The sequence below is a fragment of the Clostridium sp. CCUG 7971 genome, from assembly GCF_017590215.1.
Lineage (GTDB): Bacteria > Bacillota > Clostridia > Peptostreptococcales > Peptostreptococcaceae > Faecalimicrobium.
Genome location: NZ_JAFFPK010000072.1, coordinates 1 through 57671 on the forward strand (window position 1 = coordinate 1; position 57671 = coordinate 57671).

General features: G+C 25.8%; 65 protein-coding genes, 1 pseudogene and 1 other annotated feature (1 of these 67 running past the window's edge). Of the genes and pseudogenes, 16 read left to right on the plus strand and 50 right to left on the minus strand.

Features of this window, described 5'->3' with window-relative positions:
• Positions 1–1506 precede the first annotated feature (1506 nt).
• Entirely contained in the window at positions 1507–1953 is a 447-nt protein-coding gene (locus JWF52_RS10230; RefSeq protein WP_208333463.1) for a hypothetical protein, read from the plus strand.
• A 118-nt stretch (positions 1954–2071) separates the two neighbouring features.
• Here JWF52_RS10230 and JWF52_RS10235 read toward each other — a convergent pair whose 3' ends face one another.
• Together JWF52_RS10235 and JWF52_RS10240 are read right to left on the minus strand one after the other, a co-directional pair.
• On the minus strand, positions 2072–2218 hold the full coding sequence (locus JWF52_RS10235) for a hypothetical protein (RefSeq protein WP_208333464.1): 147 nt from the start codon (positions 2216–2218) through the stop codon (positions 2072–2074).
• Between the two features lie 234 nt (positions 2219–2452).
• Positions 2453–2959 (minus strand): hypothetical protein, encoded by a 507-nt coding sequence (locus tag JWF52_RS10240; protein ID WP_208333465.1) that lies wholly within the window; start codon positions 2957–2959, stop codon positions 2453–2455.
• A gap of 420 nt (positions 2960–3379) precedes the next feature.
• Here JWF52_RS10240 and JWF52_RS10245 point away from each other — a divergent pair, with 420 nt between their 5' ends.
• Positions 3380–3853 (plus strand): hypothetical protein, encoded by a 474-nt coding sequence (locus JWF52_RS10245; protein WP_208333466.1) that lies wholly within the window; start codon positions 3380–3382, stop codon positions 3851–3853.
• A gap of 94 nt (positions 3854–3947) precedes the next feature.
• Positions 3948–4445 (plus strand): 2'-5' RNA ligase family protein, encoded by a 498-nt coding sequence (locus JWF52_RS10250; RefSeq protein ID WP_208333467.1) that lies wholly within the window; start codon positions 3948–3950, stop codon positions 4443–4445.
• Positions 4446–4528: 83 nt separating this feature from the next.
• On the opposite strand, the gene JWF52_RS10255 is transcribed toward JWF52_RS10250, so the two are convergent.
• The 11 genes from JWF52_RS10255 to JWF52_RS10300 form a co-directional block, all read right to left on the minus strand.
• Positions 4529–5197 (minus strand): ABC transporter ATP-binding protein, encoded by a 669-nt coding sequence (locus JWF52_RS10255; protein WP_208333468.1) that lies wholly within the window; start codon positions 5195–5197, stop codon positions 4529–4531.
• Positions 5198–5251: 54 nt separating this feature from the next.
• Positions 5252–7816 (minus strand): ABC transporter permease, encoded by a 2565-nt coding sequence (locus JWF52_RS10260; RefSeq protein WP_208333469.1) that lies wholly within the window; start codon positions 7814–7816, stop codon positions 5252–5254.
• 22 nt (positions 7817–7838) lie between these two features.
• A complete protein-coding gene (locus JWF52_RS10265; RefSeq protein ID WP_208333470.1) occupies positions 7839–8219 on the minus strand; it encodes a DUF3139 domain-containing protein in 381 nt (126 codons plus the stop codon).
• Between the two features lie 45 nt (positions 8220–8264).
• Entirely contained in the window at positions 8265–8933 is a 669-nt protein-coding gene (locus tag JWF52_RS10270) for a hypothetical protein (protein WP_208333471.1), read from the minus strand.
• A gap of 191 nt (positions 8934–9124) precedes the next feature.
• Positions 9125–10234 (minus strand): alginate O-acetyltransferase AlgX-related protein, encoded by a 1110-nt coding sequence (locus JWF52_RS10275; protein ID WP_208333472.1) that lies wholly within the window; start codon positions 10232–10234, stop codon positions 9125–9127.
• A 110-nt stretch (positions 10235–10344) separates the two neighbouring features.
• Positions 10345–11538 carry an alginate O-acetyltransferase AlgX-related protein gene (locus tag JWF52_RS10280; RefSeq protein WP_208333473.1) on the minus strand — a complete coding sequence of 398 codons (1194 nt, stop codon included), beginning with the start codon at positions 11536–11538 and terminating at the stop codon, positions 10345–10347.
• 32 nt (positions 11539–11570) lie between these two features.
• Complete coding sequence (locus JWF52_RS10285; protein ID WP_353654919.1) at positions 11571–13016, minus strand: MBOAT family O-acyltransferase; 1446 nt, start codon at positions 13014–13016, stop codon at positions 11571–11573.
• Between the two features lie 160 nt (positions 13017–13176).
• Positions 13177–14553 (minus strand): sensor histidine kinase, encoded by a 1377-nt coding sequence (locus JWF52_RS10290; RefSeq protein WP_208333474.1) that lies wholly within the window; start codon positions 14551–14553, stop codon positions 13177–13179.
• Positions 14547–14759, minus strand: a complete 213-nt coding sequence (locus JWF52_RS19320) for a LytR/AlgR family response regulator transcription factor (protein ID WP_353654920.1) — start codon at positions 14757–14759, stop codon at positions 14547–14549. Before JWF52_RS19320 ends, JWF52_RS10290 begins: the two co-directional genes overlap by 7 nt.
• Before the next feature lie 10 nt (positions 14760–14769).
• Positions 14770–15258 carry a LytR/AlgR family response regulator transcription factor gene (locus JWF52_RS10295; RefSeq protein WP_286184103.1) on the minus strand — a complete coding sequence of 163 codons (489 nt, stop codon included), beginning with the start codon at positions 15256–15258 and terminating at the stop codon, positions 14770–14772.
• 329 nt (positions 15259–15587) lie between these two features.
• Positions 15588–16313 carry a DeoR/GlpR family DNA-binding transcription regulator gene (locus JWF52_RS10300; RefSeq protein WP_208333475.1) on the minus strand — a complete coding sequence of 242 codons (726 nt, stop codon included), beginning with the start codon at positions 16311–16313 and terminating at the stop codon, positions 15588–15590.
• Positions 16314–16935: 622 nt separating this feature from the next.
• Between JWF52_RS10300 and JWF52_RS10305 the strand changes: the two are divergent.
• The 3 genes and pseudogenes from JWF52_RS10305 to JWF52_RS10315 form a co-directional block, all read left to right on the plus strand.
• Positions 16936–17521, plus strand: a pseudogene (locus JWF52_RS10305) (transposase); the annotation flags it as partial.
• Between the two features lie 121 nt (positions 17522–17642).
• Positions 17643–18176, plus strand: a complete 534-nt coding sequence (locus JWF52_RS10310; protein WP_208333476.1) for a hypothetical protein — start codon at positions 17643–17645, stop codon at positions 18174–18176.
• A 425-nt stretch (positions 18177–18601) separates the two neighbouring features.
• On the plus strand, positions 18602–19795 hold the full coding sequence (locus tag JWF52_RS10315; protein ID WP_353654921.1) for a metal-dependent hydrolase family protein: 1194 nt from the start codon (positions 18602–18604) through the stop codon (positions 19793–19795).
• A gap of 71 nt (positions 19796–19866) precedes the next feature.
• Here the strand turns inward: JWF52_RS10315 and JWF52_RS10320 are convergent, their stop codons facing one another.
• The 10 genes from JWF52_RS10320 to JWF52_RS10365 all read right to left on the minus strand — a co-directional run bounded on the left by JWF52_RS10320 (position 19867) and on the right by JWF52_RS10365 (position 26133).
• Positions 19867–20208, minus strand: a complete 342-nt coding sequence (locus tag JWF52_RS10320; RefSeq protein WP_208333478.1) for a hypothetical protein — start codon at positions 20206–20208, stop codon at positions 19867–19869.
• A gap of 190 nt (positions 20209–20398) precedes the next feature.
• Positions 20399–20623, minus strand: a complete 225-nt coding sequence (locus JWF52_RS10325) for a DUF4177 domain-containing protein (protein ID WP_208333479.1) — start codon at positions 20621–20623, stop codon at positions 20399–20401.
• Positions 20624–20664: 41 nt separating this feature from the next.
• Positions 20665–20868: a helix-turn-helix transcriptional regulator gene (locus JWF52_RS10330; protein WP_208333480.1), complete on the minus strand. Its 204-nt coding sequence runs from the start codon at positions 20866–20868 to the stop codon at positions 20665–20667.
• A 6-nt stretch (positions 20869–20874) separates the two neighbouring features.
• On the minus strand, positions 20875–21105 hold the full coding sequence (locus JWF52_RS19860) for a hypothetical protein (protein WP_502711252.1): 231 nt from the start codon (positions 21103–21105) through the stop codon (positions 20875–20877).
• Between the two features lie 437 nt (positions 21106–21542).
• Positions 21543–21716, minus strand: coding sequence for a hypothetical protein (locus JWF52_RS10340; protein WP_208333481.1), 174 nt, complete (start codon positions 21714–21716; stop codon positions 21543–21545).
• Positions 21717–21835: 119 nt separating this feature from the next.
• On the minus strand, positions 21836–22852 hold the full coding sequence (locus JWF52_RS10345) for a 5-oxoprolinase subunit C family protein (RefSeq protein ID WP_208333482.1): 1017 nt from the start codon (positions 22850–22852) through the stop codon (positions 21836–21838).
• Complete coding sequence (gene pxpB / locus JWF52_RS10350; protein WP_208333483.1) at positions 22852–23550, minus strand: 5-oxoprolinase subunit PxpB; 699 nt, start codon at positions 23548–23550, stop codon at positions 22852–22854. The genes JWF52_RS10345 and pxpB overlap by 1 nt, the downstream gene beginning before the upstream one ends.
• A 10-nt stretch (positions 23551–23560) precedes the next feature.
• Positions 23561–24778 (minus strand): NRAMP family divalent metal transporter, encoded by a 1218-nt coding sequence (locus JWF52_RS10355; RefSeq protein ID WP_286184104.1) that lies wholly within the window; start codon positions 24776–24778, stop codon positions 23561–23563.
• Positions 24771–25559, minus strand: coding sequence for a LamB/YcsF family protein (locus JWF52_RS10360; protein ID WP_208333484.1), 789 nt, complete (start codon positions 25557–25559; stop codon positions 24771–24773). The genes JWF52_RS10355 and JWF52_RS10360 overlap by 8 nt, the downstream gene beginning before the upstream one ends.
• 205 nt (positions 25560–25764) lie before the next feature.
• The gene (locus JWF52_RS10365; protein ID WP_208333485.1) at positions 25765–26133 is read right to left on the minus strand and encodes a hypothetical protein; all 369 of its coding nucleotides are present in this window, start codon (positions 26131–26133) and stop codon (positions 25765–25767) included.
• Between the two features lie 365 nt (positions 26134–26498).
• On the opposite strand from JWF52_RS10365, the gene JWF52_RS10370 reads away from it, so the two are divergent.
• Positions 26499–26909, plus strand: a complete 411-nt coding sequence (locus JWF52_RS10370; protein ID WP_353654922.1) for a GNAT family N-acetyltransferase — start codon at positions 26499–26501, stop codon at positions 26907–26909.
• Positions 26910–27135: 226 nt separating this feature from the next.
• On the plus strand, positions 27136–27618 hold the full coding sequence (locus JWF52_RS10375; protein ID WP_208333487.1) for a DUF2691 family protein: 483 nt from the start codon (positions 27136–27138) through the stop codon (positions 27616–27618).
• 394 nt (positions 27619–28012) lie between these two features.
• Here JWF52_RS10375 and JWF52_RS10380 read toward each other — a convergent pair whose 3' ends face one another.
• Together JWF52_RS10380 and JWF52_RS10385 are read right to left on the minus strand one after the other, a co-directional pair.
• Complete coding sequence (locus tag JWF52_RS10380; protein ID WP_208333488.1) at positions 28013–28780, minus strand: TraX family protein; 768 nt, start codon at positions 28778–28780, stop codon at positions 28013–28015.
• Between the two features lie 299 nt (positions 28781–29079).
• Positions 29080–30297, minus strand: coding sequence for a S41 family peptidase (locus JWF52_RS10385; RefSeq protein ID WP_208333489.1), 1218 nt, complete (start codon positions 30295–30297; stop codon positions 29080–29082).
• Positions 30298–30433: 136 nt separating this feature from the next.
• Here JWF52_RS10385 and JWF52_RS10390 point away from each other — a divergent pair, with 136 nt between their 5' ends.
• Positions 30434–30742, plus strand: coding sequence for a hypothetical protein (locus JWF52_RS10390; RefSeq protein WP_208333490.1), 309 nt, complete (start codon positions 30434–30436; stop codon positions 30740–30742).
• A gap of 184 nt (positions 30743–30926) precedes the next feature.
• On the opposite strand, the gene JWF52_RS10395 is transcribed toward JWF52_RS10390, so the two are convergent.
• From JWF52_RS10395 to JWF52_RS10410, 4 genes are all read right to left on the minus strand, one after another.
• Complete coding sequence (locus tag JWF52_RS10395) at positions 30927–32309, minus strand: DUF4179 domain-containing protein (RefSeq protein WP_208333491.1); 1383 nt, start codon at positions 32307–32309, stop codon at positions 30927–30929.
• Positions 32310–32312: 3 nt separating this feature from the next.
• Positions 32313–32840, minus strand: coding sequence for an RNA polymerase sigma factor (locus tag JWF52_RS10400; RefSeq protein ID WP_208333492.1), 528 nt, complete (start codon positions 32838–32840; stop codon positions 32313–32315).
• A 151-nt stretch (positions 32841–32991) separates the two neighbouring features.
• A complete protein-coding gene (locus JWF52_RS10405; RefSeq protein ID WP_208333493.1) occupies positions 32992–33510 on the minus strand; it encodes a GrpB family protein in 519 nt (172 codons plus the stop codon).
• A 90-nt stretch (positions 33511–33600) separates the two neighbouring features.
• Positions 33601–34164 carry a GNAT family N-acetyltransferase gene (locus tag JWF52_RS10410; protein ID WP_208333494.1) on the minus strand — a complete coding sequence of 188 codons (564 nt, stop codon included), beginning with the start codon at positions 34162–34164 and terminating at the stop codon, positions 33601–33603.
• Between the two features lie 255 nt (positions 34165–34419).
• On the opposite strand from JWF52_RS10410, the gene JWF52_RS10415 reads away from it, so the two are divergent.
• A complete protein-coding gene (locus JWF52_RS10415) occupies positions 34420–34995 on the plus strand; it encodes a sigma-70 family RNA polymerase sigma factor (RefSeq protein ID WP_208333495.1) in 576 nt (191 codons plus the stop codon).
• Positions 34988–36040: a DUF4179 domain-containing protein gene (locus tag JWF52_RS10420; protein ID WP_208333496.1), complete on the plus strand. Its 1053-nt coding sequence runs from the start codon at positions 34988–34990 to the stop codon at positions 36038–36040. Before JWF52_RS10415 ends, JWF52_RS10420 begins: the two co-directional genes overlap by 8 nt.
• A gap of 108 nt (positions 36041–36148) precedes the next feature.
• Here the strand turns inward: JWF52_RS10420 and JWF52_RS10425 are convergent, their stop codons facing one another.
• From JWF52_RS10425 to JWF52_RS10465, 9 genes are all read right to left on the minus strand, one after another.
• Positions 36149–36382: a hypothetical protein gene (locus JWF52_RS10425; protein WP_208333497.1), complete on the minus strand. Its 234-nt coding sequence runs from the start codon at positions 36380–36382 to the stop codon at positions 36149–36151.
• 168 nt (positions 36383–36550) lie between these two features.
• Positions 36551–37744, minus strand: a complete 1194-nt coding sequence (locus JWF52_RS10430) for a WD40/YVTN/BNR-like repeat-containing protein (protein WP_208333498.1) — start codon at positions 37742–37744, stop codon at positions 36551–36553.
• A gap of 37 nt (positions 37745–37781) precedes the next feature.
• Complete coding sequence (locus tag JWF52_RS10435) at positions 37782–38159, minus strand: YcxB family protein (protein WP_208333499.1); 378 nt, start codon at positions 38157–38159, stop codon at positions 37782–37784.
• Positions 38138–38302 carry a hypothetical protein gene (locus JWF52_RS10440; RefSeq protein ID WP_208333500.1) on the minus strand — a complete coding sequence of 55 codons (165 nt, stop codon included), beginning with the start codon at positions 38300–38302 and terminating at the stop codon, positions 38138–38140. Before JWF52_RS10440 ends, JWF52_RS10435 begins: the two co-directional genes overlap by 22 nt.
• Positions 38303–38567: 265 nt before the next feature.
• Positions 38568–38840 (minus strand): hypothetical protein, encoded by a 273-nt coding sequence (locus tag JWF52_RS10445; protein ID WP_208333501.1) that lies wholly within the window; start codon positions 38838–38840, stop codon positions 38568–38570.
• 54 nt (positions 38841–38894) lie between these two features.
• Positions 38895–40310: a Na+/H+ antiporter NhaC gene (nhaC, locus tag JWF52_RS10450; protein WP_208333502.1), complete on the minus strand. Its 1416-nt coding sequence runs from the start codon at positions 40308–40310 to the stop codon at positions 38895–38897.
• Positions 40311–40340: 30 nt separating this feature from the next.
• A complete protein-coding gene (locus JWF52_RS10455; RefSeq protein ID WP_208333503.1) occupies positions 40341–41510 on the minus strand; it encodes a MalY/PatB family protein in 1170 nt (389 codons plus the stop codon).
• A 56-nt stretch (positions 41511–41566) separates the two neighbouring features.
• Positions 41567–41807: a binding site (T-box leader), on the minus strand.
• A gap of 302 nt (positions 41808–42109) precedes the next feature.
• A complete protein-coding gene (locus JWF52_RS10460; protein WP_208333504.1) occupies positions 42110–42406 on the minus strand; it encodes a YciI family protein in 297 nt (98 codons plus the stop codon).
• A 260-nt stretch (positions 42407–42666) separates the two neighbouring features.
• Positions 42667–43467 carry a class I SAM-dependent methyltransferase gene (locus JWF52_RS10465; RefSeq protein ID WP_208333505.1) on the minus strand — a complete coding sequence of 267 codons (801 nt, stop codon included), beginning with the start codon at positions 43465–43467 and terminating at the stop codon, positions 42667–42669.
• Positions 43468–43658: 191 nt separating this feature from the next.
• Between JWF52_RS10465 and JWF52_RS10470 the strand changes: the two genes are divergently transcribed.
• Entirely contained in the window at positions 43659–44447 is a 789-nt protein-coding gene (locus JWF52_RS10470; RefSeq protein ID WP_208333506.1) for a CPBP family intramembrane glutamic endopeptidase, read from the plus strand.
• 222 nt (positions 44448–44669) lie between these two features.
• On the opposite strand, the gene helD is transcribed toward JWF52_RS10470, so the two are convergent.
• The 8 genes from helD to JWF52_RS10510 form a co-directional block, all read right to left on the minus strand.
• The gene (gene helD, locus JWF52_RS10475) at positions 44670–46907 is read right to left on the minus strand and encodes an RNA polymerase recycling motor HelD (protein WP_208333507.1); all 2238 of its coding nucleotides are present in this window, start codon (positions 46905–46907) and stop codon (positions 44670–44672) included.
• Between the two features lie 162 nt (positions 46908–47069).
• Complete coding sequence (locus tag JWF52_RS10480) at positions 47070–48077, minus strand: C45 family autoproteolytic acyltransferase/hydrolase (protein ID WP_208333508.1); 1008 nt, start codon at positions 48075–48077, stop codon at positions 47070–47072.
• A gap of 392 nt (positions 48078–48469) precedes the next feature.
• Positions 48470–48664 carry a hypothetical protein gene (locus JWF52_RS10485; RefSeq protein ID WP_208333509.1) on the minus strand — a complete coding sequence of 65 codons (195 nt, stop codon included), beginning with the start codon at positions 48662–48664 and terminating at the stop codon, positions 48470–48472.
• Between the two features lie 246 nt (positions 48665–48910).
• Positions 48911–49285, minus strand: coding sequence for a ribosomal maturation YjgA family protein (locus JWF52_RS10490; protein ID WP_286184107.1), 375 nt, complete (start codon positions 49283–49285; stop codon positions 48911–48913).
• Positions 49286–49798: 513 nt separating this feature from the next.
• Positions 49799–50419 (minus strand): DUF4004 family protein, encoded by a 621-nt coding sequence (locus tag JWF52_RS10495; RefSeq protein ID WP_208333510.1) that lies wholly within the window; start codon positions 50417–50419, stop codon positions 49799–49801.
• Positions 50420–50431: 12 nt separating this feature from the next.
• The gene (locus JWF52_RS10500) at positions 50432–51247 is read right to left on the minus strand and encodes a polymer-forming cytoskeletal protein (RefSeq protein WP_208333511.1); all 816 of its coding nucleotides are present in this window, start codon (positions 51245–51247) and stop codon (positions 50432–50434) included.
• 9 nt (positions 51248–51256) lie between these two features.
• A complete protein-coding gene (locus JWF52_RS10505) occupies positions 51257–51934 on the minus strand; it encodes a hypothetical protein (RefSeq protein WP_208333512.1) in 678 nt (225 codons plus the stop codon).
• A gap of 377 nt (positions 51935–52311) precedes the next feature.
• Complete coding sequence (locus JWF52_RS10510) at positions 52312–52869, minus strand: GNAT family N-acetyltransferase (RefSeq protein ID WP_208333513.1); 558 nt, start codon at positions 52867–52869, stop codon at positions 52312–52314.
• A 159-nt stretch (positions 52870–53028) separates the two neighbouring features.
• Here JWF52_RS10510 and JWF52_RS10515 point away from each other — a divergent pair, with 159 nt between their 5' ends.
• Together JWF52_RS10515 and JWF52_RS10520 are read left to right on the plus strand one after the other, a co-directional pair.
• Positions 53029–53265 carry a hypothetical protein gene (locus JWF52_RS10515; protein WP_208333514.1) on the plus strand — a complete coding sequence of 79 codons (237 nt, stop codon included), beginning with the start codon at positions 53029–53031 and terminating at the stop codon, positions 53263–53265.
• A 477-nt stretch (positions 53266–53742) separates the two neighbouring features.
• Positions 53743–54264, plus strand: coding sequence for a hypothetical protein (locus JWF52_RS10520; protein ID WP_208333515.1), 522 nt, complete (start codon positions 53743–53745; stop codon positions 54262–54264).
• Between the two features lie 247 nt (positions 54265–54511).
• On the opposite strand, the gene JWF52_RS10525 is transcribed toward JWF52_RS10520, so the two are convergent.
• The 3 genes from JWF52_RS10525 to JWF52_RS10535 form a co-directional block, all read right to left on the minus strand.
• Positions 54512–54970 carry an HIT family protein gene (locus JWF52_RS10525; RefSeq protein WP_208333516.1) on the minus strand — a complete coding sequence of 153 codons (459 nt, stop codon included), beginning with the start codon at positions 54968–54970 and terminating at the stop codon, positions 54512–54514.
• Between the two features lie 27 nt (positions 54971–54997).
• Complete coding sequence (locus JWF52_RS10530; protein ID WP_208333517.1) at positions 54998–55156, minus strand: GNAT family N-acetyltransferase; 159 nt, start codon at positions 55154–55156, stop codon at positions 54998–55000.
• Positions 55157–55255: 99 nt separating this feature from the next.
• Complete coding sequence (locus JWF52_RS10535) at positions 55256–55576, minus strand: hypothetical protein (RefSeq protein WP_208333518.1); 321 nt, start codon at positions 55574–55576, stop codon at positions 55256–55258.
• 168 nt (positions 55577–55744) lie between these two features.
• Here JWF52_RS10535 and JWF52_RS19325 point away from each other — a divergent pair, with 168 nt between their 5' ends.
• Together JWF52_RS19325 and JWF52_RS19335 are read left to right on the plus strand one after the other, a co-directional pair.
• Complete coding sequence (locus tag JWF52_RS19325) at positions 55745–55984, plus strand: 3'-5' exonuclease family protein (protein ID WP_286184108.1); 240 nt, start codon at positions 55745–55747, stop codon at positions 55982–55984.
• Positions 55985–56335: 351 nt separating this feature from the next.
• Positions 56336–56698 carry a BRCT domain-containing protein gene (locus JWF52_RS19335; protein WP_286184109.1) on the plus strand — a complete coding sequence of 121 codons (363 nt, stop codon included), beginning with the start codon at positions 56336–56338 and terminating at the stop codon, positions 56696–56698.
• Between the two features lie 183 nt (positions 56699–56881).
• Here JWF52_RS19335 and JWF52_RS10545 read toward each other — a convergent pair whose 3' ends face one another.
• Positions 56882–57671: the 3' portion of a MutS-related protein gene (locus tag JWF52_RS10545; protein ID WP_208333519.1), read on the minus strand. The gene runs 881 nt beyond the window's last position; the window shows 790 of its 1671 coding nt (coding positions 882–1671); its start codon lies off the right edge, out of view; it ends in the stop codon at positions 56882–56884.

Sequence of the window (57671 nt, forward strand, 5' to 3'; positions counted from 1 at the left end):
CATAACTTACTCTTTTTATTTAGATAAATTTTAGAATTATAATTATACACCATAGACAGTTTTCACTGTACCTCACAATAATTTCATATATATTCAGTCACTAGGGAGATAAGTCTGAGCTGTTGGGAGCGACCCTAGGCTTCTTACCCCAGTACAAAGTACGATACTCCTACATGAGAATGATTACTCATAAATTTCACCTAACTTTCAGAAATATAATCTATATTCTATCGATATTGTCCTAAGGCTACTTTAACATAGTTCTTGTGTTATACACAGATTTCTCTGCTTCAAGACAAATGGCTTTGTTTGGTATTTCCAATGTCATATAAGGTACCACGCTTATATCCCGTTGGATTATTCCTCACTGAGTCGTCTATTGCAGCCACCACAAGGCTATTACTTTTATATGCACTAAAGTTTGGCAAACTGACTTATTCTTTTGGCTTTTACCATTCATTATGATTTTCACAAATCATAAGAGGATAGAATTTTCAAAGTATCCTTATAAATTCCTCCCGGCACCGTCAGCTCTCAGCAGGTTGTCACCCCTCTTAACTGAGTTTCTATGATGCATAACTATAATTCCAAAATATACTAAAGATAGTATATACTAATAAAATATTATATGCAAGTATGTTTTAATATGATATTGATTGCAGTTTTCTTATTTAGCAAGTCTTAAAGAATATAATAACTACTAATAACAAAGAAATATATTCTATACTTTTTAATGAGGATATTAAATATAATAATAGATAATTTCATTCTTATTTTGTTTTATTTTGAACTAAGAGAACATTAATGTGAGATTCCTTTTTTAGTGTTAAAAAAACATATAATTTAAAATAGCAAGTTTCAAAATTTCACTTTAAAAACTAGTCCTTAAGTAAGTTTTTAGAAAATAATTGTATCTGCTATTATATCTCTTTAAATGTATTTTTAAGATGTAATTTAACTTTTTTATATTTTACTCCAAAATAAACCTATCTTAGTCCATTTTGTACTTTATTTTTAAATTTATATATTAAAATAATTTGTATAATTTTAAACTTATTGATTGGAGGAGTTATATATGAATAAAATTTTTATGCTAATAAAAAAACTTCAAAAACTAACGCCATATATTTGTAAAACACTTATAGTCCTTTTAGGCATAAGATTATTTGTATTTCCTGTATTTGAAATTTCAAATAATTTAATATTTAATCTAATTCTATTTATATTACTTCTACTAGTGGGAATTTTATATCAATGTGAGTTTTGTTGCGTATATAAAAATATAAAAAAAAATACAAAAGATAAATTTTCAATAATTTTAATGTCTTTAATTATATGGCTTTTTATTTCTGTAGCATTTTATATGGAGCTTTACCGATTCTTGTATGTACAGAATTTTTACGATACATTCTAACCATCAACTTAAAAACCTAAGTTTTATAGCTATTCATTAAATTTCAGTTTAGGAACTAGTTTGATGTTTAGAATTAAATAGGAGGAGATAATATGAGTTTTTACACATTTATAGCTTGTGAATATGAACTACCAACATTATATAGTTCAAAATTACATAAAGCTGATGGTACAAAAATCACTACATTTCAATATGAAGATGATTTAAATGACCTTGAAATTACGCCTGGATCTTTATACTATGATGTTTCCTACTATACGAAATTATCTAAAATTTATGACCTAAATTTTAGATATACAGAAGATAGATGCCAGCGTCTTTATGACTATTTAATAAATAACTGTAAAAATTTTAAAAAGTGTGAGATATGGTCCATTTGGCTTGCAAATTGTAGTAGTAAAAAAAACTTTCATAATGATATTTCTAAAGAATTAGAAAATCTAAAAGAAGTTTCACTCTCTTTAAGTGAATTAACATTTGATAAACTTAAAAAAGTTTTAGATAGCTATGAGACACCCCGTAAACTACTTTTATATTGATAAAATATGATTGTATAGGAAAATGAAATATTTTTATTCAGAAATAGATAAAAAATACCTATCAATTTAAAAGATTATTCTTATAACCGAAATGGAGATGAACAAGTATGAGTTTTAATTATGATAAAACTGCAATAATAATGTTATTTCCAACATTATTATTTTTATATTTAAATTTACTGGAATTTAATAGTTCTATTCTGTTATCAACAATACTCTTTATAATATCTTCTATTGCCTTTAAGCTAAGAAAATCAAAACACATTAAATTAAGTCTAATTACTTTATGTTTTTTATTTTCTTTAGCAAATTTAGGTTTAGGTTTATACGAGTTAAATATAATTAGTTTATAAATTTACGTTTAGGAGATTGTTTAAATTAATTTAAATGTTACTTTGGCTATATTAGCTATATCATAGTTTTTACAATATTTTTTGCATATGATAAGGTATAGTTATTTAACTTATATTGTGAATTAAAGCTAAATAGTAATTAAAATTTAATTACTATTTAGCTTTTCTATAAATTGTACTAGTTCTTTAGAATTAATGGTATAAAATTTCTGTGCAACACCATCCATATTGAAACTATCATCATCTCTAAGTTTATTTATTTCTAAAATTACATACACTTTCTCACTATTTATTTTAATTAACTGTATACTTCTTTTATACTCCATTTGAGTACTATCTTTATTCTCTCTAATATTACCATCTAAAATTATTAGCATACCACCCGTACTTGGAAATGGTGATTCTTCGGCACTAGATTTTTTTAATTTTGAATTAGATAATACTTTACTCAAATAATTAATATCTTCTTCTGATATATGGTAGTTATGAGAATTTAAATCTTTATCATAGTTCAACACTCTCACTATATTATCTTTAGAAAATACAAAACAGTCTTTTAAAATGTAATAATCTCTTACTTTAAAGTATCCTATTATAAAACAAATTACAGTTAGTACTATAAATATATTTTTATTTTTCTTAATTTTATCCATTATACCCTCTCTTTATATCTAGTCTTATACTCGCAATTTATAATAATTTTGAACTTTTGTTATCCTTTAATTAATATAATACTATTTTTATTGTCATAAACCAATAAAATTTAGTTACAGTTTTTAATAGTTAATTGAAATCTATAACTAAGATTTAACAATATTTATTAAGCTGCATTTCACTAATTTCATACTTTCTCGAAAGTTCTCTAAAATATATAATGTCAATGTTTTGAAGAACGCACTTTCGGTTATATTATCTGAACCTATATTTTGTAGTTTTAGTTATATTAATATGATTTAAACAATAAAAACTATTTAATTATAAATTTATTTAATAGCTAAATTATTTCTAAATTATTGATATTTTTACAAAAAATATATAGTATAAAAGGAAAAAGAAATTTTTTGGGGTATTTAATGAAAAAATATATTTATTTATTATATTGCATTTTATTTTTATCACTATTAATATTTGGGTATAAAAGTATCAAATCTATAGATAGTGTATCTAAAGAAATAGTTAAGACGGCAAATAATCAAGGAATTGATGGCGTATCTGAAGAAGCTAAAAAAATAGCAAAGGAACAAGGATATTCTATAAAAGTTGAAACTAAAGAGTATGTAATGAATGGAGATGCTGAAGTTTCTAAATTAATGAAAAAAGCTTGTATTAAAGGTGGCTATTCACCTAAGAATTTTAAAAATATTAAAGGTGAACTTAAGACATTTGATTATGAATTAGAGGAAAGGTCAAAATTTGAAGATGATATGATTTACTTATCTTTATTGGTTGACAGTGAAGAAAGTGTAATAGGATCATTTCTAAATTATGCTGGTGCTGAGCATATACAATCATATAAACCAGTAAATTTTAAGGATGATTTTAAATAGAAAAATATAGTTTTTATTTTAGCCTTTTAATATATTTATTTATTGGTATATATTATAATAATATAATAACCTAGTTTAACTTAGGAGGTAGTTTATGGAATGTAAACGTTTGTATGTTATGGCTCAATATGACGAAGAAACTGAAATAAGATTAAATAAAATAAAAAAATCACTTTTAGATGCTGGTATTACAGGAAACCTAGCTTCTGATTTTCCAAATCATATTACATTAGGGTCATTTGAACTTGATAAAGAATCTGAATTAAAAAATAAGATAAGAAAAATTTGTAAAAGCACTAAAAAAATACCTATTTCATTTGATAATATAGGATTATTTGGAATGAAAGTGCTTTTTATAGCTCCATCTGTTACATATGAACTACTAAATTTACAAGAACCATTTAATCATAGCTATCCTGATAATTTTAATTGGGTTGCCCATACTACAATGATTCTTGATGAGCCAGATATAATACAAAAAGCACTACCAATTGTTGCTGAAAATTTCTCTTCTTTTTCAGGTTATATTGAAAGCGTTGTCTTGTATGAATATTCCCCATCAAGATTTATATTAAAAGAAAATCTAATATAAGATTCTTGCAAAATAAAAATACCCTCCATAATTTGGAGGGCATTCTTATTTTAAAACACATCTCTACATCTAAATAAATATCACTAATTTGATAAAATTTTACCATCACTAATAGTTATAATGTTATCGGCACTCTTAGCTATTTCATCGTTGTGAGTTATCATAACTAATGTTTGTTTATATTCATTAACACAAAATTTTAATATATCCATTACTTCTTTAGTCGTTTTACTATCTAAATTACCAGTGGGCTCATCTGCAAATATAACTGATGGTTTATTAGCAAGCGCTCTTGCAATTGCTACTCTCTGTTGCTGTCCTCCTGATAATTCATTTGGGAATTTCTTTATTTGAGATTTAAGCCCTAATTTACTTATTAAATCTTCTACGTGCTCTTTATCTACTTTTTTACCACTAATTGAAACAGGAAGTATTATATTGTCATAAACATTTATAACTGGTATTAAGTTAAAACTTTGAAATATAAAACCAAATTCTTCTCTTCTAATTTTAGAAAGTTTGTCGTCATTTAAAGTATATAAATCTAAATCATTCATAAATACTTTGCCAGAAGTTGGTTTATCAAGCCCTGCCATACAATGAAGTAATGTACTCTTTCCAGAACCACTTTTCCCAATTATCGCTGTAAATTTATGAGGTTGTATTTTTAAATTTATATTATCAATGGCTCTAACTTCACTGTCACCCTTGCCGTATATTTTTCTTAAATCTATAGTTTTTAAAGTTTTCATAAACTAACCTCCCAATGTAATTTCTTAATGTATAAATATTACTTATATAAGTAATTAATCGTTATCTTTTATTCCTTCAATAATACTCATCTTTTTCAAGTCTCTACTACTTGTAGCTACCGCTACTAAACATACAGTCACTGATATAATAAAAAATATTATTGATTCTTTAACCGGAAATGTAAAAGGCATAAAATGCTCTATTCCATAGTTTTTATAAGCATTATTATTCCAGTTTACAAATTTAATTAAGTTTATCATCGCTGGAACTAAAGCGATTATAAAACTTAATATTGCATATGTTAATGCTTCATAAGCAATCATTTTTTTCATATCTCTTACACTCAATCCTATTGCTCTAAGTGTTGAAATTTCTTTTTTTCTTATAAGTAAATTTGTTTTTATTGTACAGAAAATATTAATTCCTGCTATTATTAAAACTAATATTATCACTGATAACTGTGTTTTAGTATACTCAACTTCAAAACTTTTTTGCATCTCATTAAAATTAAACTTACTTTCAAATTGAGATAAGTGGATACTATTAGAAACTTCTTCTACTTTTTTATTTACAGTTTTATCATATGAATTTTTTAAGTTTATACCTAATTTATTGTATTTTCTCTCTCCAACAATATGTTTAGAAAGGCTATTAGCTGTTACAATCTCAAAATTACGGTTTAAATCTCCATCCCCCTTAGACATCCAGTCAGATTTTAAAATTGCACATACTCTTACTTTACTTTCTTTATATTCAGTATTTGTGTTTTCTGTAATTGGAACTTTTATTGTTATAATGTCCCCTATCTTTAAATCATGAAAAACTTTTTTAAATTTATTTGTCCCAGATTCATCGTAAAAGTAATTATATACTGCTACATTTGGTAGACCTTGGTTTAATGTCCCAATCTCATATATATGCCCTTCTTGTAAGAAGTTTTTAAGTGTATCTTTTATATAATCTGATCCAAATAATTTTAGATTCATTTCATATTCCATTTTGTCTTTTTCTTGTATTCCTTTACTCTTTGCAAAATCTTTATCCATTTCATTCTTTTTATAATCTAATAATCCACTTTCTATTTGTATTGGAGTTACACTTTTTACACCATCTACATTTTTTAGCTTATTTACATCACTCTCTGAATACTCTACATTATCTATATCTGAATTTACTCCAAATTGTATTGTTATATCATATCTTTTTTGCATATCCGCAATTTTATCATTTACTTCATCTTGCATACTTGAAAATGTAGTTAAGAATACATATCCTCCTAGTGCAATTGATATCATAGATATAATGGCTCTACTTTTATTCCTTCCAATGTTTTTAAGTCCCATAAATCCAGAAAATCCAAATATTTTACTTAAAAGTTTGTCTACTCTGTAACTTCCTCTACAACCTTTTAACTTATCATTTTTCTTTGTAGCTTCAATAGATGATATATTACCTACCTTGAAAATAGGTATGATACAAGAAGCAAAAACAGAAAATGCACCTGTTATTATAGCTTTCATAATATTTGCATTACTTATATATAATTTTGGCTTTATTACTGCCTCTTGATATATAAAAGGATTAGATATATTAACTGCTGCATACGAAGATATACAACCGATTATTAATCCTACTGCTATACCTAAAGCCATTATAACCAATGCCTGGTATATTATCATGCTTCTAACATTTTTCTTACTAGAACCTATTAATCTAAGTAATCCCATTTCCTTTATTGTTTCATTTAATGTAATATTAAAAATATTAAATACAAAAATTGCTGCTGTAATTGTAATTAGAGCCTCTCTTTTATAAGTATCTGGATTATCCTTATCTATTTGTTTATTCATTAATTGTCGTACAAGAGGCATATTTGGTAAATAACTAACTCCCCCTAAATTGTGTTTTGTCATAATTTTATTAGCTTGTCCATCAATATTTTTCCAGCCACCCTTTAGACTTAATATACTATTATAACTAATTGCATCCTGTGGTATTACGTTATTTTTCCCATCATTTTTGTAAGTAAATGCTTCAAAAGGTATATTAATATCATAAAAATCATAAAATCCCTTTGGTTTTTCTACAACTCCTACTAGTTTAAATTTTTTCTCTACAGTATAAATTTTATTATTTCCTTCATTATCTTTATATTCCTTTTTTACTGTAAAATCTAAAGTAGAGTTTAATTTACCTGCTATATTCATAGCTTCTAGTGCTTCTTTTCCCATTACTATTTCATTATTATCCTTTGGAAGTCTACCTTTTATTAACTTAGAAGACTTATCAGTTATATAATCTTTATCTGCCGATTTTAGTGGAAAAGAATTCCCTCGTTTATCTATAATATTACCTAAATTTTGTACTGTAGTAATTTTTGATACATCCTTCTCACTCTCTAATTTTTCAACGCCTTCAGGATTTAAATCATTAAATTCTACATGATATCCACCATAAAGTTTATTTATTGCTCCTACATCATTTTTATTTTGAGAATCTTTTATAACACTAGTTCCAAATATTAAGACTACACCTAATGCAACCCCTAATATTAAAAGTAATGTTCTTATTTTATTTTTTCTTAAATATGCTAGTGACATTTTAAAATATATTCCCATAAAATCTCCTCCTTTTTATAATTTATTTATCTAAGTGAATTGGCGGATGTTTTACATTTTTAAGTTCCTTAACATCTGTCAGTTCATTACCATTACTTAAGTCATATATTTGCAATAAAACTTTATTTATATATAAAGAATAGTAATCATCGCTATAAAAATATTGATATTCATATTGAGGATCATCTTTATAAGATACCTTGTAAAGGATACCATTGTAACTTGCTTTCTTTGCTTTTTCTTTTGTGATATTACTTATATCATCTTTTGGAACTCCCTGTTCTACCATATATTTATTAATACGTTTTTCAGCTTCATTCCAAGGTTTAAAGTAATTATCATATATAAAAAATCCTGTAAATCCTATAATTAGTGCTAATAAAATAGCTATATTTTTTCTCATATAAACCTCCTTATTTTAATAAAAGTTGATAAGTTTTCTGATACACTAAGACTTTGAAATATCAAAGTCATAATTACATCTTAATTGTAAAGTTTTAATATATTTTTTAGATTTATTAACTTGAACAACTTGAATCGGTATAGCATCCTTATAAGGAAGTTCTACAAGACCCTCTTTCTTATTAAATGTTTTTTTAACTGCATCAAAGAACTCTTTCTCTGTTAATTTAGTGTTAGTTAATGACTTAAATATGTTGTATATAGCTTTAACATATTTATCATTTTCAGATAGTTCCATATCTTCAGGATATTCTTTGACCCAAAGAATATCTAGTGTAGCCTTACCCTTTTTATCGTCTTCGAACATAGAGTAATATAGACTTTGAATATATTGATCAGGAAGATTTTCGAAACCTCCTAGAGATAACACGAAACTACCATCTGGGTTTGAGTGGACAACCCTAAGTCCACTATCTATTATAGCTTTTGAGATTTTTTTAGATAAATCTTGTTTAACCTCATACACTCCTTCTCGAGTGTTAATTTTTTTTGAGTAATCTTCAAAGAGCTTAATAGATTCATCTTCTTCAGTTGCTTGAGTTTTAGTTTCAATTGAGCTTTTTGATGAATTCTCAGAATGTCTACATCCCACCATTAAACCTACACTTAAACTTGTAGCTAATATCATAGCTAATATAGATTTTTTTACTTTCATATACCTTTCCTCCATTGTATTTATACTTCTCACGTATTTATTAATTATTTACCATAGCTCTTTAGTATGTGACTAATTCTTATAATAAAAAAATAAGGACGTTACCTTCTGTTAAAAGATAACATCCTTATTTTTTAGTATCAATATATATGCCCCAACTAGTAGGTTAATCGACCCAACTATCAGTATTTTTAATCTATCTTCTTATTAATCATCTCTTTAATCATTCCTTCAAACCCAAAACTATTGTACATAAACATGATTATATCTGAATTGATATTTGTTATTATATCTTCATATGTCATATCAATATTTTCAATGTATCTAGGGTCTACTATTTGAACTTCTTTAAATATATCAGCTAGTAACCATGTCATTGGTGCTTGATATGAATCTCTAAATATTAATACTTTCTTGTCAGTCAGTGAGTTTCTATTCTTTATTTTTAATATATTACAATTAGTCCCTCTCATATATGCTCCACCATAGTCCCAACTATTTTTATTCCTTAATGTAGCCATTATTTTCTCTTCATCTAATTTATGTTCCTTACTTCCATCTGTAATAAAGTACTCTAATTTACTTCCCTTTTTATATACATAGTTTGCAAATTCTTTATCTTTAACTATAAAGTTTAACTTTCTATTATAGCTACCTATAAATTCTTTATCTTTGATAACTTTAACCTTATATTTACTCATATACTCACTAACTTCATTACTTGATAAATCTAAGTCCATATTATTAATTATAAATTCAAATCCTTCAAATGCTCCTATTCCATTCCAATGGTGGTCTGTTTTGAAATAAAAATTCTCTCTTTCTTTCTCTGAAAAATTGGATAAAAAATATCTATCTATATCTATAAATGAAATATAATTTTTATCTAACTTTGAAGCTAATGAATCCTTATTTAAATCTATATTGTTTTTATTTTCTACAAAGCTAGGATAAAGATGTTTTAACATATTTGTTTTATGAGTCATTGATACAAAATAAGTATCTTTTCCTTGTGATGTAGCAAGTTTACTTAAATCATTTATTTCATTTGCATATACCTTCATCTTATTGTCCGGTATAATTTTAGAAAACTTACCTAATAACCAGTTATTTTCAGTCAAATAATAGTTGCCTACAATAAATCTATCTTTCTCACCTTTGTCCAACTTATTTACATAATTCTCATTGAATACAGATACTTCATCTATTAGAATATTTTTGAGTTGATTTGAAAAAACTCCAGAGCTAACTATAATTAATATAGATATTATACCTATATACTTTAGTATATACTTTTTCATATCACTGTCTCCTTTAACTCATGATAATATATTGATGAAGTTATATTTCCCTCATAACAAAAAAAATAAAAGCCATAAGTTGAATATACATAAAACTTACGGCTTTTACTTTAATTTATTCCTTTATCTATCATAGTTTTAATCATCGAACCAAATCCAGAGCTATTGTACATAAACATAACTATATCTGAATTACTTTCTTCTATTATTTCTTTATATGTCTTGTCTATTTTATCTATATTTCTTGGATCAGCTATTTCAACTTCTCTAAATAAATCTGAAAATAACCATGTAGTTGGAGCTTGATATGAATCCCTAAATATTAATATCTTTTTATCAACTAGTGCATCTTCATTTTTAATATTTAATATATTAGTTTGTGCTCCTCTAATATATGCCCCACCATAATCCCATTCTTTGTCATTTCTTGATGTAGCAATAATATCTTCTTCTTTTTTCTTTTTACCATTTATCTCATATGTATACTTTGTATTATCTATATAAGCATAATTAGCATATTCTTCTTCTTTAACTATCATATCTAAATTTCTATTATAGCTACCTATAAAGTTTTTACTTTTGACAGTCGTTATTTTGTATCTATCAAAATGGTTATTTAATTCATCCTGAGATACCCCTAAATCTATTCTTGAAGCCATCATTTTAAAGTTTTCAAAAGCTCCTATGCCTGTCCAATGATGGTCTGTTTTAAAGTATAAACGTTCTAGTTCATCTTGACTAAAATTATTTAACATATACTCATCCATATCAATATATGTTACTATATCAGACTCTAACCTTCTCCTAAACTCATTTTTATTTATATCTATATTTTCTGTAGTATCTACATATTTAGGATATAGATGTTTTAAAATATTTGTCTTGTGAGGCATCATAGTAAAGTATACATCTTTATCTAAACTTAAACTTATCTCAGATAACTTATTAATTGCATTTGAGTAATCATTTAACTGCTTTTCACTCAAAAGCTTTGAAAACATTCCTAAAATCCAATTATTATCAACTAAATAGTAATTACCAACTTTTGTTTTATTTAATTTAACTTCAGATTTTTTATTTATACTTATCATTTCATCCCTAAATACAAATTGATCATTATAGTAACTTTCAAACTTAGATGTAAATTCACCTTCTTTAATATCTTTTAATACTGGCTTTTTTTCAAGATTTCTATTCTCTACAATACTATACTTTTTATCTGGAGTTATAATATTAAGAATTAAAAAACCGAAAACTATACTCAAAAATGGTATTATTATATACCTAGCTTTCTTTTTATTCATAAAACTTCCCCTTTAAATCTAAAATCTAAAATCTAAAATCTAAAATATAAAAATGGGTTGTAACTCGAACTACATAACATTGTTATAGCAATAAACATATATATACCTAGCGATAATCCATGCATTAAATATGCTATATCATTATTTAATGCTTTTTTATTAACTTTTAAAATTAATCTTTTTAATACTTTTACAATAGGCGTAGATAATATTATAGATGCAAGTATAATGTACCAGTAATCAATTAAGTAAGCATTGAACGTGTTATTAACTATAGTATTAGAATTAACTCTAAACATAACTTTTAAAAACTCAAATGCGTATATCATATTGTCAGCTCTAAAGAATACCCATCCTGTAACTACAATTAAAAGTAAATATATATGTCTAAATACTCTAGGAATTTTATAAAGTACTTTCTCTAAAAATGCTTTTTCTAAGGCTATAAATACCCCAAAATATAGACCCCATATTATAAACGTCCAACTAGCTCCATGCCACATACCAGTTAAAAACCAAACTATAAATAAATTTCTATACATCTTGAGTTTTGATACTCTACTTCCACCTAATGGTATATATACATAATCCCTAAACCAGCTACCTAAAGAAATATGCCACCTTCTCCAAAACTCTGAAACTGTTTGTGATATATATGGATAATTAAAGTTTTCGAGAAACTCAAATCCAAACATCTTACCTAACCCTATAGCCATATCACTATATCCACCAAAATCAAAATATATTTGAAGTGTATAACAAATTATACCTAACCATGCTTCTAGTATTGAAATATTTGACAAATTACTTGAAAACACACCATCTGCTATAATAGCTAATTGATTTGATAATATAACTTTTTTAGCTAGTCCACAAACAAACCTATTTACACCATCTGCAAATTTTTCTATTGAATGTTCTCTTTTATTTATTTGTGTAGCTATAGTCTGGTATCTAACAATTGGTCCTGCTACTAATTGTGGAAATAGTGTAACATAAGCTCCAAAATCTAATATACTCTTTTGTGCCTTAGCATCTCCTCTGTAAATATCTATAGTATATGACATTGTTTGGAAAGTATAAAATGAAATCCCTATCGGTAAAGGTAAATTCAATAATCCTATATCTAAATTAAAAATAATATTAATATTTTCAATTAAAAAGTCGCTATACTTGAAAAAACATAATACAAATAAATTTATAATTGCTGAAGATATAACTACCCTCAGTGCTTTTTTCCTTTTTCCTAGCTCAATGAATCTTTCAACTTTCAATCCATGTATATAATCAACAACTGTTGAAAATAACATTAAAAACACGTATACTGGTTCTCCCCATGCATAAAAAAACAAACTTACTAATACTAATACACTATTTCTTATTTTTTTATTTGATATATAATAAAATATTAAAGTACACGGTAAAAATAAAAATAAAAACATCAAACTACTAAATACCATTTTTTTATATGTCAACAAATTTAAGTTGTTAACACGTCTCCTTCCCTATATTTTCATAATAATATATATTGACTTAGTACAGTTTCCTTAAATATAAAAAATAAGGGTGTTGTCTTTTGTTATTAAAAAGATAACACCCTTATTTTTTAGTATCAATATATATGCCCCAACTAGTAGGTTAATCGACCCAACTGTCAGTATTTTGGTTAAGTGGTATGTATATGTTTAGTGTAAATTTGTCCTTTTGGTCTTCAAATAATATTTCTCCATCATATTTTTCTAAAGAGGATTTAATACTTTGAATTCCTATTCCATGTATAAATTTATCCATTTTGTCTGTTAATAATCTATTTTTATTAATCCTAATACTATTAACTTTACTATTTTCACATTTAAGTACAAAATATTGTCTATTTATAGTACCTTTAATTCTAATATATTTATTAATATTTTCATCATGTATTTTATCACTCGCTTCTATTGCATTATCTAGAATATTAGCAAATATACTGGATACATCTATTGGTTTTATAAAATTAACTTTTGAAAAGTTTATATCACAAATAAATTTAATTCCCTTTTTTTTACATAGTTCACTCTTTTCATTAATTATAATATCTAATATCATGTTTCCTGTATTATAAGTTGATTTGAAGTCTTTAATTTCATCTTTTAAATTATTTACATATTCATTAACTTCTTTACTATTATTTTTAAGATTGTCTATAGTACAAATATGGTTATTTATATCATGATAAAGTTTTTTAACTTTCATATGAGATTCTTGAATACTTAAGTAATAAGAATATTGCATATCTAATTTGTTTTTTATTAATTCATTTTGAGATTTTAATTTGTTCTCTTTTACTATTTGTCTAAATAATAATATCAAAACTATACTACTAGCTCCTACTAACTTTGGAGTTAGAAGAAAAGAAAATACAAACTGTTCTGAATATAAGACTCCAAATCTCTGCATTTTGTAAAATATATAATTTCCAACTATACTAATTGAATTAACAACTAAAGCAAATAATAAGTATATATAGTTTCTTTTTTCGCTATCAAGTAATTGTAAACGATTATTAAAAAATCTAAATACAAGATAGATAAATAAAATAACCATATTAACACATATCTCAACTTTTAAATTTTCAAAATCAGATACTAAAAGAGCTTTTTCGGATGATATAACATTGCCTGTAATTACAAAAAATAAAATTCTATCTAATAAATACTTTTTAATCAAGTCGTAATATACATTAAATAAACAAAAGAAAATTATATATTTAACATATCCTATCTTATAAAAATAATTATAGTATACTACCCAAGCAATAAATATTATGCCATCAACTAGGTAATTGCTATTATTACCATTAATTTGAGATATATTAGACAGTCTAGCTATAGTATAAATTAATAACAATAAAATATAAAATACAATTTGTTCGTTTTCTTTGCCTTCTTTTTTATAAGTTAATATCCCTTTTAGTATAATAAAACGTGTAAGTATTGATAAAGCTAATATAAAATTAGACATCAAATTTAACATATTGAATCACCAATAAATCTTAAGAATTTCTCCTTAACTTCTTTATGTCTATATCTACTAACAGGTATTTCTTCTCCACATTCCAATACTATAGTATTTGACTTTATATTTTCTACATAACTTAGATTAACTAAAAAGCTTTTATGGCATCTTACAAATTTATCTTGTTTTAAGTCTTTTTCTATTTTTTCTAGACTATATCTCACATCAAAACTCTTATTGATTGTGTGTATTAACATATTCTTTTTTTTGAACTTCTACATACTTTATTTCATCTGAGTAAATCTTGTATGTATTAGACTTGTTCTTTATTATAATATGATTATTTTTATTTTCAATCTCATTAATACAAGTTAGCACATGTTGTTTTAATTCTTCTAATTCTATAGGTTTTAGCAAATATCTATACGCTCTTACTTCATATCCTTCTTGTACATAATCTATTAAAGAAGTTATAAATATTATTTCCATTTTATTATCTACTTCTCTAATCTTTCTTGCAGTATCCATTCCATTTATTTGCCCCATTTGTATATCAAGAAGTAATATATCTATGTCTTTTAAGTTACATTCAAGTAACTCTTCTCCAGAAATATATTTTTGTATTTCATATTCTACATTTATATTTTTTAATATATTATTAAGATAATCTTCTATTAAGATCTGTGTTTCTTTTTCATCTTCACAAATTGCTATTTTAATCATAATCCCCCCCTAAACTCGTCTTATTATAATCCAATATTGAAAGTTTTTTGTTGATGTATTTAAATATTTATTTTTATATCTTATACTTTAGGATAACATTTTTTTATTATTTTTATCAATACTCAAGTCTAAATACGGTAAAGTCTTAAATTTAACTTTTTTGCTTTGTTAGGTTTAGTAATTACTTTCTAAGTCATATCTGTAATTATTGCTAATATGTGTTTCATATTAATTTTATCTATATATAATTAGTTTAAACTGAATTAATAAAAAATATGAAAGGTCAAACTTTGTTTTTATTAAGTTTGACCTTTCTTTAATTAATAATCTTAATTTTGATTTATTATTTTATCCTCAGTTATTATACTTGTCACTTCATCTAAATTAGCAAACTTATATAGTCCATCATAGTTAAACTTCTCTTTTTCCATTACTAAATATCTTTTATTAGAGCATTCAATTATAGTTTTTTTTGTATTTCCATCTTCTAAATTAAGTGTAGTTATATATCCTGTTTCTAAGTTAATTCCACATACTCCTATAAACGCTTTATCAAAAGTAAATTTTCTTATGTATCTATCAGCAGCTGAACCTACTATTGCACCTATCTCTTTGTTAAATTCTCCTCCAATACAAATTACTTTTATATTCTTATTACTTCTTAATTCTAATACAATTTCTATCATGTTTGTTACTACTGTAATTTCTTTATTTATTTTGTTTAATTCTTTTGCAATCTCTAGACTATTAGTCGATATATCTAAAAATATTATATCTCCATTATCTATTAGCGTAATTGCTTTTAGTGCTATAGCTTTTTTCTCTTGCATATTAATATCTTTTCTTTTATCAACGTTTTTTATCTCATTAAAATCTCTTTGTGCAATAGCACCTCCATATACTCTTTTTAGGTGCCCTCTAGACTCTAGCTCTTTTAAGTCTTTTCTAATACAGTCTTGCGTAACTTCAAACAATTCGGATAAATCTTTAACCTTTACTCTCCCACTTGATTTGATTATTTCTATAATTTTTTCGTATCTCTCTTCTAAAAACAAATTTTTCACCTCTTATTTTTATTCCAATTTTTTATTTATTATTATTTTTTATTATTATTTTTTATTATTATTTATTGATTTATATGTATTACCATATTATACTATAGATATAATAATTAGTATATAAGGTAGCGTTATAAGCCAAACTTAGCGTGATACTTTATATAACAAAAGCACTAATTTTTTTAATTAGTGCTTTTTTATATTTTACATTAGGTTAATATTTATAGTAAAATTAATGCCCTTATCATCCATTTATTTAGATTTTGAGGGTATTTTTACTAGAGTAATTAAAATTCTCCTACCTATTCAGAAAAATATATTTTTTCACATAGTTTTAAACCTCTAATAAATTTTCATAGTTACATTTTAACTGTATTTTCAGTAAATTATTTATATTTTAATCCTAAAATCGTACATTTTAATCCATTCTTTACATATTTAAAAATTCTCATGCTATATTAATTATCGATTGAAAAAATCAAACTTTCTATACTATAATATACAAAAATATTTAAAATTGGCTCTGTTAGACAATTGTGTGATTAATTATATAGAAAATAGATTATGATATAGGTGTCAACTTTACTTCACGATATTTTATAGAAAGGATACCTATATTATGCCTAAAGTAGATATAAAATCCATAGTTAAATATTTCAACAAGGATGAACTTATAGATTTAATTTCAATAGCACAAGGAATTTTAAGTGCTTTATTTAGTTCTGATGAAATTAAAGATAATATCAAGGAAAGCAGATTCTCTAAGGGATACGAATGTCCTAAATACCAATGTAAGGACGTGAATAAAAATGGGAAATCTAGAGGTAGACAAAGATATATATGTAAAAGATGTCGAACTACATTTTATAAGTTCACTATGTCTTCATTCTCTAGTACTAACTTAGGATTAGATAAATGGCTTAAATACTGCGAATTAATGATATGATAGAAGTTGATGAAGTTTTTATACGTGAATCATTCAAAGGAAACCATTCAAAAAGTACTACTTTTAAGATGCCTAGAGAGCCTAGAAAAAGAGGCAAAGGCAATAATGATATGAAGAAAAGAGGTATTTCTAACGACAAAATCTGTATTGAGCATCCATTGACCGTAAAGGTAATATCCTTATTGGAGCAGTTTGAAATGGTAGAATCACAACTAATAATATAGTTGGATTTTTTGATGGAAAATTAGGTGAAGATGCAAGAAAATTCACAATTGTTGCATATTGTATTTTTTTATATAATGAATTATGTTTTAAAAATAGTTTGTGCCAAAGTTTGATTGATATTGTAAATAAGTGCATATAAAGGAGGGCGATGCTCTATGAAAAGAATCTATTATTTAGATAGTATTATGATGGCAATATGTACAATGCTTTATTTTGTATTTTTTAAGGATATTAAAAATATATTTTACTTTTTAATATTTTCAAGTTATATTTTATACAATGCATACATAATTTCTCGATTGCGTTTGGTTAAGAATTTTGATAATGATGTTAAAATGAGTCCTAAATTCAGTGCAGGAAGTATCTATTTATTTTTAGGAAAGCTACTATTTATACCAATTTATGTGTATGATCAAGAAAATACAATAGTATTTATGTTATTTTATTTTATGATTATGTCTTTCTTAGTTCTTGAATATACTTATATTGATGATAACAAAATAATAAAGTTGAGCGGAAAATATATTTCATTAAAAGATATATCTTCATATAGAATTATTGGTAATTACAACGAATACATATATCTAGATATTTATTGCAATTCAAAAAGAATATTTAATTGTTCTCCATCTAAAAAGAATTTTGATTTGTTTATTAAAGAACAATTTGAAAATCATAATTCTATATAATATTAGTTATATCTCATATAAATTTATTATTTTAAATAAAAATGGATTAATAATTAGTTGCCAATAAATGAAAATATTATTTTCTTTAACATCATATTATGTTAGTGGTTTTAACATATTACGAATCAAAGTATATAAAAAATAGCTAGACTTTGGATGTTCCAATAATTCTAGCTATTTTTATTGCTTATTGTCTAACATGCCTTAAAATTATATCTATAAGGATAAAATAAATAACTAATAAAATTTTAAACTAAATATAAAAATGATTAACTTGTTGTAATTTACATTAATAAGCAATATACTTTGATATATAAATTAAGGTATTTATATATTATAGTAAGGGGGAATCTATAATGAATAAAATTGCTTTTATAGGTGGTTTACTCATTGATGGTACTGGAAAAGATTCTATTAAAGACTCTTTGGTATTAGTAGTCGACAAAAAAATTGAATACACTGGTCCTAAAAAGGATTTTGAAAGAGATTACATAAAGGTTGATATATCAGGAAAAACAATTATGCCTGGTCTTATAGATAGTCATCTACACTTCTCTGGCAATCTCACAGACGATGATAGTGACTGGATTTTAGAAGATTCTATTCAAAAAACAGTTGTTGCAGTCCAACAAGCTCATGAATGCCTTGAACATGGTCTAACTACTGTTGGTGAGATTTCACGTTCAGGTTTACATATTCGTAATATGATTGAAGCAGGTATTATGCAAGGTCCTCGTATAGTAGGTACTGGTTTAGGATTTTCACGTACTTGTGGTCATGGTGATTCTCACAAAGTTCCTTTATGGTATAATAAACAATCTCATCCATGGGCTGAACGTGTTGATGGACCATGGGAACTTCGAAGAGCTGTTAGAAGAAGATTAAGAGAAAATCCTGATGCTATAAAAATTTGGTCAACAGGTGGTGGTATCTGGAGATGGGATAAAAAACTTGACCAACACTATACACTTGAAGAAATTCAAGCTGTTGTTGATGAATGTAATATGGTAGGTATCCCTGTATGGTCACATGCTGAAGGTTATGGTGGTGCACTTGATTCAGCTAAATCTGGTGTTCATCTAATTATTCATGGCCAAACACTTAATGATGAATGCTTAAATATAATGGCTCAAAAAAATATTTACTTCTGCCCTACTATTCAATTTCTTAATGAATGGTTTAAAACATATGCTCCACCGTATATTCCAGATGTGCATGATCAATACCCAGGTGACACTGTCGCTGAAAAGGAATTAAATCGTGTTTATGATAATCTTAGAAAAGCTAAGGAAAAAGGAATAGGATTAACTATTGGTTCTGACTCATTTTGCTCAAGCTTAACACCATATGGTATAACTGCTATTGGAGAAATGTATTCATTCGTTGAAAAAGCTAACATTTCACCTATGGATACAATAATGGCTGCTACTAAAGTAGGGGCAAAAATGCTTAAAGTAGATGATATTACGGGTACTTTAGAAAAAGGGAAATTTGCTGATCTTCTAGTTATAAATGGAAATCCTTTAGAAAATATTCGTGCAATAGCTGTTGAAAACATGGATATTATAATGAAAGAAGGAACTATTATAAAGAACTCCTTTGTAAAAAGTACTTTCTAATATAAATAAAAATAGTCTTAGTAAGTATTATCACTTGCCAAGACTATTTTATTTGCTATAACTTGTTTAGACTAATTATTTACACCCCTATTTTTATTGAACTTATATAGATGAATTTCAGTTAAAACTATAGGTCCAAATAAAATTAATATTTCTGCTATGTAATAAGCTATACTTGGAAGTTTCAAATTCATTAAATTAGTTAATCCGATAAAACCAATAGAAAATATTAAAGACATTGTACAAGTCTTATAAATATAAGCATTTGCCTCTTCCCAAGTTTCTTTATCTTTCATCGCAGAACCAATTTTATAACCCGCATGTATATTAGGATATTGTTTGTAGTCATCATGTAAATATTTACAAATCGTACCCACAAAATACATAATTATCCCCAAACAAATTATTATCATTTCCTCTTTTCCTCCCCTATAATCAGATTGATAATATATAATAATCGCTAACTTACCTTTATTATAACATTCACCCAATATACACACTATATTTATAACATTTTGTTACTTTTTATTTTCTTGAATATATTTATATTACTTTAATACACAAGTTTTTCACATATTTTGAGGTATTATAATCTACTTGTAATTAAAAAGTGACTTCTTTCTCAAGCACAATTTGGTAACAATATGCAGCATATACACCCGAAGCTGAAAATCCCGTATTTTCATTTGCTGGAATAATAACTTGCTTTAATCTCCATCCATTTTTGGCTTCTTTATGAATAATACTTTTACATTCTTCAAAAGTATCACCAGATTTAACTTTAAACCCTTTCTTTAATGGCACTTCTATAAATTTATACTCATACATATAAATTTCCCCCTAACTATAAATCTATATTTATTAACTAATCAAAATTCAAAAATAAATAGTTCTTCAATCGAAATATTTAGCTCCTTTGAGATTCTAACTGCTAATTCAAGTGAAGGATTATACTTAGCATTTTCTAAACGAGCAATGGTTTCTCTTCTAACATTAACCTTAATAGCTAGTTCTTCTTGTGTCAATTCATTAAATTGGCGGTATTTTTTTAGATTGCTAATAAACTTTGTCATAGTGTTTTATGATTTCATATCAAATCTATAAGTTAAAAATGCCCATAGATTAGCAGATACCGCTAAAGTTAATGCTATTATTAATAGTTGGGTTCTGCAAAGTATCTCAAATGTTAAATTAGGTTGTAAAAAACTTAATAAACTTAATGTAAATGCTATTATAGAACATACGCTAAAAGATATTGTGCCAGCTTTATATTTGTTATACTTTAAACGCTCATCCTCAAATTGACCCAATTTAGCCCACCAAAAATCAGAAAAATATCCCCAAGAAGCAAACCACAATAAATCAGCAGGATCCCCATTTATTCCTGAAAATCCTCTAAATCCAAAAAACCGAATAAACCAAATAGAAATAAATATTTGCTTGACTTTCTTTTTTCCATAAATAACCTACCCCTTCACGTGATATATTTGTATCCTTTTGTGATAAATATATTACGCCAAAGTCAATTCTAGAACTAAAAAGTTATTAATCTTTAATAATATTTTTAGTCTCCTTGTAATTAAGGAATAACCTATAAAATAGCACACTTCATAAACTATAAATATTAGCTTCAAAAATGTGCTTTTGATTTCATATTTAGTTTTAATAGTATTCTATATACTTTTATGTATCCCCTTACCTAATTAAATATGTATATAAAAAGTTATGTTTTTTCGAGAACTTAAAATTATTTAAATATTAATCTCAATATATATATATTATTCTCTTTATTTCCCATATTTATAGTTGTTGATTTTACATGTTGATATCCTAATGAATCCCAAAATTTTCTTCCTTTAATATTTACTTCTACTACTCCTATTTGTTGAAAGTAGAAGTAAACCCATCGTCCAAGTTCCATTGCTAGGATAGTTTTTAAATATATCCACCATACCAATTAGAAAAACAGTTAAGTAATAGAACATATAGTTAAATAATACTAAAAAATAGTCCCTATGGCTATTAGGACTATTTTTAGTATTATTTAACTTCTTCTGCTATAACATCAAAGTTAACTCCATTTAAACAAATACTATATCTCTTCTTTTCTATAACTTCAAACTTTTCTATATTATTTTTTATCTCTTTAATATTGTCTTCAAACTTTTTTAATAATCTATGAGACTCATAAATATCAACTTCTTTAAAACGTACCTTATCTCCTGGATTTAGCTGTGACAACTTACATAAATCAACACTTATAACATTTCCAATTTTAGTATATCCACCAACAGTTTGTCTATCTGCCATCATTATTATAGGTTTACCATGACCAGGAACTTGTATTGCACCAAAGGCTATACCATCAGAAACTATATCTGCGCCATTTAAATGTTTTATAGCTTCACCTTCTAGCCTATACCCCATTCTATCGCATTCATTGCTAAGAATATATTCATTTGAAAAAAGCTTTAAAATTTCTTCCTCATCAAACATATTATCTTGAGGTCCTCTTATAACTCTAAACTCTACGTTATTTTCATAATTTTTTATATAATCCTTTTTAAGAGTAGAAATGTATTTTCCTTCACCTTTTCCTAGCTTAATATAATCATTTTCTTTTAAAGCTCTTCCTTTAAAACCACCTATCTTAGCCTTTGTATAAGTAGACTTACTTTCCATTACTAAAGGAACATCAATTCCACCTTCAAAAGCTATATAAGCTCTACACCCTTCACTAGCTCCACTAAAGGATAATGTTTCTCCTTTATTAACAACATAACTTCTCCACATATCCAATTTAACACCATTTAACATTGGGCCTAAATTTCCACCAGTTATAGCAATAACAGTTTTTTCATCAAATGTTATAGTCGGTCCCATAACAAGAGTTTCTATACAAGCTTCATACTCTTTATTTCCAACTAAAATATTGGCAACTCTCAAAGAAAACTCATCCATACTACCAGATGCTGATACTCCATATTGTTGATATCCAATTCTTGCTCCACCTTGGATAAGACTTAAAAGTCCTTTGTTTTTAACAGTAAATCCCATTAAATTTCACCTCCTACTTTAGAAGCTATACTATCAAACTCTCCCTTAGTTATAGGTTCAAATTTCACATAATCTCCTGCACTTAAAAGTATAGGACTTTCATTTGTAGGGTCATATAGTTTTATTGGCGTTCTTCCAATTAACTGCCATCCACCAGGACTATCTATGGGGTAAACTCCTGTTTGTTTTCCTGCAATTCCAACAGAACCTGCTGAAATTTTCATTCTTGGATTTTCAAGTCTTGGAGTTTCTATTCTTTCATCCATTCCCCCTAAATATGTAAATCCTGGAGTAAATCCTAGCATATATACTAAATATTCTCTTTCACTGTGAATTTTTATGACTTCTTCTATTGATATGTTATTATGATTTGCTACTGTTTCTATGTCTTCTCCGTATTCCCCTCCATAAAGAACAGGTATTTTTACAACATTTTTATCAATCTTATCTACTGATTCTAAATTCTTCTCCAAAGATTTAATAGAATTTATAAACTCATCAAAGTTAACTTTTAATGGGTTATAATTTATCATAAGAGATCTATAAGTTGGTACCATCTCATAAATTGCATCCATCAAAGGTGAATTTTCAATAGTTTTCATTAACTGAATAACCTTTTTATTTATAGATTCATCTATAAAATCTCCAAACTCAACTACTATAGACTTATCTCCTGCTAGTAAATACTTACTTTCCATGATTATCCCCCTAAACAAATAACTTAGTAATATCTTTTAAAGAAATTATTCCACCAACAGCAGTTACTATAACTACTATTATTCCTAAAATAAGTAACCACTTGGGATGTTTATAATTTCCAACTATCGATTCTTTTTTAGAAGCTATTAATATAACTCCTAAAGTTATTGGCAGTATTAATCCATTTAAAGAACCTGCTAGAACTAATAGACTAGCAGGCTTTCCTACTAATGCCATTATTAAAGTAGATGCAAATATAAAAAGTATTATAAATTTATTTTCGTGATTCTCTATAAATGGATGTAGAGTTTTTATAAATGAAACTGAAGTATAAGCTGCTCCTATTACAGAAGTAATGCTTGCACACCACAATACTAACCCAAAGAATTTATATCCTATATTTCCTGCACCATACTTAAATGCTGATGCTGCTGGATTTTCTGGATCTAGAGTAAGTCCTTTTGAAACAACTGCAAATATAGCCAAAAATAAAAATATTCTGACTATAGTAGCTACACTTATTCCTAAGATTGATGATTTAGTTATATCTTTTAAATTTTCTTCTCCAGTTATTCCTGCATCAATTAATCTGTGTCCACCTGCAAAAGTAATATATCCTCCAACACTTCCTCCTAAAAGAGTTATTATAGGAAATATTAAATTAGATGGATTTTCTGGTATAAAAGTTCCCTTTGCAACTAATACAATATCTGGCTTATTTATTACTGCAACATAACCTACTACTATGATAACTACAATAGCCAAAAGTCTTGTCAATTTATCTATAACTGGTCCTGACTCTTTTATTAAAAATATAGCTATTGATATTAATCCACACGCAATAGTAGATATTGTTACATCAGCATTAAACATAACGTTAACCCCAAGGGCAGCTCCTCCTACGTTACCTATATTAAATGCAAGTCCACCAATCCCAACTAAAATTGCTATAAAATAACCTAATCCTGGTAAAACTCTATTTGCAATATCTTGACCTCTAAGGCCTGAAACTCCAATAACCCTCCATACATTTAACTGAGCTCCTATAAAAAATATAGTAGTAATTAAAACAACAAATCCAAAATTAGTTCTATATTGATTTGTAAAAGTTGCAGTTTGAGTTAAAAATCCTGGACCTATTGCTGAAGTAGCCATTATGAAAGCTGCACCCATAAGAGCTGTAACATTATTTTTACTAGACTTGGATTTAGCAATAGTTTTATCCATAAATTAATCCTCCATTTATATCTTCACTTATAGAAACTATATTTATATCTTCATTTTCTAAAGCTTCTTTTATACTCTTTACAAATTCAATAGCTTTTGGATTATCTCCATGAACACAAATAGAATCTGCCTTTATACTTATATCCTCCCCACCAATGCTTTGAACTTTACCTTCTTTGACCATTCTTATTACTCTACTTATTGCCAAATCCAAGTCTTTTATAACAGAGCCTTCTATCTTTCTTGAAACCAAAGTACCATCACTGTTATATGCTCTATCTGCAAAAACTTCACTAGCAACTTTTAATCCTACTTTTTCTCCACATTCTATCATCTTGCTACCAGAAAGACCTAATAATATAATGTCTTTATCTACTTCATAAATAGCCTCGGCTATTGCTAATGCTAATCCTTCATCTTTTGCTGCCATGTTATAAAGTGCTCCATGTGCTTTTAGATGTTTTACTTTTGTATTATTTGACTTTGCAAAAGCTATTAGTGAACCTAATTGGTATTTTACATAAGCCTTAGCTTCCTTAGGTGTTACTTTCATTTCTCTTCTTCCAAATCCCATAAGGTCCATAAATCCAGGGTGAGCACCTATTGATACATTATTTTTCACTGCATTTTTCACAGTTTCCTCCATTTGTAATGGATCTCCTGCGTGCCATCCACAAGCTATGTTTGCTGAAGTTATATATTTTAAAACTTCTTCATCCATACCTAGTTTGTAATTTCCAAAGCTTTCTCCTAAATCACTATTTAAATCTACTTTGTACATTGTAAGCCCCCTTTTTCACAACTTTTTTGAAATTGTTTTCCTTTATAAAAAATTTCTATAAAAAGAATAAAGTATGACTAAATTAATCTAATTATAGTCATACTTTATTTATTTCTCTATTAGTTTTTCTATACCCTTTTGATAAGCTTAGTTAGTTTTTTAACATATATATTCTGTACTTTTATTTAAAATATTGTAGGGATATTTATTTCTTTTTACTTTTTACCATATTGAATACTATTTGAATAAATACTACTAATATTAATCCAAATCCTATTATCTCAACTATTCTTGCTACTTGATTATAGCTATACTTTAATTCGTCTACTAAGCACATTCCCCATATAAATAATAATCCGCTAGTTTGAATCAAGTTTAATAAATTACATCTACTCTTTCTTAAGTATAAAGAATATACTGATGTAACTGCTACCAAAGCTATTATTATTCCCATTGCATCATAAACTTCTAGTACAACAGGTATATCTCCAGTTAATATCATAAATACTGCCCATGTTAAAGCTAAGAATATATTAATAGATAATGATATTATTATATCTAAACCTTTATTCATATTTAATTCCCCCTTTTATGTAATTGTTTATATAGTATAGAATTATATATTATAACAGTATTTTCTTGAATGTAAGTATAAATAACTGGAAAATTTCACATTTGGTGTTGATTATAAATTAGCTTCAACAGGTATTTGTATTTCAGTTAACTAATCTTTCTCATCTTCTTTATTCCAAATACCATCTATATATGATTCTCTTGGATTGCCTATTAATTTATATTTATAAAACTTATAATATATTGTAAATAATAGGTTTATGCTATAATTACTTTATATGAATAATAGCAACACTTTTAGGAGGTATAATTATAAATTTAGATAATTGCAAACTTGTTAGCTTAGATAGTGAAATATTAAAACATATATGTTTATGGAGATATGAATCCCCCTATAATATATATGATTTACATTTAAATGACTATTTGAAAAATAATTGCTCTTGGGGAGTTGAACAATTTGCTTTAGTAGAAAGTGATAATATAATCGCATACGTATCATGTCAAATAATACAAGAAGATATGTGGGTTGGATGGTCTTTAAGGCCCGATTTATGTGGACTTGGAATAGGTAAAGACTTTGTAAGAAAATGTATAAGTAGATTAATTGTGTTAAAAAAACATTATACAAAAGATATATTTTTAAAAGTATGTAGTTGTAATACTCGTGCTATAAAAGTTTATAAAAAGTTAGGTTTTGTACATTATGATAAATTTATAAGAATTGAAAATAATAAGCATACTGAATATAGTATAATGAAGTTGAGTGTTAAATAGGAGCATTGCTCCTATTTTTATCTTTAATAAAATATATCCTATTGTAAATATATATACTCTCAAACTAGAGCTTCCTATTTCAAGTTAATATAATAAAAAGTTGTATATGAAAATCAATCTATGTTTTATATACATATTAGAAACTATAAATTCTGCTATAATTAAATTAACAATCGCTATAAGTTTCGAATTAGATTTAAGCATTAATTCTAAGTGAGGTTTAAATATGAGAAGTGCTATTTTAGAAAAGGGTGAATCTTATTTTACTTATATGAACAAAATTTTTAATGCAATAGAAGATAAACAGTTAAAATATAACTGGTTAATTACTAATTGTGAATGTTATCCTACAGATAAAAATATTAATGAATTATTTTCAAAAGAGTATATTTGGATATCAGGTAAACAACTTACAGAAATCATATCTAAAGAGGACTTTCAATTTGTTTGGGGTGTTTTTTCAGGATTTTCTAAAGATATTACTTTTGAACAGGTGCTGAAATATGATTTACCTTTTGCAGATGGATATGAAGATTTTTTGGTGAAGAATATAGATATTCAACATCCACTAGCAGAAGTAGAAATCGTCGCTTGGGATAGTTCTCTTACTTTATTAATTAGTAAGGATGACAATTTAGTTGAAAAGTTTAGACGTAATCTTCCTTTGTCTGAAGATTTGTCAGAACTAAATACAAGAAATAATATGTAAATATAATTCATAATATTATTTTTTATGAACATAAGGAATGTAATCACATTAAAAATTATTACTTTCTTTTTTGTTTAAAAAATTAAAGAGATGTTGTCATAGGATTAAAGTTTTTACACTATATTTTACAGATATCCTAATAATTTTAACTAGGGTGCACATACCACAATGATACTTGCTGAACTAGAGTTGATACAAAAGCATTACCAATTGTTACTGAGAACTCTTCTTCTTTTTTTCTGGTTATATTGAAAGCATAAGCTTATATAAAGCTTGGTATATGTGAAATTAATAATAATTTAAAAAGACTATGTTAAACAATATTATTGTTAAATTATAAAATTAAAATAGCTAACATTCGTTAACTATTTTAATTTATATATATTGAATTTAATCATAGTATATAATATTTTAGATATCCTAGTATTAATAAATGTAAAGGATAGAATATATAGAATATCCATTTTGCATTTTTATATTTTCCTAAGTATCCATTATACTGTGATAATAAAGGAATTGAAAGTAATAATCCAAATTGATAAGCTTGTTCCCACCAAATCCCATCATATATATTTAACAGTCTCATAATTGGATTAGAAATCAAAATCATCGAAACTATCCAAAAGCCCATAACTTGATTTTTAAAGTTACCATAATTTACTCCAAATACTAATATCCATAATACTGCAATATATCCCCAATCTCCTACCATTGAAATAATGCATATGCCAAATATGATAATTAATTTTATGTATTTTTTTATATTTTCGCAGTTCCAAACTATAAGAGCAATTAACCCAAGAAAAAGAGTAAATATTACGCTTGTCGGAAACTGTATTTGAATCTTAATATTTTCTCCAAATGAAATAGGGGCTACTCCTGTTGCAAAGAAGAAAAATGAGTAATGACATATTATTGCAAATGTTAAAAGTCTTAAAACATATTTTTTAATATCTCTAGTTTTATGATATCCTTCTGCTATAAAGTAGCACATAATTGGCATAGTTATTCTGCCTATTGTGTGCATTACTTGACCTAATATGCTCTGATTTGAAACTAATACTACTGCTATATGGTCTATAAACATCGCTATTATAGCAATAAATTTTAATTGATTAGCAGTTAAATTTTTTAATGTAAATTTTGACGTAACATAATCCATTAAGTTCCTCCTATATATCAATATTATTTATATATTGGATTTAATTATAGATAAATTTTCTTAAGAAAAAGTACATATAAATCTTAAGTTTTTCTTAAAGTATGAAATGTTTTTAATGCAAAATATTTTATACAATATATATCTATAACTTCCTTTACTTATCGATATATATTGCAATAATAGTATAAAGTAGGAGGTAATTTAACATAATCAATTTCTTTTTATTCCTTAATTAATTCTATCATTTTTTCTAATGCATCTTCTCCATCCTCTACCTTAATATGTGGTTCTAGTACTTTTTAAGAATCTTTAGTTTCATCTGGTCTAAGCCATTTTACAAATGAAATTTGTCCTTGTATCTCAGAGTTTTCAAGTATAAAAGGTATAACATTTCCAAATGAAGAAGGTGTATTTCTACTTGGCTTACCTACTAATATACCTAACTTACCATCTTTAACTAAAGTTGCTAACCACTGAGCAGAGCTAAAAGTCTTTTCATTCATAAGTATATATAGTTTTATATTCTCATTTTTAACTACATCATTACTTCTTTTAAAGGTTTCATAACCACTAGATTTAAATTCTTGGTACATTTCATTTACTAGTTTTGAATATCTTTTTACTCCTCCAAAACTTCCAGCTTTTATTTTTAGAGATTCAAGTATCATCTCACAAGCTGTTGAATCACCACCTGGGTTATCTCTTACATCTATAATTACATTTTCAAGATTATCTAAATTGTTATTTAAGTACGATATTACCTTTTTTAAACTATCATTAACTTCACATATACCAAGCTTTACATATGCTGTGCTTTCATCAATATTTTTAGCATAGATATCATAATTGGATTTATTATATCTATCATAACCTTTAAATTCTACTTTCATTTCATAGTTGTTTTTTCCATCTTTAATACTTAATACTATATCTTTTGATGTATCAACACCTGCACTGGTTAATACTAACTTTTCTTTTGACATACTGGAGTTATTCACATACTCATCTACATGGTTTTCTGCTGGAAAAGTTTCATCTATTACTTTTATAATATCTTCAACACTAACATTATTTATTGATGTAACAATTTTATTTGTAGGTTTGTTGTTATCATCTAGCAATACTAAGTTTTTATCTATATACTTCCAATTAATATCTAAAAAGTTTGCTACTTGAAAGCCAATACCTGTATGCCCATCTTCTATTGATGATGTATACTTACTAAGGGCTAGTTGAAATTCCCCTATTGTCATTTCTTTTTTTGTATCTTTTATGAATTTATTTTTAGCTTCTTCATATTCTTTTGGTACTTCTTCTAGAAATATTGGGTGAGTACTTTCCATAATGTCTATCATTTTATTTCTATCTTCTTTTATCTCTTTTTTAGTCAGCTTAACATCAAGTTCTGATTCTCCTGTAATAATAGAATTATTTTCTTTATTTACAAAAGCTATTATAGTTAAAAATGTTAAACTTAACAAAATTATTGTAAACCACTTACTATTTATTTTTTTCATATTCTCCTCCATTTATAAAAATAATTATTAATTCAGTTTGTTTTAACTATTTGATGAATAGACAACTTATAGTAAAATTAAAATATATATCATCAGCTGTTATATAAACTAAAAATGTCACTTGGGGAATTTCACATTGGGTAATGAATTAAATGATTTAAATAAAAAATTGAAAGAATGGAAATGGCTTATACCTTTAATATTTTTAGTTATTACAGTTTCTAAAGGTTTTATTATAGATATTATAGGTAGAAATACTTACAATATTATTATTTTTTCTATTATATTTTTATTTGGTGCTTATTTAGAATATTCTCTTATCAAAGCTATCAAAAGTTATAAAGATTTCGAATTTAAAATTCTAGAAAAAGAAAAAAATTTTATAATTACTTCTATTTTAATTTTTATTACAATGATTTACATTGCAGTTTTATTAATAATCTAGTTGTTAAAATATATTTTAGTTCAAAATAAATAAACTTTCAATATATTACTATATTATTTTGTAACTTATTATAAATAATTCTTAAATACATTAAAATAAAGGATAAACCAATGGTTTATCCTTTATTTTCATATATTTATTATATTAGTATCTTTAAAAATATTATTAAAATTATATAGTTGTTTTAATTATTTTTTATTAAATCTATTTTTATTTGTTGGTCGTATCTTAATTTTAAGTCATTACCTGTAAATGTAGACACTTTCTTTATTTTTGATACATCATCAGAGTCTTTTTGAAGATAGTGTATAACAGTATATCTTCCTGTGTGTCTATCTAGTGATTCTTCTATTCTACTACTTATACTTATTTCATTTCCATTTTCATCAAAGAACCAAAAGTTTGGATAATAAGGAACTACTCCATCTTTGTAAAAAGTATACCTTATTTCCTTATCACTTATTTTTAAATCTTCTAATACTAGATTTCCATATTTACTAGTTTTAAATACTATCGGTAAATTATCAATGCTTTTAGGTTCTAGCATATGATTTTCTACACTATCATCAAACTCTATCGGTACTAAAGTTAATGATTTTGTATCTTTATTAGCTTTTAAAAATTCATGTGATGCTGTAATCTCTCCATTTGCATTAGGTCCAAAACCACCTTTATCAACTACATCTAAAGACTTATTATTTTCATCAAATAATGCAAATGAATTACCTATCATAGGTCTCCAGTCGCCGAAGACTTTATTAGATTTTTCTTTTATATTTATTTTACTCGCAAAAGGTGATATACTTACCTTTTTAATATCTAATTTATGTTCTACATCTACTTTCTTGCCATTGTAGTCATAACTTAAATTTACATTCACTTTCTTATTTATATCATAATTGTAAGTATGTTCTTTAGAATCTGTTTTATCTGCACTAACTTTTATACTCCAATTACCTTCTTCTTTAAAGATCTCATTAACTTTAATTTCAATTTCTGAATTATCCTTTATATCTTGATTACTTACATCAACTTTTCTCATTCCCTTTAACTCTTTATCAGATACAAAAGTTGCTTCATGTTCAACTAACCCATACGGTGTTATATTTTCACCATTCATAAATACATCTGGTATTGGATTTGCAACATATGGGTCTTTATACGATTCATCTATATTTTTTATGTTTTCATTACTTTTTACAGTGTAAAAAATATTTATGTAATTATCATCAATAGATATATTATCAACTGTAAATTCTATATTTTTATCTTTCACACTTTTATTTACTACACTACCAAAGACAGTAAAATCTTTTTCATCTGGTTTATATATAGAATTTTTATTATGATTAAAGTACTCTATAATATTTTCTATAGCAAATACTGTTGTAATAGTTAGCGCTGATATTGTTGCTACTAATATCGCTACTTTAAATGGTCTTTTCTTCTTAGATTTTGGGTTAGCTATATTATCTAAAATATCATTTATACTATTATCAACATTATCCGGTATTTCAAAAACTTCACTTTCTGCTAAATGTTTAATTTTTCTATCAAAGCTATCCATAAGTTATACCTCCTCTTTTAGTAAAACTTTTAACTTTTCTTTAGCTCTATATAATCTTGATTTTACAGTCCCCTCAGATATTTCTAGCACTTTGCTAATATCTTTTATACTCATATCTTCATAGTAAAATAAGACTATTACCGAACTAAATTCTTCACTTAAATCACCAACTATTTCTCTAAGGCTAGAATAATTTTTATCTGTATGCACTAGATTTAAACTGTTCATATTATCAACTAACTCTAATCTAGAATTTTTTCTTATTAAGTTATAAGATTCATTTGAAACTATCCTCATTATCCAAGGTTTAAAGCTTTCTTTATCTCTTAACTTATCCTTATTTTTATAGGCTTTAAGTATTGCTTCACTTATAGCATCTTCTACTTCTGTATCATTTTTTAATATGCTTTTTGCAAATCTATATAAAGATACTTTATTATCCTGTATTAAATCTACAAACTCTTCTTTTGTTATTTCTTTCTTTTTTATATTTATTATTTTTCTACTAATATTGGCGCCAATACTAAACACTTCATCACCTCCTACATATATAAGACCATTTGTAATTGTCAAAGGTTCCCGAATTAATAAATTTTTACAATATAAAAATCCAAGCTATCTATAACTTGGATTTAAACTCATTTTAATCTATATATTATTTTATCATACTTATTTATGCTTTTTATTTTTTCTGGTTATACCAGGCAACTGCATTTTTTTCTAATTCTTTTACAAATGAATCTTTTCCCAAGCAATATGATTCAATATCATATGGGTATTTATTTGCCAACTCTTGCTTTAATTCTCCATATTCATGTGCTTTTTCAGGGTGAGTTCTTAAATAATCTCTAACTGCAAGATGCCTTTTTATATTATGAGTATCACTTACCTCAAATATATGTATATGATGAGTTCTATTTTCTAAACCTTTTCTAAAGAATCGTCTACCTTTGATTCCATACTCCCCCATAAGCTCATATCCTAAGTTTTCAAATTCATGATTATACTTATCTACTTTTTCAATATTATTTACAACTGGTATAATATCAATGATAGGTTTAGCCTTTAAATTTTTAACTGAAGTACTTCCAATATGATGAATTTCTACTAATTCATCTTTAAGTATTTCTTTTATACTATCTGCTTCTTTTTGAAATAAAAAAGGCCACTCTGGATTGTAATCAACTACTACTATATTCATATTTACTCCCCCTTTTTATTATTTTATAGCTCATAAATATTTTAAATCCACTTATTATATTTGTATATTAAAAAGTAACTAATTTACTAATTATAAGTCTAGTTTTATATTAGTCCAATCTTTTTTTAGTAAATCCATATAAATCACATTACTAAATTCTCCATATCTACTATCAAAATATGCTTCTCTTATTACACCAATTTTTTTGAATCCAAATTTTTCGTATAAGCTTTTTGCTCTTTTATTATCTTCCATAGTAGTTAATTCAATTTTATTTAAGTTTAGAAATTTAAACATAAAATCAATAAAATGATATAATGCATCCTTCCCCTTTCCATTTCCTTGTTCATCTAATTCACAAATTTTTATACCTAATTCAGCCTTTTGATTTCTAGGATCATAATCACAGTAATTAACTTCTCCAATAGGTTTCAAATCTTCTTTATTACAAATGATAAATCTTTTGCTTATTGGAAACAACTGACTACTTTCAAATTCGTTAATAATACTATTTTTTATACTCTCTTTACTTTGGAGTACTCCAAATTTATGTGTTGCATGTTCCATTAATCCTCCACTATTCCACCAATTGTAAAGATACTCTTCATCTCCCATTTGTAGTGGCCTTATTATTATACCCTTTCCATATATCATATTGTATTTCCCCTTTTTAACTTATAGTTTATCTAAAAATTAATATATAAATTGTAAATACACTAGTAGTAAAATATATTCTTCTAGACTATTTTTTCTACTTAAAATATCATAAAGTAATGGTACTTTATAAAAAATATTATAATAGTAATCTACATAAGAAAACTAAAATAAAAAATTTATATATATATATTGAAACTATATGACTATATGATGCATCTTATATATGTAATTTGAACTATTAAGGAGATTGAGATGATAAAAAGCAACATTATAAAAAGGGGAAAAATATTTAATATAGGTCAAAAATCTTATTCCGAAGAGTTTTTGATAAAGCAATCACAATACGGCAATGATCATTCTTTTGAAAAACTAATAGACATATATGAAAGTTATCTTTATAAAATGGCATTTTTATATGTTAAAAATGAACACGATGCTTTAGATATATACCAAGAAACAGTGCTAAAAGCATATATGAATATATCAAAATTAAAAGATCCTAAATCATTTAAAACGTGGATAACAAAAATATTAATAAATAATGTTTATACAAGAAGTAGACATTACAATAAATTTCAAGATGAATGCGTTGAAGATTACATTGGTGATTTTTCATACTCAAATATTGAGGAAAAGTTAGACTTATATGATGCCATTGATATATTGGAAGAAAAATATAGAACGCCTATTATACTACAGTATTTTTATGATTTAACTACTCAACAGATTTCAGAAATAACAAATTCTAATGAGAATACCGTTAAAACTAACATAAGAAGAGCTAAGAAGAAAATGTATGATATATTAAAGGAGGATAAAAATGACTAAATTTGATGGTATAGAAATACCTCATAATATAAAAGAAGAAACTAGAAAAACTATAGAAAAGGGAAAACTCTTGAAGAGAAAGAAAACATTTAAACATATAAAAGTAGCATCCATAATTTTTTTATTAATTGGGGTATCTGTCACAACTTTGAATCCTTCTTTAGCAAATGAAATACCTAACTTAGATGGTTTGTTTGAAAATATGAGTTTTACTATGAAAGAAAAAGATAAATATACTACATATGCACAAGGAGTTAACTTAACTAAAACTGTAAATGGTGTAAGTGTAACTATTAATGAAATAGTCTGTGATGGCCATAAAATATATTTTACTTATACTATAAAATCAAAAAATAAATTACCTCGTCAAAGAGAAGAAGGCTTTTCTAAAGACCGTTTAATATTAGATATGAAAGTAAATGTAAAAAATGGAACTGCAACTGAAGTTGGAGGTTCAACAAAGGGCTATTTAGATGATTATACGTATGAAGGAATGACTACGTATGACTTAACATTTAAGGGTAAAAAAGCACCTAAAGTAATAAATTTAAATCTTTTAATAAATAATATCTATACAAATAAACCTGATTCTGAAACAGTATCTGAAAATATAGAAGGTCCTTTCAACTTTAAATTAAAAGTTTCACCTAATACATGGAGCAAAGTTATAAATGTAAATGAAACAAAAAATGGATTTACAGTTGACTCATTAGAAGTAAGCCCTTATAGTGTAACTGTTAATGTGCGATTCCCAAAGGAATTTATACTAGATAATGATAAATTCAAAGATCCATATATAAAATTAGAATACATGTATGCCTCAGGTTTTGGTGGTAAAAGCTATGAAGATGATATAAATACTAAGGAATATAAGATAAAAAATGGTATGGTTTATGATAGTATCGTAACCGATAATCATTATGGAATAGGATATTATAATACAACTCAGTATATAATAGTTAAATTTTTAGATTTAAAAGATAAATCAGAAGATAATGTTACTGAGTTTAAAGTTTATATAAATAACGATAATACTAATAATTAAATACTATCTTTAAGAACGATGTTTAATTATTAAATTGATATGTGAATAAAAGTAGATAAAATTTGTTATATTACTAATTAAGCCAGCAAATAATTTGCTGGCTTATATTTACTTATCTTTTAAGTTAGTATTTCTTATTATCAATTTTAAAGAATAATATACAGTTAAAATTACGCCTATAGATGATAATACTTTACTACAAGTTAGAAGAATTTCTCCTATACCGTATAGTCCAAATTGATAAAATCCACCTACTAATGCATCTTGAAATATTGTTGCTGAAAGTAGCGCAATAATAACGCTACCTAAAATGCAATATACTAATTTAATATCATTTCCCAAAATAACACCCTCTAAATTTTAATTTATTTAATAGTTAGTTTTAAATATATAACAATTGTTCATTTCTATATAGTTTATATATACTTATATTATAACCTAAGAGCAATAATAATATATTAAAAAGTCAACAATAGCCTTTTGTTGAAATTACGAGTTATTTTTTATAATCTATTCATTAATATTAGAACTATATTCCCATATCTTACCTTTATCATCACTTATAAAATAAATAGTCTTATTATTATCTCTAAGATTAACAGGTAAAATTCCTTTATCATTTTTAAACTTAGGTGTACGAGGTGTTGCATAGTCAGATGCATATTCATAAGGAAGATGTATCTCTAACTTTTCCCAAGTAACTCCAGCATTATCAGTTCTATATACTGTAGGATTATTTTCACTTTCATATCTAAATCCAACAAATCCTATCTTATCATCTAAAAATCCAATTCCTGTAACTACGCGAGAATAAACTTCATTGGTATTGCCTATTTCATTCCACGACTTTCCGCCATCTTTAGTCACATATATATAATTATACTGCTTACCCATAGCTGTATCAGTAGTCGTTGTACAATATCCTACATCATTTGAACTAAATCCTATAAATAGTTCTCCACCTTGATAAGCATTTTCTAAAGTTACTTTATTCCAAGATTTGCCTTTATCATCGCTAATAGTTATTAATATATCTGATTCATTTGTAGATATAAATGCTGTTTTCTTATGTGATATATAATAAGTATTTTCCTTTAGGTACATATTATTCTTATCCTTTGAACAATTTGATAGTGCATATTCATTTGGAATAGGCACATCTACCCAAGTTTTCTTTTTGTCATAGCTTAATTTTATTCCATCCCACTCTATTGAGTAATATATACCTGCTACTTTTTTAAATTCTAATGAATCTAGTTCTTCTTTTGTTTTATTTAATAATTCCTTGTCTTTATCTTTATTTGAGTAATTTACTGATTTTAATCCGTCTATAGTAACGCTATTACCTTCATCAACTACCTTATACTCATCCTTATCCATTTTTTTAATTCTCATTGTACGTTCTGTTGAAGTGTAGTCTCTCTCACCATTTACATCGATGTCAATTTCAAAATACACTTGACCTACAAACTCATTTTTATCTCCTGCTACTATTTTTATTTCTGTGGCTTTATATGTAGCATTCATATTATCTTTAGCATAAGATTCTTTGCCTTTTTTTACGTATTCTTCAAAGAATTTATTAGTAATATCAATTAATTTATTCATTTGACTCTTTTTGTATGTAGAATACAAAGGGATTGATACTAATATTACAGTAAATATAATTATCCCAATTATTATAAATTTTTTCTTATTATTCATTTTTACATCCTCTTATCTAAAATTTCCCTTTCTTAAGTTAAACTCTTTTAATTAATTTAATAAATCCATTTTTCTCTGACTCACTATTAAATGCACTACAAGGTATTACATATACAGGATTTAATTTTTGAATATATAAAACAATTCTTCCATCTTTCTCAGCCACATTATCAATAGCTTTAGCTTTATGTTCTGAGTGACTTTTTTCACTTTTACATATAAGATTACCATCGGAAATTTCAAGTGATTTTTCTCCTAACATTGATGGGTTTAACTCTATAAATTTATCTATTGTATTACTTACACTTTTTTTAATGATTCTTTTTAGTAAAGAATGAAATATTGTATAAATAATAATTAGTATTACTATTACACTAATATATGGTTTGTTATCTATATTATAAAATGTAGACATTTCATATAGAAAATAAAAAATAGTCCCATAAGAATAAGCATTCCAAAACCCATCTGTATTGATTTTACTAATAGAGAGCTTTTATACAAACTTTCATATCCCTTTTCATAATCTTCACGTGTATTTTCATAATTTATAACCATTGTCTTCTCCTCTATATTTTTTTAGATAATTTACATCTAATATTTTTGATATCTATAATTTATATACTAAATATAGATTTAAGTTTTTGATATTATTTATTCAGCTACTTTACAGATACCTTTTATTATTAGACCTTTATTTTGTATAAAACGTTTTTAAAAATTTATTTTTTATTTATAAATTTTAAAAATAAAAACTGGGTATAGGTAGGTTTGCCCTACTTATACCCAGTTTTATTTTATCTATCTTTATATAAGCACATATTTAACTGCTTAATTTATTATGTTTTGGTGTAATAATAGCAGAAGTAATAATTAAAACTATACTTAAAATCCATGGTTTAAGTTCAAAATTATTAAATAATAGATTAGCTCCTGCTAGTATAAATAAACTGTACTTAATTAAAAATAATATTGAGTTTTTTGAAACACTTTTTATATAAATTATTCTTAAGCATAAATAAACCATTCTAATCCCTAAAAAACATAATAAAACGCCTAAAAAATCTTGAATTAAATAATAATAATGAAATTCCATATAAAATTACTCCTTATCTTACAGCATTTATAAATAATATATACTTACACGATTTTAGATAGTTGTACTTTTTAACTCTTGTTCTTCATAAGTTTTCATTGTAATTCCAGTAACACCATATATAAATGATATTATTGGAGTTATCCAACTTAAGAAACAATACGGTATAAATTCAAATGGGCTAACTCCCAATGTTTGACTAGAAAATATTGCATTAGAGTTCCAAGGTATTAATGGTCCTCCTAATGTAGCAGTATCTTCTATTATTCTAGATAAATTTTCTGGTTTTAAATTAAATTCTTTGTATAAAGGAGACATTACAGTTCCAACAAATACAGATGTAAACATCATAGAAGAACTAAAAGCATTTGCAAAGTAACTAACAACAAATGTAGATCCAACTAATTTAGCTCTAGAATTACCTATTTTATCTATCATAGGTTTTAATAATACTTCTAAAAATCCTGTTTTTTGTAATATCCCAGCCACTATAAATACTATAAATACTAATAGTACCGTTTCAGCCATACTCATTATTCCTCCACGATTTAATAGCTTATCTGCATAAGTTATTCCAGTTTTTATAGAGTATCCATTAAGAACATAGTTTAATAAATCTCCAACTTTTTGACCTTCTTGAACTACTGCTATAATACCTCCTAAAATAGCAGATGCTAATATAGAAACTATAGGTGGCTTTTGAAGTAGTAATAATATAAGCAAAAATATTATAGGAAGTAATGATACAAGACCAATATTAAATGTAGAACTTAAAACTTCCTTTATTTGATTTATTTGATTATAGTCTATAACATTATTAGCATATTTAAATCCTATAACTGTATATAAAACTATACATATTAGATAAGCTGGAACAGTTGTAAGCATCATATGCTTAATATGCGTAATTATATCAGTTTTACAAATAGCAGCAGCTAGGTTTGTAGAATCTGATAATGGAGACATTTTATCTCCAAAGAATGCACCAGATATTATAGCCCCAGCTGTAATACCAGCAGGAATCCCCATACTGTTACCAATACTCATTAGAGCTATCCCAGAAGTTCCTAAAGTACCCCAAGATGTTCCAGTAGATAATGAAGTAAGAGAACATAATATTAATGATGTAAGTAAAAAGTACTTAGGGGTTATTATTGTAAGACCACTATAAACTATTGTTGGTATTGTACCTCCAGCAATCCAAGTAGCAATTAAAACTCCAACATAAAGTATAATTATATTAGATTGAAAAGCACTCTTTCCAACTTCAAATCCGAATTCTTCTATCTCACTGTTAGTGTATCCTAAACTCATAGCAGCAGGCACTACTATTAACCAAGATAATAAAAACATTGTAGTTATAGATGCTTTAAATACAACCATACCAACAGTAGTTAAACTTATAATAGCTATCATTACTAACATTGCAAATTTAAATGTAGGTTTTCTTTTTTCTATATTTTCACTCATGATTTTATTTCCTCTCGATTTTTAATATATTTATTTTAAAATAGCTTTATTAATTCTTTCTAAAGCTTCTTTAACCATTGATCTAGGACAAGCTAGATTTATTCTTTGGTAATTGTAGCCTCCAATACCAAAAGATGATCCATTATTTAAAGCAACCTTACTTTTTTCAACTAAAAGTTTATTAAGTTCATTCTCGTTTAATCCTAATTCACTAAAGTCTACCCATAATAAGTAAGTTCCTTCAGGTTTTTTAACTTTAAGAGAAGGCATATTGTATTTGATATAATTTATAGCAAAATCCATATTTCCCTCTAAATATTCAAGTAGTTCTTCTAACCAATCTTCACCATGATTGTATGCAGCTTCTGTGGCAACCAAGCTAAATGCATTGTTTCTTCTTATATCAATTCTAGAAAATGCAAAGTCTAGTGTTTTGTAATCATCTTTATTGGGAAGTATTACATATGACATTTGCAAACCTGCTATATTAAAAGTCTTAGTAGGTGCCATACAAGTAATACTATTTTGAGCAAATTCTTCACTTATTGAAGCAAAAGGTGTATGACTATAACCTTTAAAAATTATATCGCTGTGTATTTCGTCTGAAATAACTTTTACATTATGCTTAAGACAAATATCACCTAATCTTTTTAGTTCTTCTTTTGTCCAAACCCTACCAACTGGATTGTGAGGGTTACAAAGGATAAATAGTTTAACATCTTTGATTTTAGACTCAATATCCTCATAATCCATAACATAACTTCCATCTTCTAATTTTTTTAATGGACTTATAACTAGTTTTCTTTCGTTATCCTTTACAACACTATTAAATGGACTGTATACAGGTTCTTGAATCATGACTTTATCATTTTTGTTAGTCATTTCTTGAATTATTAAACTTATAGTTGGTATAACACCAGGGCTATAAATTAACCATTCACTTTTTATATTCCAGTTAAATCTTTTTAAAATCCAATTTACAATTGACTGATTATAAGAATTTGGTCTAGTTGTATAACCGTAAATTCCTTGTTCTAATCTACTCTTAAGAGCATCTATTATACAAGGTGCTGTTTTAAAATCCATGTCAGCTACCCACATAGGTAAAATGTCATTAGTTCCATATTTTTTATCCATCTCTGACCATTTTGCTGAAAAGTTATTGCTTCTGTCTATTACCTCATCAAATTTATATTTCATAATTAAATTACCTCCTATATTATTGATTTTTAAATACAAAAACCCGTCTCTAATTTAATAGAGACGAGGTATACTCGCGGTTCCACTCTAATTCAGATATAAAAAATATATCTACGCTCGAAAATTCCAGCACTAACATGCCTAATCACTATAACGGGTGATCCCGGAGAACTCTACTGTTAATTCGAGCTTCTGCTCCAAAGTGCACTTCACATTTCTTCTAAATAGAAAACTCTCACCTATGTTTTCCTCTCTGTGATTTTCCAAAACGCTACTTTACTTTTTCAATGCATTTATAACCTACTAATTTGGTATGGATTTATATAAATCATAATATGATATATTTTAAAAGTCAATCATTTTTTAAATATTTTTTAAATAAAAAATTTAATTAAGTTATTCTAAGTGTTATACAATCATGGTATTTCAACGACTCCACCAAGATTTATTTTTTAATCGATTCTCCCTAATATTATTTTTAAAGACCATTTGAATAATTATAATAACAAAAGGAGCATCAATAATTAATGCTCCTTTACTATGCTCTAAAGTGAAATTTTTAAAATTATTAGAGCAATATTTATGCTTACTTTTATAAATTAGTTATTAAACCATTCACTAGGTGATTGATTAAAGTAATGAGGTGAAAACTCTATAACCTGGTAATCTTGTATACCTGAAAGTTTAAATGGTTCGTCAGATAGATAATCCTCTACTTTTTCAAGAGACTCTGCTTTCATAACAAATATTCCACCACTCATATTTTCTTTAAGTCCAGACATTAATATTAAGCCTTCATCCATCGCTTTTTTAGAATAAACCATGTGTTCTTGCATAGTATTTTCATCAATTGGATCTGAATTTTTTATTATACCTTCAACAATAAAATATTTCATTTTTTGTTATACTCCTTCAACTATATATGATAAATATATTAAACTAATATTTTTTATTACTAGCCTTAAAATACCCTTAAAAATACATTTAAAAAACCATTTTTATGCTAAAAACTCCAATTTTTATTTCTTATATACATATTCAATAATTATTCCTATGATTACACTCAGTACTATAAACTTAGTTATATATTTAAATATTACTTCCAGTATTGCTCAAAATATTATTCTCAATTATAAATAATTAAATTTTTAGTTCATTAAAGTTTACGTCCTATATACAATCCATGCATACTATATCCTATTATACTTTTATCTTCACAAGTATCTAAATGATATTTAATCCATAAATCAAACTCCTTGTACTCAAATTGATTAACTTCATTTCTAAGTAAATCAGATACCCCATCAGTACCTAAATGATGTAACTTTTCTATTGAATTAGAGTTCATTAAAGCTTCAATTTCATCGTAATTTGAAAAATAAAAAACATCTCTTGAATCCCCAAACTCACAACCATGTTCTACTACTCTTTTAAGCTCTATATCATTTATATTATCTTTATTTCGATGCATCATCTTTATAAATTGAGAAAGTCTATTTGTATATGATATAGCTAATACGCCTTTAGGCTTTAATACTCTTAAACACTCTTTTATACAAGTATCTCTATCCTTTTCTGTTGTAAGATGATACAAAGGTCCTAAGCACAAAATCACATCAAATGTATTATCATTAAACATACTTAAATCTAATACATTTCCTTGAATTATCTCTATATTACTTGAATTAGAGCTAGATTTACCTTTCATTATTTCTACATGCTTTTCACATAACTCTAAAGCTGTTACATTAACCCCTTTTTCGCTATAGTAAAAAGAGTATCTACCAGTCCCTGCTCCAACTTCTAATATCTTGTTATCATTTTTAATGTACTTATCTAAATAATTAACTGTTGTAATAAACTCAACATTATGAGCCTTATCTTTTATTAATCTGCTATCTTCATCGTAGTCCTCGTAATACTTTTTTAACTCTTCAAAAATATTTATAACTACCACCAACCTTTTAATTTATTAATTAAATAGTAGTATATAATATAGTATTTATGCTATAAAAATAAGATGTTAATTATTAAATAGCTTTCAAAACTATTTCAATTTGAAATAATTAAAAACAGTTGCACATATTTTATAGTTGTTATATATTATATATAACAACCATAAAAATAAATTCTAAAGGGGATATGAGTATGTTGGATAAAAAAATATTAAATAAAAATGACTTAAAGGTAAGTTTTATATTTATGATTTTATCAGGATTAGGGGGACTATTTACAGGATTATATCAACTTCCACTTTTAAATCCTGAGCAACTTCAGGGAATGTCTAAGGAAATTTTCATAAGTATATTTACAATTCAAAGTGCCATATTATACGGACTTATTTTAGGATTCTTAGGATTAAAACTATCTAGAGCAACAAACTTAAACAAAGGCTTATTACAAAATATATTCACTGAAAAAAAGTATAAGTTCAATTTATGTAGTGCTAAACTAGCAATCTTATTTGGATTTATAAATGCAGCAGTAATAACTTTATCTGAAAAGTTCGTATTTGCTAAATTAATTCCAGAAATAGCTAACTCAACTTCTACATTTTCACCGTTATATTTATTGTCTGGAATAGTGTATGGTGGGATAGTTGAAGAAATCATGCTAAGATTATTTTTTATGTCACTAGTTACTTTTATATTATATAAAATATTTGCAAGAAAAAAAGATAAGGAAGATATCCCACAAAGTTTTTACTGGACTTCTATAATAATATCAAGTTTAGTATTTGCTCTAGGACATTTACCCGCAGTTTATTTAAGCTTTAATGTAACGTCTATTGTACTTTTTAGAATTATATTTATGAATGCTTTCGCAGGAATATTATTTGGATATATATATTGGAAAAAAGGCTTGGAATATTCTATTATATCTCACATGTTTTCACATATATTTATGCAATTATTATTTTTACCTATACTATTTTAAATTAAAATTACTTATTAATCATTTATATACTAAAAATAAACAAAGAGGCTATTTAAATTAAATAGCCTCTTTGTTTATTAAAACTAGCTCTGAAAATTCTCCCCTTTAAATAATACAGTTTATATATTATTCAAAGTATGATCTACATACTTATAGACAAAAATCATTGAATTTATTTTTATAATTAATAATAGGGCTCAATATGAGTTATAACCTGAATATTTATTTTAATAAAGAAGTAATTTCCCCTAAATAATATATATTTAACACATGAAGAGCTCTCGTTAGACAAGTGTAAAATAGTAATCTTTCCTCTTCACTGTTATAATTTTTATTACTTGCATCATAAATAAGAACTACGTCAAATTCAAGACCTTTAGCTAGATATGAAGGTATCACTAATACACCATTTTTATAATCATCATCATCTTTTGTTATAGATACTGTATCGATATTATTTGCTTTTAATAAGCTATATACATCTTTAGCTTCACGTGCTGTTTTTGTAATAATAGCAACAGATTTATAATTATTTTCCTTATAATCTTTTATATCTTCAATAAGCTTTTTATTCATATATTCTTTATCTGTAAAACCAATAACATTAGGCTCATCACCATGTCTTTCAACATATTCATCACTTACATTTTCATTTAAAATATTTCTTGAAAATTTAGTAATTTCCATTGTTGAACGATAACTCTTTGTTAGGTTTATTATGCAAGTATCATCCTTTGATATATTATAAATATTATTATAATTTCCAACATTCATAAATGGATTAATTGATTGATTTATATCTCCTAATATAGTCATATTGGCAGATTTAAAAAGTTGATAAAATATTTCATATTGTAGTGGTGTGTAATCTTGTGCCTCATCTATAATTACATATTTAATTTGTGATGTATTTAGAATATCCCCAAGTGCAACCTTTAAGTATAAAAGTGCAACTTGATCTTCATAATAAAGAGTCTCTGCATTTAAGTTATCTATTGTATAAGTCTTTATATGATCTATAAAATTCTTATCATATTCAATATTTATTTTATTTGAAATTGTATTTAAATTTTTAAATAGATTTTTATAAATCTCAATTAAATTAAACTCTGTCATTTGTGAAATTTTAGCATATATCTCTTGTAAATTTTCTTTTACAATAGAAGTGCTTTTCTCTACCATTTCTTCTTTATCTATAAACTCTCCAGACTTGTCAAGTTCTTGATATACTTCATCAATCCAAGCCTTTTCATATGGTTCAACAAGAAACGCTATTCTTGATTTTATTTTTTGAAGTCTTCTTTTAACTGGTAAATTTGAATAATCATTTATAAATAGATTTTGTATATCTTGTGATGAAATTATTAATTTATCTCTTACAATAATATCTTCAAAATCTCTAGATATTGTTTCTAAGTCATTTATATATCGTTTTAAAATATTCATAAACTCTACTGCTGTCTTAAACTTTATATTTTTAATTCTATCTTTATAGGTTAATTTTTCATTAGAATCAAGTATATATTCCATCATCTCTGAAGAAGTCTCTTTCTTAAATTGATTACTTAGCTCTTTATGCATGTAGTCTTTAAATGTTGTTTGATACATATTATCCTCACCAAGTTGAGGTAATACATTTGAAATATAGTCATTAAAAATATTATTTGGAGAAAATATTATTATATTTTGAGGTGTTATCCTATCTTTGTGTTTATATAGTAAATATGCAATTCTATGAAGTGCTACAGAAGTTTTACCACTTCCCGCAGCTCCTTGAACAATTAGATGTTTACAATCTTCATTACGAATTACTTTATTTTGCTCTCTTTGAATAGTTGTAACTATACCTTTCATTTTATCATCAGAGTTTTTACTCAAGATCTCTTGTAGCATTTCATCATCAATACTTAAATTACTATCAAACATATACTCAATTTTTTCGTTATTTATTTTGTATTGTCTTTTACCAGTAATTTCTCCAGAGATTATACCTTCTGGACATTCATAGCTTGCAAGGCCTATTTCATAGTCATAAAACATACTCGAAATAGATGCTCTCCAGTCATACACAAGAAAATCATAATCTTCATCAATAAGATTTGATAACCCAATATAACACTTTTGAGTAAAATCTTCATTTTCTTCAACAAAGTCAATTCGACCGAAATAAGGAGATTCAAGCATTTTTTCATACTTTTCTTCAAGTTTTTTAGTAAACTCATGGCTTCTTTTTTGATTTTTCATAGTATCCATAAATGACATGAAGTCTGAAAGTTGGTCTAATCCATTTTGTATAGAAATAGATCCTAAGTCATTCCATAGTTCTCTTTGTGTTTCTCTAGCCTCTTTTTCTAACTTATCTTTAGCATTACGTTTTTCATCAAGTTGTCTTTTAGCCTCTTTAAGAACTTTTTGCAACCACTCATTTTCGAGATTCCATTCATAATTATTTAGACTCATAGTATATCCTCCTTTATTATATAAATTAACTTGTTTAATTCACTCTATCAATTATATAGAAATGGAGATATATTCCTAGTCTTAAAAAAAGAATCTATTTATGGTATAATTACAGTGGGATAGAAATAAGACATTTTCTATCCCATAAAAATATAGATTAAACTATTTTATTTTAAAACTGGTATCTTCCTTAAACTTCTTACGGCTAGGGTTGCCTTCTACCCTCCAAATTTGATTATTTTTCAAATCATAAACTACTGACCAAACAGTATCAGCATTAGTTTTTCTGTCATATTGACACATAAATCCATACTTACCACCAAGTAAATTCGTAGCAAAATCTAGACCATACTTATCTTTATTCTTAACTAAGGCATTTTTAGTTGTTTCATATCTCTCACCAGAACGCCAATCGTCTATTTGAGTGTTTTTATAGTCTTCCATTTCAGTAGTGTTAAAATTATTAGCAGTTGCTACAAAATCTTCTCCAACTTTTGGTGTTATCACTACCACTTTTTCACAGTTACATTCAACTACCGCTATATGGCCATTTTTATCAGCAAGGGTAATAGTTTGTTGTGAGGCTATTGGTAGCGTTTTTATGGCTGTAATTGCCTCTTGCGTAGTTTTACATTTTTCAAGAATATATCTAACTAATAATCCTGCGTTAAATCCTGGTTTTCTTAATTTTGGATATATAAAAGTTAAACCTACTGCTAAACCTTCTTCATTTACTCCATCTTCCATTTGAACAAAGGCTGTTGTATTTCCATTAAATGAGTAAACATTATCTAAGTTGTAAAGACAGTTCATATATAGTTTTTCTAGACTTACTAAAAAATCACTGTTTCTACCAAATAAAATTTGCTCTTTGTTATTTATGGCAAAACAAGTACATTTATTATCAAATTCAAAACAATACATAGAAAATAACATTCCACATAAGTATTCAAAGGAAGTTTCATTTCCATGGGCGATTCCTTTAACTTCTTGAACTATCTCAGGATAATATTTTTCAAATATCTCTTTACATTCTTTTCCAAATTGGATTTTTGTTTCTTCTACCTCATAAGTGGGACAGTTGTTTAGTGTCTTTCCATTTTTATTTAGTAAAGCTCCCCACTTATATCCTGCTTCATAGTGGGTTCCTTTAAATCTTCCATGATACATAATTTTATTCTCCTATTGTCTGTATTAGGCTCCGGAACCTAAATTCATTATATTTGAATAAAATTTTATATTCAACGATTATATAAAATTGATAACATTTATCAATTTTATATAATCTAAACCCATTGAAATTACTATATTTTGTATTTATAAAATTATAATTTAAGTTTTAAATTTTACAATTAATTGTAGTAAAACAAGTATCAATAAATTTATTTAATACCTATTTACTAATTGTTTATCTAGGTTATATTAAGACTATTTTAATTGTTATCATATTTAAAATTCTCAATATTAGTATTTCCAAGAGCTTATAATATTACTAAATAAATCAAATAATAAAAATGACTATAATTTTTATTATAGTCATTTTCTCATTTATTATATATCTATTATTTTAAATCTCTATTACCATCTAATGTATTATGAGTTTCAGGACCTGCACCTGCTCTTGTTACATATCTTTTATTACCATTACTATCAATTTCAACTATTGTTTCTGTATCTGTATTTGTATTTTCAGCCTCTGAATAAAGAAGTTGTCTACCTAAATCTTTTAAATCTTCCATAAGTGATTTATCTTCCATTTGTTTATCTCCTTTATTTTTTATTGTTCTCTTTAATTTATATTAGATACCTTGCAATATTTTCAATTAAATTTAAGATATCCAATATTTTATTATTGACGCTAAAAAAGGCAAATTTCTCCGAATTTCTTTAGATTTTTTCTTATACTATTCTTCCTTTAATTCTATAAAAACATATTTAAATATTATATTTTCCTTGCGATTAAAAAAAGGCACATTACATTATAATGTTCCTTTAACTATTTTTTAATTAAAAACAAATTTATCAATCGCTACTCCAAGTACTATTCCTATACTATAACTTATTAAATTCTCCCATAAAAAAACATATCCTAGTACTAATCCTCCAAGAGTAGTTGCTCGTATATTATTTATCCAATCAGCTTGATATAACTGACTCACCTCTATAGAAAAAGAAAAAATAATTGCTACTAAAAAACTCTTTAAAATAGTTAGTTTTAAAAATAAAAACCTAAATCCGTAATAAACCATCATAGCCCAAAACATGTCACCTACAAATGGAGCAATACTTTGGGGAAATATAAACATAAATTTTCTTGATAATAAGCCCATAAATATTACTGATATGGTAATTATAAAATATGTAATCCTCTTTTTCAAAATATCACCACCTTAGAGCTTTTATTTAATATATCCATTATCCTTCTATTAGAATTTTTAAATATGTATTTAATATAACATTTAGTTTACTATGACTATAATTAAGATTATAATTAAACTGTATTTCAAAATATTAATTTATTATAACTTAAATAGAGGTGATCTATATTCAAGCAATTAAAAACGCAATTATAATATTATTACATTTCATATTCTTTGTTGTATTATTCTATTTTCTTTCAGCCGATTATATAGTATCTATTACTTTTATAGGATTAGCATTACTAGGAGCTAATGTTTTGAGAATGAAAAATGAATGATTGATAATAAAGTATCAAATCATTCATTTAAAAATTTCATTATTCGCTAACTTAAATGTAAACATATATAACATCTTTTAATATATAAACTAAATATTTTACTAATATTTAGTTTATTTTTTCTTTTCTCAATTATATATAACAAAAATATAGTCCATAAGTGATAAATTTAAATATATAGTCTCTCTCTCCTTTAGACCATTTTTTTAGCTACTTCACTTATTTCCTTTACTAAATTAATATCAATGATTTTTACCATATTTTCATCAAAGAAAACATCTTTATAGCTCTTACATCCCACTGCAAAAGGTACACCTAATTTTCTAAATAAATATATTTTTGCTTCTTCATAATACAATTTATCAAAACTATTGTCTATTATAGATATTATTTGTTTTAATTCTTCTATAGTTATAATAGATTTAATTAAATAACTTTCTATTATATTTAGTATTAATATTTCTTTTTTTCCAACCTCATCTGTTTTATATACTTGTTCAAATATATTTTTAGTATTTTCACATACTACATTCTTTGATACAAGGCTTTCTATATCAAATTTTTTATCACTTTCTTTTTTAGCAAACATATTTGCCATATCATCTAAAGATATGTCATCTTTCATTGATAATATATATTCTATTCTTTCTAAAACTTTTTCTTTAGGTAAAAATGTTTCTTGACCTGTAAAAGTAGATTTTTTTATAAACCATTCTTCAGGTATAATGTTTTTTCTTTTCCATCTATATAATTGTCCATAAGAGATATTAGTAACTTCTAGTAATTCCTTTTTAGATATTAAATTTTCTTCCATAATTCCTCCTACTTAAATCCTGCTACTGCTTACTACAGTAGAATCAGATGATACTTCTAATACGTCGTTATATTCTACATTATCAATTCTACATTTATTATTCAACTTAATTTCTTTGCCTCTTATGTTTTTTACATTAGATTTTTCTAAACTTATTCTGTCTCCCTCTATTAAGTTACAACTTAAAGTTCCTATTCTATCAAATAAAGTAACAGGCTTAAAAATTCCTTTAGGCTTTTTTGTAACTTCTATAGTACTAGCTCCAATTTCATTGCAATTACATCTTCCTCTTGGAGCTATAATTACTTCTTCTGCATTTAATAGGCCATTACAAATAATATTTCCATATATATTTATAACTTCTGATTCTATATTTTTGTCTACTTTTAAGTCCCCATAAGATTTTATATACTTAGAATTTATATTTTCTTTGCATCTTAGTGAGCCCTTTATTGCAACATTGTTACACTCCATATTATAAAAAGACTCCACTTCTCCAGTTACCACTAAGTTATTTATTTTACAAGTTCCTTTTACAACTAAGTCACCTACTACCTTAAGACTATCACAAATTAAATTTCCGTCTATCCTAGTGCTACCTATTACTTTAAAATCCTTACAATTTAAAGTACCTTTTATAGTAGAATCCGAAATTACTTTTAAACTTTCAAACTCTAAATTACCATCAAAACTACAATCTCCAACTATTTTTACTTTATTTGCTTTTATATTACCTACCGATTCGCCACTTCCTATAATCTTTATATTGTTATACTCACCTTCAGAGATAAATCCATCACCTAATAACTTTATATTTGATTTCTCCATTTTTTCCTCCTATATTTTATTTACATTATCAACTTTTGATAATTCATTTATATCAATACTTTCACTATATTCTATTGTTTTTATTTTACAGTTCTCACCTATAACTATGTTTTTACATCTTACTATATCAACATCACAGTCTGATAACTTTATATTGTCACCTTCAATTACTTTAATGTATACTTTGTTGTTTTTAATTTTTTTAGGTACAAATACTTTAAATATATTCTTAGATTTTTCTTCACCACATATTTCAATATTAGTTGCACCTATTTCACCAATTTTTGATTCTCCTACTGCAAATAAATAAAAATCTTCACAATTTATAAGTCCATCACATCTAATATTACCTTCTATGTCTATTTTCTCGCTTTCAATATCTTCTTTTACCTTTATGCAGCCTTCTCCTGAAATATTTTGAGATTTTATATTTTTTTCAATAGTTGCAACTCCCGATACATTTATATTTTGTGCTTCTAATGATTCACTACTATTTAGTACTCCTGATACTGTAAACTCTTCACAATGTATATTTTTACTATTTTTTAATACTCCTGAGACATCAAATTTATTGCATTTTAAATCTCCATCAATTGAATAAACACCTGATATATTTATATCTTCAAATTTTCCGCCACCACTTCGTCCTACTCCGTCTAATCTTATAGAGTGTAATTTATTATTCATATTAACTCCTTTCATAACAATGTTTTATTTAATATATTTATAGTAGCAAAACATTGTTGCACTGTCAAGAATAATAAGCATATAAAAAAGTTGCCTCTTAAAATGATTACTAAATCACTTTGAGGCAACTCCTTTTAAATCAAAGCTAAGATATATTTATCTAAATAGTACTATCTACATCTACAGCATCTGCAACAACATCCACATCTTCTGCAGATTCTAAAACGGAAAAATAATCTATTACAACCTCTACAACGACAAAGCATATTATCATCTCCTTGTATTAAGCGATTTTACTCGCTTAATACAAGCTATGTAATTAAACGAAAAATGTCACTCTTTTACAAAATAATTCTTTTTGTACGTTTTTCTTAAAATTAATAATTATTCGACTCTATATAATACTCTCTTTTTAATAAAGATAATACTTCTACATCTTTAGGAAAGTAATCTTGTATAATATAGTCTCTTAATATACCCTCTTTTTTAAATCCTGACTTTTCAAGTAATTTAAGAGATGCTTTATTTTCCAAAAATACTACTGCGCTAATTCTATTTATATCTAATTGCTCAAACCCAAATTTTATTACTTCACTTATAGCTTCTGTTGTGAATCCTTGATTCCAATAATACTGGTTTAAATCATATCCTATCTCTGCTCTTTTATTTTTTGTATCTAGTAAATCATATCCTATAGTTCCAATTAATTTATTATTATTTTTGTGTACCATTGCCCATCTCATACCTCTAGTATCATTATAATCGTATTCTAGATTAGCGATTATTTCATATGATTCTCTTATACTATTTAATGGTTCTCTACCTAAGTTTCTAGTTACTGTATAATTTGATAGGTATTCAAACATATCAACTGCATCATATTGAGTTATTTGTCTTAGATATAATCTAGTTGTTTCTAGTAATTGAAATTCCATTTAATCACCTCTTTTGATTCTATCGTTCATCTTGTGCAATATATTTAATATAAACGACATGCTTTATCAATAATTAAATATATTAATAAAAGATTTTAGTACATCCCTAAAATATATGATAATATAAATTATATATGTATTTATTAGGACGATTTTACAATGAACAATGTAGTAATTAAAGATGAATACAACAATCATACTATATCTATCTCTGACGATACGTCAAATTTAGTATTTCAATCTTCTAAGAATAATATGGAGCTTTCTAAAGATATGGTAAGCCGTTATGAAGTAAAGTATATAGGATACAAGAGAAATATTACAGATGTTATAGTTATAATTATTCTAGGATTTTTATTTATGGGTATATTCGGACTATTATGGGGTCACAGCTAGCAAATCAGATATAGATTATCGTGTAGTTTATATTGAATATTATGATGGAAATAAAAGTTTGATTAAAATTGATAATAAAAACTTTGAAATATTAGTATCAAGCTTATTTTAGTTATTATGATATCTTCTAACTAAGGTCCATAGTACAATTAAAAATACAAACTAAAGACTATATTCTAAAATATAAGAATATAGTCTTTTATAGATTCTCTAAATTCATCTAAGATACTTTTATTTTTATCTTTATAATGATGGTATTAATTCATATTATTCTCCTGTATTATTAATAAAATAAATTTTAAAACTCTTATCCCCTTTATTATATTCTAAGGGTACAAGCTTTATAATTTTATAATCTATTTATTTTTTATTGTTATTTTTTTTAAAGTAAATTATTTTACATATGTAAGAACCATCTCTTAATATTTACATATGATATATAGAACAATATTTATATCATAAAAAGGGGAATCAGCAATGGAAAGAAATTATTGGCAAGAGTATTGGGACAATTATTATAAGTTTATGGCTGTATATATTAGAGAGTTACAAAATGCATATCCTAATGCGGATATTACAAATGAATACGTAGAAGTTGCTAACTTATTTGCGCCTTCTATGCCTTTTGAAGATTACGAAAATTATGATGAATTTGACGATGGTGATAACTATTCAGAAGAGGATAACGATCCTCCTTTTATATCACCTAGTGGCGGGCAATCTGCTGCTCCTTTTGCATCACCTGGTGGTGGGCAATCTCCTACTCCTTTTATATCACCTGGTGGTGGGCAATTTACTATAAATAACTGTAGGAGAATGGCAATAGTTAGGATAGAAATGAGAAGAGGTTTTAATCCTTCTAATTTCTTCTTGATCGTAGATAGAGCTGATCGTAGGAGTATTCAAGGATTTAGAATAGCTTGCGAAGCTGGTAGAGTTAGATTTATACCAATGGCTGTAGAATATAGAAATATTAACCTTATAGAATGCGCATTTTAGATTAAATTTAATAAAAGTTATCTCAAGTAATATATATAATACTTGAGATAACCTTTTTTATTTTTTTACAGCAAGTAAGTCAGATATAGACCATCATGTTGTTTCTGTTGAATTTAATGACAGTAATAAAAGTTTAATTAAAATTGATAATAACTTAGTGTCTAGCTTATTTAGATATATAATTATAACTATAGGCTATGTTAGCTAACTTTGTAATAAGCTATAAATAGTTTTCAATTTATCAAAATTATCTTTGATAATAATTTTTCAAATATTGTGTAATTTTTTTTCTTATTTCTCTATGTTTACCTTCATTATACAATTTTTCAGAATCAAACCAGTTAGATTCATCATATAACCATACTGGCTTTTTCTTCCTTTCTTCACTTTCCCATTCATATCGTGGAAATACATGTCCATGTAAGAATTTATCAGTATTACCCAAAACATCATAATTAATTCTAATTGGATTGCATACTTCAATAATTGCATCCCCCAATATACTCATATCAACTAAAAAAGTCTCTCTTTCCTTTAAAGATAAATCATTCAAAGAAAACACATTTTTTTTAGGTAATAATACGCAATATCCAGGTAGAAATTGTGTATCTCCAAAAACAGCAAATCCACCATTAGTCTCAATCATTAACATTGGATTTGTTCCATTTTTAGCTGATTCAATTCTATTTTTTTGCCACTCTTCCATTATATCCCCCCATAAATATCTAGTTTATTATCCCTTTTTCCAATAAACTTCCTTTAAATTATATCCGATTTCTAGCTTATTTTCTTCATAGTCAAAATGATGTAGTGCTACAGATCCAATCAATTCATTACTATCTTTTCTTACGATTCCCAATCTTATAAACCATCTATTATCAAATCTCTTCATAATTACAATAAAACTTCTTTACTTTATCTATATTAATTTCTTTTGAGTTATAAAATTCAATCACAACAATCCCCCTATTTTAATCATTTCATTTAACTATTAAATCACTTTATATAACTGCTTTAATTTATGCTCCATCTTACCTATTATTACTCCTGGCATTAAAAATGAAAGTATCATAATAATAATTTGACTTTTTATAATAGTTAAAAACAATATTCCGATTAATATATAATATAATCCAAGCATTTTAAGTTGTTTTCTTTTTATTTTTATATATTCACTTTTATCTTCTATAAAAAATCTTCGCTCATCTAAAGACATAATCTTATCTGATAAAAATTTAGATAATAGTACACCTACTCCACCCATAAGTATCATTGCTAAGTAGCTAATTATTATTACTGAATCTTTAATCATATCCACCTCTAATCATATTATAGTCCATAGTAATTGTATCTTTTATATAAATAAAAATCTATAAATTCAAAAAATTCATTAATTATAATCTTTTTAATAAACTCCAATTTTAAATTTTAACAAACTAATATATAATTAATATATAAATAACGAAGGGAAAATACTTTTATGGATTTTGTTTCAATAGATTTTGAGACAAGCAATGCATTTCGTGCATCAGCTTGTTCTTTAGGTATTACAGTTGTAAAAAATAGTAATATAGTTGAAGAAAAATATTGGCTTATTAAGCCTGATCCTTTTATATTTGATAGTAGAAATATACAAGTGCATGGTATTAGAGAAGCTGATGTTATTAATGAAAAAGAATTTGATGAATTGTGGCCACAAATAAAGCCATATCTAGAATGACAATTAGTAATTGCTCATAATGCTTCATTTGATATATCAGTACTTAGAAATACTTTAGATAAATACTCTATAGAATATCCTGTATTTGACTACGCTTGCACTTTAGTAGCTTCTAGAATATTTTATAATTATTTAAATAACTTTAAACTTAGTACTGTAAATAAGCACTTAGGATATAAATTTAAACATCATCATGCCTCAGAAGATGCAAGTGCATGTGCTAATATCTTACTTGAAATATCAAAGGAGTTAAACTTAGATAGTATATACGATATATCAAAATTAGTAGGATTTAAATTAGGTTCACTTGGTAAAAACTCATATACTCCTTGTAGTAAACTTAATATTGGTATGACTTCATCTAAATCAAATACTTATAGTAGAGATGAAGTTAATCCACTATTTAACTCAGATTCAGATTATTTTAAAGGTAAGGTTGTTTCTTTTACAGGTGCTCTAAGCTGTATGGAAAGGCATGAGGCTAAACTTCTAATTTCTTCTCTAGGTGGTATAGCTAAAGATTCAGTTACAAGAAAAACTGATATATTAATTACTAATACACCTAATATATACAAACTTGATTCATCTCAGATGTCATCAAAATTAAAAACAGCAGTTAGATATAATAACGTATATAATCAAAATATCATATTCTTAAATGAAGAAGAATTAGAAAGTATATTAATGGGTTATCCAGCTTGCGAAACTAATTAATATCATTTTTATAAAGTATTGTAACATATAAATCATATTCTTTAAAAATAAACTACACTTAAGATAGATATTTTCAAGTATATAAGCCTTAAGTGTAGTTTTTATTACAATATTTAATTACTAATATTAATTAAAAAGGATATACTGTAATATTAGAATATATCCTTTTTATTTCTATATTAACTACCATTTTCCAGTTTCTAAGAATGCTTTAGCTCTATTATCAGCCTTTTGAACTATATCCTTATCATATTCCATAAATCCTAATAATTTTATAGCATTTCTAGTTTGAGCTCTTCCCTTATGAAGTTTATAATCAAACTCTATATCATTATCTGTTATAGTTTCTTCAAAGTGATAATTCTCAAATTTATCTTCTAGTAAATGAGTTAATTCTATATCATGAGTTGCTGCAAAACAAACAGTATTATTTTTTTCTAAATGTGAAAGAACTTCAGCTGATGATGCTATTCTCTCTACTGTATTAGTCCCCCTTAATATTTCATCTACAAAACATAAACAAGGTATATCATCATTTACACTATCTATTATTCTTTTTAAAGATTTTATTTCAACTATATAGTAACTCTCACTGCTAAATATATCATCCTTTAGGGCCATTGAAGTATATATATTAAAGAACGAAGAACTATACTCCCTAGCGCAAGATGTAAATATTGTTTGAGATAATATTGCATTTATTGCTACAGTCTTTATAAATGTTGATTTACCTGATGCATTAGAACCTGTAAGAAGTACACTTTTATTAAACATACCACTATTTGCAATAGGATTTTTTATTAGTGGATGGTATATATCTACAAATTCTATTTTATTTTCTTCTCTACAATTACTTTTCTTTAAATTTGGTTTAGAGTAATAATCTAAACTATCTCTAAATGATGCAACGCCTATTAATGCATCAACAGTTCCTACATAATCGTATATTTCTTTAAACTCTTTAGAATTTTTT

Excerpts from the sequence above, each read along its gene's own strand:
- JWF52_RS10270 (WP_208333471.1), bottom strand. The coding sequence starts at position 8,933 with ATGAAAGTAAAAAAATCTATATTAGCTATGATATTAGCTACAAGTTTA.
- JWF52_RS10250 (WP_208333467.1), top strand. The coding sequence starts at position 3,948 with ATGGAATGTAAACGTTTGTATGTTATGGCTCAATATGACGAAGAAACT.
- JWF52_RS10380 (WP_208333488.1), bottom strand. The coding sequence starts at position 28,780 with ATGGATTATGTTACGTCAAAATTTACATTAAAAAATTTAACTGCTAAT.
- JWF52_RS10295 (WP_286184103.1), bottom strand. The coding sequence starts at position 15,258 with ATGATTAAAATAGCAATTTGTGAAGATGAAAAAGAAACACAGATCTTA.
- JWF52_RS10500 (WP_208333511.1), bottom strand. The coding sequence starts at position 51,247 with ATGGAGAAATCAAATATAAAGTTATTAGGTGATGGATTTATCTCTGAA.
- JWF52_RS10495 (WP_208333510.1), bottom strand. The coding sequence starts at position 50,419 with ATGGAAGAAAATTTAATATCTAAAAAGGAATTACTAGAAGTTACTAAT.
- JWF52_RS10420 (WP_208333496.1), top strand. The coding sequence starts at position 34,988 with ATGACTAAATTTGATGGTATAGAAATACCTCATAATATAAAAGAAGAA.
- JWF52_RS10505 (WP_208333512.1), bottom strand. The coding sequence starts at position 51,934 with ATGAATAATAAATTACACTCTATAAGATTAGACGGAGTAGGACGAAGT.
- JWF52_RS10415 (WP_208333495.1), top strand. The coding sequence starts at position 34,420 with ATGATAAAAAGCAACATTATAAAAAGGGGAAAAATATTTAATATAGGT.
- JWF52_RS10345 (WP_208333482.1), bottom strand. The coding sequence starts at position 22,852 with ATGGGATTTACTGTTAAAAACAAAGGACTTTTAAGTCTTATCCAAGGT.
- JWF52_RS10470 (WP_208333506.1), top strand. The coding sequence starts at position 43,659 with ATGTTGGATAAAAAAATATTAAATAAAAATGACTTAAAGGTAAGTTTT.
- JWF52_RS10230 (WP_208333463.1), top strand. The coding sequence starts at position 1,507 with ATGAGTTTTTACACATTTATAGCTTGTGAATATGAACTACCAACATTA.
- JWF52_RS10245 (WP_208333466.1), top strand. The coding sequence starts at position 3,380 with ATGAAAAAATATATTTATTTATTATATTGCATTTTATTTTTATCACTA.
- JWF52_RS10435 (WP_208333499.1), bottom strand. The coding sequence starts at position 38,159 with ATGTCTACATTTTATAATATAGATAACAAACCATATATTAGTGTAATA.
- JWF52_RS10455 (WP_208333503.1), bottom strand. The coding sequence starts at position 41,510 with ATGAAATATAAATTTGATGAGGTAATAGACAGAAGCAATAACTTTTCA.
- JWF52_RS10265 (WP_208333470.1), bottom strand. The coding sequence starts at position 8,219 with ATGAGAAAAAATATAGCTATTTTATTAGCACTAATTATAGGATTTACA.
- JWF52_RS10445 (WP_208333501.1), bottom strand. The coding sequence starts at position 38,840 with ATGGAATTTCATTATTATTATTTAATTCAAGATTTTTTAGGCGTTTTA.
- JWF52_RS10460 (WP_208333504.1), bottom strand. The coding sequence starts at position 42,406 with ATGAAATATTTTATTGTTGAAGGTATAATAAAAAATTCAGATCCAATT.
- JWF52_RS10395 (WP_208333491.1), bottom strand. The coding sequence starts at position 32,309 with ATGGATAGCTTTGATAGAAAAATTAAACATTTAGCAGAAAGTGAAGTT.
- JWF52_RS10430 (WP_208333498.1), bottom strand. The coding sequence starts at position 37,744 with ATGAATAATAAGAAAAAATTTATAATAATTGGGATAATTATATTTACT.
- JWF52_RS19325 (WP_286184108.1), top strand. The coding sequence starts at position 55,745 with ATGGATTTTGTTTCAATAGATTTTGAGACAAGCAATGCATTTCGTGCA.
- JWF52_RS10365 (WP_208333485.1), bottom strand. The coding sequence starts at position 26,133 with ATGAATAAAGGTTTAGATATAATAATATCATTATCTATTAATATATTC.
- JWF52_RS10360 (WP_208333484.1), bottom strand. The coding sequence starts at position 25,559 with ATGTACAAAGTAGATTTAAATAGTGATTTAGGAGAAAGCTTTGGAAAT.
- nhaC (WP_208333502.1), bottom strand. The coding sequence starts at position 40,310 with ATGAGTGAAAATATAGAAAAAAGAAAACCTACATTTAAATTTGCAATG.
- helD (WP_208333507.1), bottom strand. The coding sequence starts at position 46,907 with ATGAGTCTAAATAATTATGAATGGAATCTCGAAAATGAGTGGTTGCAA.
- JWF52_RS10240 (WP_208333465.1), bottom strand. The coding sequence starts at position 2,959 with ATGGATAAAATTAAGAAAAATAAAAATATATTTATAGTACTAACTGTA.
- JWF52_RS10290 (WP_208333474.1), bottom strand. The coding sequence starts at position 14,553 with ATGTTAAATTTGATGTCTAATTTTATATTAGCTTTATCAATACTTACA.
- JWF52_RS10325 (WP_208333479.1), bottom strand. The coding sequence starts at position 20,623 with ATGTATGAGTATAAATTTATAGAAGTGCCATTAAAGAAAGGGTTTAAA.
- JWF52_RS10405 (WP_208333493.1), bottom strand. The coding sequence starts at position 33,510 with ATGAATATAGTAGTAGTTGATTACAATCCAGAGTGGCCTTTTTTATTT.
- JWF52_RS10310 (WP_208333476.1), top strand. The coding sequence starts at position 17,643 with ATGAAAAGAATCTATTATTTAGATAGTATTATGATGGCAATATGTACA.
- JWF52_RS10485 (WP_208333509.1), bottom strand. The coding sequence starts at position 48,664 with ATGGAAGATAAATCACTTATGGAAGATTTAAAAGATTTAGGTAGACAA.
- JWF52_RS10355 (WP_286184104.1), bottom strand. The coding sequence starts at position 24,778 with ATGGATAAAACTATTGCTAAATCCAAGTCTAGTAAAAATAATGTTACA.
- JWF52_RS10525 (WP_208333516.1), bottom strand. The coding sequence starts at position 54,970 with ATGGAAGAGTGGCAAAAAAATAGAATTGAATCAGCTAAAAATGGAACA.
- JWF52_RS10375 (WP_208333487.1), top strand. The coding sequence starts at position 27,136 with ATGAGAAGTGCTATTTTAGAAAAGGGTGAATCTTATTTTACTTATATG.
- JWF52_RS10235 (WP_208333464.1), bottom strand. The coding sequence starts at position 2,218 with ATGTGTTTTGATTTTCTTAGCTTAAAGGCAATAGAAGATATTATAAAG.
- JWF52_RS10510 (WP_208333513.1), bottom strand. The coding sequence starts at position 52,869 with ATGGAATTTCAATTACTAGAAACAACTAGATTATATCTAAGACAAATA.
- JWF52_RS10480 (WP_208333508.1), bottom strand. The coding sequence starts at position 48,077 with ATGTATCATGGAAGATTTAAAGGAACCCACTATGAAGCAGGATATAAG.
- JWF52_RS10280 (WP_208333473.1), bottom strand. The coding sequence starts at position 11,538 with ATGAATAAAAAGAAAGCTAGGTATATAATAATACCATTTTTGAGTATA.
- pxpB (WP_208333483.1), bottom strand. The coding sequence starts at position 23,550 with ATGGAAAGTAAGTATTTACTAGCAGGAGATAAGTCTATAGTAGTTGAG.
- JWF52_RS10275 (WP_208333472.1), bottom strand. The coding sequence starts at position 10,234 with ATGAAAAAGTATATACTAAAGTATATAGGTATAATATCTATATTAATT.
- JWF52_RS10530 (WP_208333517.1), bottom strand. The coding sequence starts at position 55,156 with ATGAAGAGATTTGATAATAGATGGTTTATAAGATTGGGAATCGTAAGA.
- JWF52_RS10520 (WP_208333515.1), top strand. The coding sequence starts at position 53,743 with ATGGAAAGAAATTATTGGCAAGAGTATTGGGACAATTATTATAAGTTT.
- JWF52_RS10440 (WP_208333500.1), bottom strand. The coding sequence starts at position 38,302 with ATGGTTATAAATTATGAAAATACACGTGAAGATTATGAAAAGGGATAT.
- JWF52_RS10410 (WP_208333494.1), bottom strand. The coding sequence starts at position 34,164 with ATGATATATGGAAAGGGTATAATAATAAGGCCACTACAAATGGGAGAT.
- JWF52_RS10515 (WP_208333514.1), top strand. The coding sequence starts at position 53,029 with ATGAACAATGTAGTAATTAAAGATGAATACAACAATCATACTATATCT.
- JWF52_RS10330 (WP_208333480.1), bottom strand. The coding sequence starts at position 20,868 with ATGACAAAGTTTATTAGCAATCTAAAAAAATACCGCCAATTTAATGAA.
- JWF52_RS10260 (WP_208333469.1), bottom strand. The coding sequence starts at position 7,816 with ATGGGAATATATTTTAAAATGTCACTAGCATATTTAAGAAAAAATAAA.
- JWF52_RS10385 (WP_208333489.1), bottom strand. The coding sequence starts at position 30,297 with ATGAAAAAAATAAATAGTAAGTGGTTTACAATAATTTTGTTAAGTTTA.
- JWF52_RS19335 (WP_286184109.1), top strand. The coding sequence starts at position 56,336 with ATGACTTCATCTAAATCAAATACTTATAGTAGAGATGAAGTTAATCCA.
- JWF52_RS10340 (WP_208333481.1), bottom strand. The coding sequence starts at position 21,716 with ATGGAACTTGGACGATGGGTTTACTTCTACTTTCAACAAATAGGAGTA.
- JWF52_RS10320 (WP_208333478.1), bottom strand. The coding sequence starts at position 20,208 with ATGATAATAATTTGTTTGGGGATAATTATGTATTTTGTGGGTACGATT.
- JWF52_RS10535 (WP_208333518.1), bottom strand. The coding sequence starts at position 55,576 with ATGATTAAAGATTCAGTAATAATAATTAGCTACTTAGCAATGATACTT.
- JWF52_RS10255 (WP_208333468.1), bottom strand. The coding sequence starts at position 5,197 with ATGAAAACTTTAAAAACTATAGATTTAAGAAAAATATACGGCAAGGGT.